Annotated in this window: 46 protein-coding genes and 8 pseudogenes; 20 read left to right on the forward strand and 34 right to left on the reverse strand. The window is 70.1% G+C overall.

Annotation, left to right across the window (positions count from 1 at the left end):
* The 3 genes and pseudogenes from BBH68_RS37555 to BBH68_RS37570 all read left to right on the forward strand — a co-directional run.
* The coding region (locus tag BBH68_RS37555; protein WP_425428883.1) for an IS701 family transposase at positions 1-441 on the forward strand (441 nt) is incomplete at its 5' end.
* 223 nt (positions 442-664) lie between these two features.
* Positions 665-1646 (forward strand): annotated as a pseudogene (locus BBH68_RS40180) (IS5 family transposase).
* 76 nt (positions 1647-1722) lie between these two features.
* Positions 1723-2949 (forward strand): IS701 family transposase, encoded by a 1227-nt coding sequence (locus BBH68_RS37570; RefSeq protein ID WP_076971121.1) that lies wholly within the window; start codon positions 1723-1725, stop codon positions 2947-2949.
* Between the two features lie 460 nt (positions 2950-3409).
* Here BBH68_RS37570 and BBH68_RS37575 read toward each other — a convergent pair whose 3' ends face one another.
* The 5 genes and pseudogenes from BBH68_RS37575 to BBH68_RS43775 form a co-directional block, all read right to left on the reverse strand.
* Entirely contained in the window at positions 3410-5008 is a 1599-nt protein-coding gene (locus tag BBH68_RS37575; RefSeq protein WP_065968397.1) for an N-acyl-D-amino-acid deacylase family protein, read from the reverse strand.
* A gap of 71 nt (positions 5009-5079) precedes the next feature.
* Positions 5080-6528 (reverse strand): Na+/H+ antiporter NhaC family protein, encoded by a 1449-nt coding sequence (locus BBH68_RS37580; protein WP_065968398.1) that lies wholly within the window; start codon positions 6526-6528, stop codon positions 5080-5082.
* Positions 6529-6592: 64 nt separating this feature from the next.
* The gene (locus BBH68_RS37585) at positions 6593-7957 is read right to left on the reverse strand and encodes a type III PLP-dependent enzyme domain-containing protein (protein WP_065968445.1); all 1365 of its coding nucleotides are present in this window, start codon (positions 7955-7957) and stop codon (positions 6593-6595) included.
* 173 nt (positions 7958-8130) lie between these two features.
* On the reverse strand, positions 8131-9768 hold the full coding sequence (locus BBH68_RS37590; RefSeq protein ID WP_065968399.1) for a PucR family transcriptional regulator: 1638 nt from the start codon (positions 9766-9768) through the stop codon (positions 8131-8133).
* A gap of 441 nt (positions 9769-10209) precedes the next feature.
* Positions 10210-10756: pseudogene (locus BBH68_RS43775) on the reverse strand (integrase core domain-containing protein); the annotation flags it as partial.
* A gap of 100 nt (positions 10757-10856) precedes the next feature.
* On the opposite strand from BBH68_RS43775, the gene BBH68_RS42465 reads away from it, so the two are divergent.
* Entirely contained in the window at positions 10857-11126 is a 270-nt protein-coding gene (locus tag BBH68_RS42465) for a hypothetical protein (RefSeq protein ID WP_158080329.1), read from the forward strand.
* A gap of 82 nt (positions 11127-11208) precedes the next feature.
* Here the strand turns inward: BBH68_RS42465 and BBH68_RS40200 are convergent.
* From BBH68_RS40200 to BBH68_RS37600, 3 genes and pseudogenes are all read right to left on the reverse strand, one after another.
* A pseudogene (locus tag BBH68_RS40200) lies at positions 11209-11325 on the reverse strand (LacI family DNA-binding transcriptional regulator); the annotation flags it as partial.
* A 3-nt stretch (positions 11326-11328) separates the two neighbouring features.
* Positions 11329-12285, reverse strand: coding sequence for an aldo/keto reductase (locus BBH68_RS37595; RefSeq protein ID WP_065968400.1), 957 nt, complete (start codon positions 12283-12285; stop codon positions 11329-11331).
* On the reverse strand, positions 12285-14177 hold the full coding sequence (locus tag BBH68_RS37600) for a DUF8034 domain-containing protein (RefSeq protein WP_065968401.1): 1893 nt from the start codon (positions 14175-14177) through the stop codon (positions 12285-12287). The genes BBH68_RS37595 and BBH68_RS37600 overlap by 1 nt, the downstream gene beginning before the upstream one ends.
* A 162-nt stretch (positions 14178-14339) precedes the next feature.
* Between BBH68_RS37600 and BBH68_RS37605 the strand changes: the two genes are divergently transcribed.
* The 3 genes from BBH68_RS37605 to BBH68_RS37615 all read left to right on the forward strand — a co-directional run bounded on the left by BBH68_RS37605 (position 14340) and on the right by BBH68_RS37615 (position 17067).
* Positions 14340-15161, forward strand: a complete 822-nt coding sequence (locus tag BBH68_RS37605; RefSeq protein WP_065968402.1) for an amidohydrolase family protein — start codon at positions 14340-14342, stop codon at positions 15159-15161.
* Between the two features lie 102 nt (positions 15162-15263).
* The gene (locus BBH68_RS37610; RefSeq protein WP_065968403.1) at positions 15264-16259 is read left to right on the forward strand and encodes an acetylxylan esterase; all 996 of its coding nucleotides are present in this window, start codon (positions 15264-15266) and stop codon (positions 16257-16259) included.
* A gap of 49 nt (positions 16260-16308) precedes the next feature.
* Positions 16309-17067: a GntR family transcriptional regulator gene (locus tag BBH68_RS37615; protein WP_065968404.1), complete on the forward strand. Its 759-nt coding sequence runs from the start codon at positions 16309-16311 to the stop codon at positions 17065-17067.
* 81 nt (positions 17068-17148) lie between these two features.
* Here BBH68_RS37615 and BBH68_RS37620 read toward each other — a convergent pair whose 3' ends face one another.
* The 5 genes from BBH68_RS37620 to BBH68_RS37640 all read right to left on the reverse strand — a co-directional run bounded on the left by BBH68_RS37620 (position 17149) and on the right by BBH68_RS37640 (position 23720).
* Entirely contained in the window at positions 17149-19122 is a 1974-nt protein-coding gene (locus BBH68_RS37620) for a right-handed parallel beta-helix repeat-containing protein (RefSeq protein WP_245738509.1), read from the reverse strand.
* Positions 19123-19163: 41 nt separating this feature from the next.
* A complete protein-coding gene (locus BBH68_RS37625; protein WP_245738510.1) occupies positions 19164-20096 on the reverse strand; it encodes a carbohydrate ABC transporter permease in 933 nt (310 codons plus the stop codon).
* A complete protein-coding gene (locus tag BBH68_RS37630; RefSeq protein WP_245738511.1) occupies positions 20089-21015 on the reverse strand; it encodes a carbohydrate ABC transporter permease in 927 nt (308 codons plus the stop codon). The genes BBH68_RS37625 and BBH68_RS37630 overlap by 8 nt, the downstream gene beginning before the upstream one ends.
* Positions 20994-22238 (reverse strand): ABC transporter substrate-binding protein, encoded by a 1245-nt coding sequence (locus BBH68_RS37635; protein WP_079151455.1) that lies wholly within the window; start codon positions 22236-22238, stop codon positions 20994-20996. The genes BBH68_RS37630 and BBH68_RS37635 overlap by 22 nt, the downstream gene beginning before the upstream one ends.
* A gap of 180 nt (positions 22239-22418) precedes the next feature.
* Positions 22419-23720, reverse strand: a complete 1302-nt coding sequence (locus tag BBH68_RS37640; protein ID WP_065968407.1) for an alpha-L-fucosidase — start codon at positions 23718-23720, stop codon at positions 22419-22421.
* A gap of 156 nt (positions 23721-23876) precedes the next feature.
* Between BBH68_RS37640 and BBH68_RS37645 the strand changes: the two genes are divergently transcribed.
* The gene (locus tag BBH68_RS37645) at positions 23877-24653 is read left to right on the forward strand and encodes an RraA family protein (RefSeq protein WP_342673168.1); all 777 of its coding nucleotides are present in this window, start codon (positions 23877-23879) and stop codon (positions 24651-24653) included.
* A 128-nt stretch (positions 24654-24781) separates the two neighbouring features.
* On the opposite strand, the gene BBH68_RS37650 is transcribed toward BBH68_RS37645, so the two are convergent.
* Both BBH68_RS37650 and BBH68_RS37655 read right to left on the reverse strand, forming a co-directional pair.
* Positions 24782-26068 (reverse strand): BNR-4 repeat-containing protein, encoded by a 1287-nt coding sequence (locus BBH68_RS37650; protein ID WP_065968408.1) that lies wholly within the window; start codon positions 26066-26068, stop codon positions 24782-24784.
* 33 nt (positions 26069-26101) lie between these two features.
* Positions 26102-27448: an MFS transporter gene (locus BBH68_RS37655; RefSeq protein WP_079151456.1), complete on the reverse strand. Its 1347-nt coding sequence runs from the start codon at positions 27446-27448 to the stop codon at positions 26102-26104.
* A gap of 171 nt (positions 27449-27619) precedes the next feature.
* On the opposite strand from BBH68_RS37655, the gene BBH68_RS37660 reads away from it, so the two are divergent.
* Positions 27620-29905, forward strand: a complete 2286-nt coding sequence (locus tag BBH68_RS37660) for an FAD-dependent oxidoreductase (RefSeq protein ID WP_065968409.1) — start codon at positions 27620-27622, stop codon at positions 29903-29905.
* A 48-nt stretch (positions 29906-29953) separates the two neighbouring features.
* Here the strand turns inward: BBH68_RS37660 and BBH68_RS37665 are convergent, their stop codons facing one another.
* The 5 genes and pseudogenes from BBH68_RS37665 to BBH68_RS37680 form a co-directional block, all read right to left on the reverse strand.
* Entirely contained in the window at positions 29954-30748 is a 795-nt protein-coding gene (locus BBH68_RS37665) for an IclR family transcriptional regulator (RefSeq protein ID WP_065968410.1), read from the reverse strand.
* A 52-nt stretch (positions 30749-30800) separates the two neighbouring features.
* Positions 30801-31079 carry a transposase gene (locus tag BBH68_RS43780; protein ID WP_065968411.1) on the reverse strand — a complete coding sequence of 93 codons (279 nt, stop codon included), beginning with the start codon at positions 31077-31079 and terminating at the stop codon, positions 30801-30803.
* Between the two features lie 41 nt (positions 31080-31120).
* Positions 31121-31228 (reverse strand): annotated as a pseudogene (locus tag BBH68_RS43785) (DUF2637 domain-containing protein); the annotation flags it as partial.
* Between the two features lie 102 nt (positions 31229-31330).
* Positions 31331-31931, reverse strand: a pseudogene (locus BBH68_RS43790) (integrase core domain-containing protein); the annotation flags it as partial.
* A gap of 429 nt (positions 31932-32360) precedes the next feature.
* Positions 32361-33323: an AraC family transcriptional regulator gene (locus BBH68_RS37680; RefSeq protein WP_065968412.1), complete on the reverse strand. Its 963-nt coding sequence runs from the start codon at positions 33321-33323 to the stop codon at positions 32361-32363.
* Positions 33324-33413: 90 nt separating this feature from the next.
* Here BBH68_RS37680 and BBH68_RS37685 point away from each other — a divergent pair, with 90 nt between their 5' ends.
* Together BBH68_RS37685 and BBH68_RS37690 are read left to right on the forward strand one after the other, a co-directional pair.
* Positions 33414-34250 carry an NAD(P)H-binding protein gene (locus BBH68_RS37685; protein ID WP_065968413.1) on the forward strand — a complete coding sequence of 279 codons (837 nt, stop codon included), beginning with the start codon at positions 33414-33416 and terminating at the stop codon, positions 34248-34250.
* A 113-nt stretch (positions 34251-34363) separates the two neighbouring features.
* The gene (locus BBH68_RS37690; RefSeq protein ID WP_065968414.1) at positions 34364-34963 is read left to right on the forward strand and encodes an NAD(P)H-dependent oxidoreductase; all 600 of its coding nucleotides are present in this window, start codon (positions 34364-34366) and stop codon (positions 34961-34963) included.
* Positions 34964-35114: 151 nt separating this feature from the next.
* Here BBH68_RS37690 and BBH68_RS41305 read toward each other — a convergent pair.
* A pseudogene (locus BBH68_RS41305) lies at positions 35115-35243 on the reverse strand (transposase); the annotation flags it as partial.
* 1133 nt (positions 35244-36376) lie between these two features.
* On the opposite strand from BBH68_RS41305, the gene BBH68_RS41690 reads away from it, so the two are divergent.
* The 4 genes and pseudogenes from BBH68_RS41690 to BBH68_RS37710 all read left to right on the forward strand — a co-directional run bounded on the left by BBH68_RS41690 (position 36377) and on the right by BBH68_RS37710 (position 39352).
* Positions 36377-36772: a hypothetical protein gene (locus tag BBH68_RS41690; protein ID WP_141713159.1), complete on the forward strand. Its 396-nt coding sequence runs from the start codon at positions 36377-36379 to the stop codon at positions 36770-36772.
* A 616-nt stretch (positions 36773-37388) separates the two neighbouring features.
* On the forward strand, positions 37389-38489 hold the full coding sequence (locus BBH68_RS37700; RefSeq protein ID WP_065968416.1) for a hypothetical protein: 1101 nt from the start codon (positions 37389-37391) through the stop codon (positions 38487-38489).
* 69 nt (positions 38490-38558) lie between these two features.
* Positions 38559-38866: pseudogene (locus BBH68_RS37705) on the forward strand (transposase); the annotation flags it as partial.
* Between the two features lie 231 nt (positions 38867-39097).
* Positions 39098-39352, forward strand: coding sequence for a hypothetical protein (locus BBH68_RS37710; RefSeq protein WP_065968417.1), 255 nt, complete (start codon positions 39098-39100; stop codon positions 39350-39352).
* On the opposite strand, the gene BBH68_RS43795 is transcribed toward BBH68_RS37710, so the two are convergent.
* Complete coding sequence (locus tag BBH68_RS43795) at positions 39312-40187, reverse strand: DUF6817 domain-containing protein (protein WP_065968418.1); 876 nt, start codon at positions 40185-40187, stop codon at positions 39312-39314. The genes BBH68_RS37710 and BBH68_RS43795 overlap by 41 nt on opposite strands.
* Before the next feature lie 5 nt (positions 40188-40192).
* Positions 40193-41086 carry a ketopantoate reductase family protein gene (locus BBH68_RS37720; protein WP_065968419.1) on the reverse strand — a complete coding sequence of 298 codons (894 nt, stop codon included), beginning with the start codon at positions 41084-41086 and terminating at the stop codon, positions 40193-40195.
* A gap of 264 nt (positions 41087-41350) precedes the next feature.
* On the opposite strand from BBH68_RS37720, the gene BBH68_RS37725 reads away from it, so the two are divergent.
* From BBH68_RS37725 to BBH68_RS43800, 3 genes are all read left to right on the forward strand, one after another.
* The gene (locus BBH68_RS37725) at positions 41351-42253 is read left to right on the forward strand and encodes a LysR family transcriptional regulator (RefSeq protein WP_065968420.1); all 903 of its coding nucleotides are present in this window, start codon (positions 41351-41353) and stop codon (positions 42251-42253) included.
* Between the two features lie 79 nt (positions 42254-42332).
* Positions 42333-42632, forward strand: a complete 300-nt coding sequence (locus tag BBH68_RS37730) for a transposase (RefSeq protein ID WP_065968421.1) — start codon at positions 42333-42335, stop codon at positions 42630-42632.
* Between the two features lie 280 nt (positions 42633-42912).
* Entirely contained in the window at positions 42913-43095 is a 183-nt protein-coding gene (locus BBH68_RS43800; protein ID WP_245738512.1) for a hypothetical protein, read from the forward strand.
* A gap of 165 nt (positions 43096-43260) precedes the next feature.
* Here the strand turns inward: BBH68_RS43800 and BBH68_RS37740 are convergent, their stop codons facing one another.
* Genes BBH68_RS37740 through BBH68_RS37760 form a run of 5 tightly spaced genes read right to left on the reverse strand, consistent with a single transcriptional unit; the run spans position 43261 to position 48045 of the window.
* On the reverse strand, positions 43261-43974 hold the full coding sequence (locus tag BBH68_RS37740) for an SDR family NAD(P)-dependent oxidoreductase (RefSeq protein ID WP_065968422.1): 714 nt from the start codon (positions 43972-43974) through the stop codon (positions 43261-43263).
* Positions 43974-44816, reverse strand: a complete 843-nt coding sequence (locus tag BBH68_RS37745; RefSeq protein WP_065968423.1) for a polysaccharide deacetylase family protein — start codon at positions 44814-44816, stop codon at positions 43974-43976. The genes BBH68_RS37740 and BBH68_RS37745 overlap by 1 nt, the downstream gene beginning before the upstream one ends.
* Positions 44817-44818: 2 nt before the next feature.
* The gene (locus BBH68_RS37750; RefSeq protein ID WP_065968424.1) at positions 44819-45955 is read right to left on the reverse strand and encodes a C45 family autoproteolytic acyltransferase/hydrolase; all 1137 of its coding nucleotides are present in this window, start codon (positions 45953-45955) and stop codon (positions 44819-44821) included.
* Positions 45956-45972: 17 nt separating this feature from the next.
* On the reverse strand, positions 45973-47277 hold the full coding sequence (locus BBH68_RS37755; RefSeq protein ID WP_245738513.1) for an MFS transporter: 1305 nt from the start codon (positions 47275-47277) through the stop codon (positions 45973-45975).
* A gap of 45 nt (positions 47278-47322) precedes the next feature.
* The gene (locus BBH68_RS37760; RefSeq protein WP_245738520.1) at positions 47323-48045 is read right to left on the reverse strand and encodes an SDR family NAD(P)-dependent oxidoreductase; all 723 of its coding nucleotides are present in this window, start codon (positions 48043-48045) and stop codon (positions 47323-47325) included.
* 366 nt (positions 48046-48411) lie between these two features.
* On the opposite strand from BBH68_RS37760, the gene BBH68_RS37765 reads away from it, so the two are divergent.
* Complete coding sequence (locus tag BBH68_RS37765; RefSeq protein ID WP_245738514.1) at positions 48412-50013, forward strand: ABC transporter substrate-binding protein; 1602 nt, start codon at positions 48412-48414, stop codon at positions 50011-50013.
* 182 nt (positions 50014-50195) lie between these two features.
* Positions 50196-50504: a hypothetical protein gene (locus tag BBH68_RS37770; RefSeq protein WP_065968427.1), complete on the forward strand. Its 309-nt coding sequence runs from the start codon at positions 50196-50198 to the stop codon at positions 50502-50504.
* A 47-nt stretch (positions 50505-50551) separates the two neighbouring features.
* On the opposite strand, the pseudogene BBH68_RS40225 reads toward BBH68_RS37770, so the two are convergent.
* From BBH68_RS40225 to BBH68_RS37795, 6 genes and pseudogenes are all read right to left on the reverse strand, one after another.
* Positions 50552-51121: pseudogene (locus BBH68_RS40225) on the reverse strand (aminotransferase class III-fold pyridoxal phosphate-dependent enzyme); the annotation flags it as partial.
* A 60-nt stretch (positions 51122-51181) separates the two neighbouring features.
* Positions 51182-52087 (reverse strand): carbon-nitrogen hydrolase family protein, encoded by a 906-nt coding sequence (locus BBH68_RS37775; protein WP_065968428.1) that lies wholly within the window; start codon positions 52085-52087, stop codon positions 51182-51184.
* On the reverse strand, positions 52084-52878 hold the full coding sequence (locus BBH68_RS37780; RefSeq protein ID WP_245738515.1) for an ABC transporter ATP-binding protein: 795 nt from the start codon (positions 52876-52878) through the stop codon (positions 52084-52086). The genes BBH68_RS37775 and BBH68_RS37780 overlap by 4 nt, the downstream gene beginning before the upstream one ends.
* Positions 52875-54851 carry a dipeptide/oligopeptide/nickel ABC transporter permease/ATP-binding protein gene (locus BBH68_RS37785; protein WP_065968429.1) on the reverse strand — a complete coding sequence of 659 codons (1977 nt, stop codon included), beginning with the start codon at positions 54849-54851 and terminating at the stop codon, positions 52875-52877. Before BBH68_RS37785 ends, BBH68_RS37780 begins: the two co-directional genes overlap by 4 nt.
* On the reverse strand, positions 54848-55864 hold the full coding sequence (locus BBH68_RS37790) for an ABC transporter permease (RefSeq protein ID WP_065968430.1): 1017 nt from the start codon (positions 55862-55864) through the stop codon (positions 54848-54850). Before BBH68_RS37790 ends, BBH68_RS37785 begins: the two co-directional genes overlap by 4 nt.
* The gene (locus tag BBH68_RS37795; RefSeq protein WP_065968431.1) at positions 55864-57447 is read right to left on the reverse strand and encodes an ABC transporter substrate-binding protein; all 1584 of its coding nucleotides are present in this window, start codon (positions 57445-57447) and stop codon (positions 55864-55866) included. Before BBH68_RS37795 ends, BBH68_RS37790 begins: the two co-directional genes overlap by 1 nt.
* Positions 57448-57551: the final 104 nt, after the last annotated feature.

A 57551-nucleotide genomic window follows, 5' to 3' on the forward strand; every position in this document is an offset into this window, starting at 1 on the left:
CTCGCCCGGCAGAAATGGAAGCGACGTTCCTGCGGCAGCGGGGCTCACGGCCTGCGGATCTACGACTGGGCGCGCGTCGAAGTGCGGCCCTGGCACCGGCCCGACCGCCGCCACTGGGTGATCGCCCGCCGCAGCGTCGCCCGCCCGCAGGAGATCTCCTACTACATCGCCTACTGCCCCGCCCAGACCACGCTCGACGACCTGATCCGCATCGCCGGCAGCCGATGGGCCATCGAGGAATGCTTCCAAAGCGCCAAACAGGAATGCGGCCTGGACGACTACCAGGTCCGCCGCTACCCCGGCTGGCACCGCCACATGACCCTGGCCATGGCCGCCCACGCCTGCCTGACCGTCCTGCGGGCCCGCGAGCTGGATGCCGGGAAAGCAGAAACGGATCCTCCCAGCTCATCCACCTCAGCCTCGCCGAGATACGACGGCTGATCACCCGCCTCACCGACCGTCGGCCCACACCCGTCGAGCACATCCTGCACTGGTCGACCTGGCGCCGAAGACGACAGCACCAGGCCCGCACCAGCCACTACAAAAGACGCGGACACAGCCCCTGACCTGGCCATCAGTCACGGCAAACACCGTTGCAGTACTAGGGACTGTCTCTGGTTGTGATCAAGCCCCGGGGTGGGGGCCGGTCCGATAAGACTGTGCTGTGACGCGTGTGCAACTGACTGACATCGAGTGGGAGTTCATCGGGCCGTTCCTGCCGGTCGGCAGGTTCGGCCCGTACCCCGAGCGGCTGCGTGAGCAGTTCGAGGGGGTGATCTGGCGGTTCCGCACCGGCAGCCAGTGGAGAGAGATGCCCGAGCGATTCGGCGCCTGGCAGACCGTCTACAACCGCTTCACGCGATGGCGGGACGCGGGCGTCTTTCAGACCCTGCTGGACGAAGCGATCGCCGAGGCCGCCCGCAGGGACGAGATCGACATGTCCCTGGTCAGCGTGGACTCCACCACCACGCGGGCCCATCACGACGCCGCCGGCATGCGGGTCAGCGAACAGACTCTGGCCGCACTCGAGGAGGCAGCCTCGCAAAAGGGGGAGCATCGCAGGGACAAGGCGGGCAGGAGGGCGAAAGCGATCCGGTCCGTGCCGAACGCCGGCGCATCCGCTTACGACGGCGGGCCCGGCTGAAGGCCGCCCTGCTCGGACGGTCGCGCGGCGGGCTGACCAGCAAGATCCACCTAGCTGCCGACCGGCGGTGCCGGCCGATGGCCCTCCTTCTGACCGCCGGACAGGCCGCCGACAGCCCCCAGTTCATCCCGGTCCTGAGCAAGGTACGGGTCCGTCTGCCCGTCGGCCGTCCCCGCACCCGGCCGGCTGCCGTGGCCGGCGATAAGGCCTACTCCTCCCGCGCCAACCGAGCCCATCTGCGCAAACGCCGCATCAAGGCAGTCATCCCGGAGAAGAGGGACCAGGCCGCCAACCGCAGGAAGAAGGCAGCCGTGGCGGCAGGCCCGTCACCCACAACAGCGATCTCTACCGCGACCGCAACACAGTCGAGCGGGCCATCAACAGGATGAAGGACTGGCGAGGCATCGCAACCCGCTACGACAAGACGCCCGAGAGCTACCTCGCCGGACTCCATCTCCGCGCAGCGACCATCTGGATCAGCAGCATCCTGAAAGCCCAATGATCACAACTGGAGACAGCCCCTAGTAGTGCTTCGTTACGTCGGGTGATCTTGCCTGGTGGTGGGCATCTTCTCTGTTATGAGGCTGGGGGAGGTGGAACGGCTCCGGGGTGAGTTAGCGGAGTTCGTTGCCGATGTGTTCGCCTCGCTGCCGCGGCGGGATCAGCGGCGGTGGGGCGCGTGCTATCTGCGGGGTCTGATGCTGGATGGCCGGCGCAAGTCGATCCAGCCGATGGCCGAGCGGCTGCCGGACGGGAACATGCAGGCCCTGCAGCAGTTCGTGAACCAGTCGCCGTGGGAGTGGACGCCGGTACGACAGCGGATCGCCCAGAGACTGTGTGAGGCGATCAGCCCTGAGGTATGGGTGGTCGACGACGTGTCGTTTCCCAAGTGCGGCACTGCTTCGGTCGGGGTGGCCCGGCAGTACTGCGGAGCGCTGGGCAAGCGGGCGAACTGCCAGGTCGCGGTCAGTGTGCACGCGGCCACCGACACGGCGTGCCCGCTGGAGTGGGAGTTGTTCCTGCCCGAGGAGTGGACGGACGATGACCGGCGGCGCCAGCGGGCCGGGGTCCCTGACGAGGTCGGGCATGTGTCCAAGACGCGCCTGGCCCTGGGGCCGCTGGAGGGGCTGGCCGCACAGGGACTGGCAGTGCCGGTGATCGTGGCCGATGCCGGTTACGGCCGCAGCGTGGCCTTCCGGCTCGCGCTGGAGGAACGCGGCTGGTCATACGTCATGGCGGTGGACCCCAAGGAGATCGCCCGACCGGCCACGGCAGAGCCGTATCAGCCCGTCTACGGCGGGCTGGGACCACCCACCCTGCCGCGCTACCGCGAAGCTCCCCGGCCTTTGACCCGGTTCGTCGATGCCGACACCTCCTTCGAGGAGGTCACCTGGCGTCAGGGCAGCAAGTCCGCGATGACCTCGCGATTTGCCGTGCTGGAGGTGCGGCCCTCGGGCAAGGAAGCCTGCCGTACGGCTCAGGAACAGGGCGGCGGACGCCGCCGGTGGGACGGTGTGCTGCCGCTGCGGACCCTGCTGGTCGAGCAGCCCGCAGACGAAGCCGAGCCGACCGGCTACTGGATGACCAACCTGCCCGCCACCACCCCGGTCGCCGATCTGGTGCGGTGGGCGAAGATGCGCTGGCGCATCGAGCACGACTACCGCGAACTCAGGCACGGTCTGGGGCTGGACCACTTCGAGGGCCGCACCTGGCGCGGCCGGCACCATCACGTCACCCTCGTCACCGCCACCCATGCCTTCCTCACCCTCAGGCGGCTCGACCCCAAAGCCCGGATGCCGGCCTGACCCTTTACCAGGTCCTGGACAGCACTCCAGGACCTGCTGAGGTGCTGGGCCGGCATCTGCACCACCTGCGGCCGACCCCTCACCACCAGCAGAACCAGAGACAGAACCTAACGAAGCACTACTAGAGCGACGAGGCCGACCCACCGCCAGTCCGGGTGCAGGCGTCCGACCAGGGCGGATGACATTCTCGGCAAGCGCATGGTCGCCCGCACACGATCGCCCGGGGACATACGGCGATCGACCGCCACCAGCTCACGGTGACCAATTACCCGGCGGACCCACCGGGCTCGGGCAACTCATACTGAACCGGCCTTCCGCCCGGTTTCTTCCACCCGGGCGGCTGGCACCCCGAGCCCTTCCGCGCTGTCTTTCCCCAGCGTGGACCCTCGTCGATCCGGGAGGCCCGGCCGCTCTCCCGGTAATCGACCTCTCCCGCGCCCGGGAGGAGGCCGGGGCCGCCTCAGACCTCGGCGGGAAGGCGTCGCAGGAGGCGGCCGGGGCGTGCGCCGGTCAGCTCACCATCGCGCAGGACGATTTCGCCCGCCACCAACACATGCCGCGTCCCCTCGGCGTACTGCCACGGATCCGCGTACGTCGCCAGGTCGGCCACCTGAGCCGGGTCCAGCACGGCAAGGTCTGCGACCTGGCCGACCGCTACCGTCCCTCGATCGGTCAAGGGTAGCCGTGAGGCAGGCAGGGATGTCATTTTGCGTACGGCGTCGGCAAGTTGTAGCACGTCGCGCTCGCGGACGTAGTGACCGATGACTCGGGCGAACGCGCCGAAGTTACGTGGGTGCGGGTGCCCATCCCCAGGCGCACTCAGTATCCATCCGTCACTGGCGACGGCGCTGCCCGGATACCGCAGCACGGTGTCCACGTCGGCTTCTGCCATTGCGTGGTTCACAATCATGACCTCGCCCTGGTGCGCGGCCAGGACATTCAGTGCCGCAGCCGCCGGCTCCACGTCCTCGTCGCGCGCGATGTCGGCGATGGTGCCGCCGACCCGGTCCGCGTACTGGCCGGGGCCGAGCATGGCGATGACGACGCCTTCGGGCAGGAAGGTGCGCCCGACGGCGGGGCGCAGGTCCTCGAGAATCCGGGCACGTGTTGCCGGATCGCCAAGCCGTTCCAGGAGTCCTGCCGGACCACCCTCCATGGCCCAGTCGGGGAGCCGGGACGTCAGCCGGGTCGACGAGGCGGTGTAGGGATAGACGTCGCACGCCACGTCGATGCCCTCGGCGACGGCCGACTCGATCAGCCCGAGCGCCTTGTCGACCTTGCCATGGTTCGCCGGTCCCATCGCCTTGAGGTGGGAGATCTGGAGGCGAACGCCGGCCTCCTTGGCGATGAGCAGCGCTTCCTCCACTGCCTCGATGACGTGGTCACCCTCGTCTCGCATATGGGTGGCGTACAGCAGGCCGCGCCGGGCCGCCTCGGCGGCGAGGGCGATGATCTCGTCGGTTGCTGCGAAGGACCCCGGCGCGTAGATCAGCCCGGTGGATATACCGAAGACACCCTGGTCCGCGGCCGTGGCCAGGAGGTGCCGCATCGCCTCCAGGTCCACGGGACCTGCACCCGTCCTGGCGTCCCCCATGACGGCAGCGCGCAGGGCTCCGTGGCCCACAAGCGGTGCGATGTTGAGAGCCGGTGCGGCGGCCTCCACGGCCTCGGCGAAGCCGTCCAGGTCACGCCACTGAGCCCCGGCCAGCGTGCCAGGCCCGCCGACGACCGGGTCCTTGTCGGGGGCGAGCGGGAAAGGGGAGAGCCCGCAGTTGCCCGTCACCACCGTGGTGACGCCTTGGCGCAGACACGCCTCGCCACCAGGGGATGTGAGGACGGAGAAGTCCGCGTGGGAGTGCAGATCGATGAACCCGGGCGTGACCGTCAGCCCGGAGGCGTCGAGCACCTCGGCCGCGCGGGCAGCCGGATCCGGCGCGCCGACGTGGACGATACGCCCCGCCCGTACACCGATGTCGGCGTTTCGGGGCGCGGCCCCGGTGCCGTCCAGCAGGGAGCCCCCGGTGATCAGAAGGTCGTATGGAGCGGTCGGGTGAGACATCGGTTCTCTCTTTCGCGGCGTTCTTCCATACGGGTGGTGTGTGCGGGCAGGAATCGGCAGTGCGGCACCGGTCACAGCAGCACTATGAGCAGGATCGTGTAGAGAGCACACGCCGGGATGAGCAGGGCCCATCCTGTCCAGAGCAGATAGGGGAGCCTGCGCGCCCGGGCCAGGCCCATGGCACCGACCATGTTGGCGTTGGGCAGTGGTCCGTAGGTGTCTGCCTTGGACGCCCACAGCAGGATGATCACCCAGGCGGCGGGGGTGATGCCGAGGCTGGTCCCGAGAGGCCCGAACACCTCGCTGATGAGCACGACCTGGGCCGCGGTGGCACCCGGAACGCCGACCCAGCCGAGTGCGGCCACGGTGAGGGCGAAGGGCAGTGCCGACATGCCGCGCAGGCCCGGGCCGTACGTCTCCAGGACGACGTCGTAGGGCTGGAGCAGGTCGATGAAGCCGAACAGGACGGCGAGCAGCCAGAACAGCAGGAACATCGGCAGGAGGCTGCGGGCCCCGGCCAAGAACGCTTTGAGCGCGTGCAGGGGTGAGAGCCGGGCGGCGGCGGCGGTGCAGACAGCCATCAGGGGCAGGGCTATCAGAGGGAACGTCGTGCTCGCCTTGGTGAGCGCCGCGTAGAAGACGGTGAGCACCAGGACGGTGACAAAGACCCAGGTGGCGTGGCGGGTGCGGACCGCTTCGGCGCCCTCGGCCGGGCCGTCCCCGCCGGCATCTTTAGTGAGTTCGTCAGGCCGGTAGAAGTCGCCCTGGCCCGCGCTGCGCCGCTGCACCCACGGCACGACGACGGCGGCGAGGAGCAGCGACAGCACTGCCAAGGGCCCGGCGCCGACGAGGACGTAGGTCAGGTAACCGGTGTCGGCCGCCTTCATGATCGCGACGTTGGCCCCGGCGAAGGGCGCGAGCGCGAGGCCCGCGCAGCCGCCGAGGAACATGGTCACCGCGGTTGCCGACCTGGTGAATCCGGCCCGCGCGGCGACGGGGACGAGGAGCGGCGCGGCGATGGCGAGAGCCCCGGCGAGGGTACCGAGACCCGCGACGAGCACGAGACAGGCGCACATCATCCCGTACATGAGGGCGGTCGTGCCCCGGCCTTCGGTGACGCGCAGAATGTTGCGGACCAGGCAGTCAGCGACCCCGGTGACCCGGAGCACCTCGCCGACCGCCGCGCCGAGCACGATGATCAGGCCGATGATGGTGACCGTGTCGGTGAGGGAGCCGTCGAGGACATCGACGGTCTCGTCGAGCGGGGGCAGCGCGACAAGTACGGCGCTGGCCACGGCGATCCCCGTCACGGCCAGCAGGTTCATGCCGGCCAACGAGAGGAAGGCGTACAGGGCGATCGGCAGCAGACCCCACATGGTGGGGGCATCGCTGAGCAGCCCTGCCGCCAGGCTGGCGGCGAGCGCGACGGCAGCGGCTACCCAAGGCATGGAGCGCCGGACCGGCGAGGGTGGGTCGGGAGTGGTGCCGGCCGCGGGTCCGGCGGTTACGGACTGGGTCATGGCAAATCCTTCTGAGAGCGGGGAGGGGACGGCGGGTGCCGGTGGTGAGTCTCGGCGGCAGCCTTCAGATCTCGGCCACGGTGCCCAGGGAGACCATCGCATCGGCGTGGGCGAGGCCGCTTTCCGCCGCGATCTCGTCGAGCGTCTGCGGAGCCCGGACCGTGGTCAGCCGTACACTGCCGGTCCTGTCGGCCATGAAGCCGTGGACGGCAGGCCGCGGCAGGCTGTTGTACGCCCAGTGAGTGGAGAAGTAGTAGGCGCCGGTGTCGTACAGGACGACGAGGTCGCCCTCCGCCAGCTCCGGCAGTTCCCGGCCGTGGGCGACGACATCACCGGCGAAGCAACATGGCCCCGCGATGTCCTGGGGCAGCGGCGTGCCGGTGCGGGGGTTGCCGTCGGCGTCGAAGGCACCGACTCGCAGCGGCCATGCGTCAGGCATCAGGACGGTGCGCGTGGCGGTCTGCGCTCCCGCGTGGGTGACCGCGATGCGCCGACCGCCGGCTTCCTTGGTGTACTCCACGCGGGCAGCGATGAACCCGTTCTTGGCGAGCAGTGAGCGGCCGAACTCCGTGACGAGCGTGTACCGGCCGTCGAAGAGGTCGGGGACGGCCGTGCCGAGCGCCTGGACGTACGCGGCGAAGGTCGGGCGTGTCTCGTCGTCGTCGAAGTTGACGGGCAGCCCGCCGCCGATGTCGAGGCTCGTGATCTGCCGGGTGCCGAGCGTCCGGTTGATCTCCTCGGCCAGCCGGTACGTCTCCGCGACGCCCTCCGCGATGAGTTCCAGCGGGCATCCCTGGGAGCCGACGTGCGCGTGGAGCCGGCTCAGCCATGGGCGCTCGGCGAAGGCTCGCACCACGCGGTCGCGCGCGCCGGGATCGCGGAGTGCCACGCCGAACTTCGAAGTCTCGGTGGCGGTGCTCATCGCGCCGATGGAGCCGCCGCCGACCTGAGGGTTGACGCGTAGACCGACGACTGACGCGCTGTTTGCCGGGCGGAGTTCGTCGAGGCGGCGCAGTTCGTCGAGGTTGTCGGCGTTGACCGCCACGCCCAGGGCGAGGGCCTCTCGGATCTCCTGCCGTGTCTTGGCGGGTGAGTCGAGGACGATGCGCGAGGGCTCGACTCCGGCGTCAAGCGCGATGCGCAGTTCTCCCGGGCTCGCCACCTCGCAGCCCATGCCGAGCCCGGCGAGGAGCCGCAGTACGGGGACCAGGGAAGCGGCCTTGACGGCGAAGGTGTGAAGTACGTCGGGGGCATGAGCGAAGGCGGCGTTGAGGCTGGCGACAGAGGCCCGGATGCCCTCGGTGTCGAGGAACCCGACGACCGGTTGAGCCTCTGAGATGAGCCCGGTGGCTGCGGCACGACGCATCACTGCGGAGACACGCTGTTCCGGGGAGAGAGCGGCCGGAAGGACGGCCGTTGGGGGGGAGATGTCGCTGGCAGATGTCACGAGGGGGCTTTCCGGTGGGACTGTGCCACGTGCTCCTAGGCGGCGTAGCGGGATGGGAGAAAGGTTGATCTGCGCACCCGCTGCCCGTCTTCATCCCCAGGTACAAAGCACCGCCGATATTTTGGCCGGTCGGATGAACACCGGATGAAATCTGCTCAAACCACTCCGGAAAGGCGCACCGCCAGGGCGAGGACCAGCCGGGTGTCGGGGTCGTCGAGGTCGATACCGAAGCGCTCGCGGGTCCGCCGCAGCCTGTATCGGAGCGTGTTCGGGTGCAGGACGAGACGCCGGGCCGCAAGCCGGATGTCGCCTGCCGTCTCGAGATAGGCCGCTAGGGAACGCACCAGGTCACCCCCCGAGGCGAGGTCCGCACGGATCAGCTCGTGCACGGGGCCTTCGCCCGACTCCCATACGGGGCGCGCCGCGTCGAGCATGCGCAGGGCGTCGATAGTCGGCCCCACGTCGCCGGGGCCGGCATGCCGGAGGGGACGCGGGTCGCGCCCCCGGGCCTCCCGGTCGCGCAGGGCGCGCACCACCAGCAGCGCCGTCTCGTACGACGAGGACGCTTCCAGGCCGGACGGCACGGTCTGTCCCACACCGATCCAGACCGGTGCGGCATCGGGGATACCGGCCGCCAGTGCGTCGATCTCCCGGGCCAGGACGAGGGCCTCGCGCTGGTCACCGTCGTCGTTCACGGGAAGCAGCACGGCGACCTGGTCCTGTTCGTGCAGGACACGGGCCGTGGAGCGCGAAGCGGTGGCCTGGATCGCGAGCGCCTTAAGGGTACCGTCGGACCCTGGGCCGTCCGGATGGTTGCGTACGGCGACGACGACGGCGCAGGGTGCGTCGGGTGACAGGCCGAGGGACCACAGGTGTGCCCGCTGGTCACCGTTTCCGTGCAGCAGGCCGCGCAGGGCATGCGCCTCGCGCCGTACGGTGCCGCTCTCACGCAGCCGGTGCCGCAGGAGATGGGGCACGGCGAGCGCGGCGGCGCGGCGCAGCACCTGAGGGGCGTCGGGCGAGAGCCGCTGTCCGTCGGCGGCTGCCCACAGGGAACCGAGCATCTCGCCGCCGGTGCGGACAGCGACGATGAGGCGTTCGGGGCTGTCGCCTTCGGCGGGCCGGTGGATGACGTCCTGGGATGTCCACAGCGCCCGCAGCAGGCCACTGCGGCGCAGCTCGGCGACACGCCAGTCAGGGACCCGGCCGCCCAGGATCGTGGTCCGGCGCACCCCGTCCGCGTCCGGGCCTGTCGCGGAATGGGCGAGGACGCGGAACTGAGTATCCTCTACGGTGATCGAGCCGCGACACTGTCGGGCAGTGGACGTGGCGAGAGCGGCGAGCCCCCCTTCGGCGGCAGAGTCAGCCATGAGGTTGCTGCGGCCGACGGACGCGAAGGCGGCCGCGGATCGCAACAGTGCGATCGCAGCACCCCAGTCCGCCCATTCGGCGCGGGCCAGCAGCGCGATCCCGCACTCCTCCGCCGCCGCCAGGGCCTCGGACAGCATGGGCGCCCCTCCGGGCTCCCGCAGCACCACCGCCACCGCGCCGCGCCGGGCGGCCTCCCGCACGGCAGCGGAGGCGGCTGAGAGGTCCGGTGGAAGACCCGTCGCCAAGACGATCCCTCCTTCGTGCGGGTGGGCCGCCCCTTCGTCGCCGATGATCACGCCGAGGATCTCGACATCCTGTCCGGTGGGGGCGAGCAGCAGGCGCAGGACGCCGTCCTCGTCGTAGGAGAGGACCTGGCGGAGCGTGACGTGGTCTGGACTGTCCGCGGTCGTGCCTGGTGTCATGCGTACGAGGGTACGAGCACGCTCCCTCTCCACAGGCGGAGCATGCGCTCCGCGTTCTCGATGGTCGGCGCACCATAAACCGGGCTGCTGTCACGTTGGCGGGATTTCCTGCGCGCGCCGAGCGAGGCACTCCCTGAAGGGTGTCAATATTCCGATCAGGCTGCTGAGCTGGGTCTTTGCTACGGATGGTGAGGCAGCCGTGGTGACGTGGTGTGGTACTCGTTGAGTAGTCCACCAAGGACTTGCCGGCGCCTGACTGTGCCAGCAGGCAGGGTGTGCCGCCCGAAAAGTCGTCGCTGCACGTCATGCCGCATATCTGTACTCGTTGACGATGCCACCGAGGATCCGGGTGCGCAGGACTTTGCGGGGGCTGATGTCGTGCCCCGTGGCCGGTTGGTGGTCAGCGTCGGGCGGTAACTGGTTGCGGGCTTGATGGGGTCGGTAGTCTGCCGCGATGATGCCCTCGGCTTGCGCGGCCAGGAATTCGCGCCAGGTGGGGCCTGCGTGGCGCGGCGGAGGATCGACGCCTGCGGCATGCAGGGTCTCCCGGACTGTCGACGCGGCGATCCGGTGCCCGAGTCGGGTCAGCTCCCCCTGGATCCGCCGGTGTCCCCACCTCGGATTCTCCCGGGCCGGCCGTAGGACGAGCTTCTTGATCGCTGCCGATGTGGGTGGGCGTCCGGTGCGCCGGCGCGCGGTGTGGTCCCACTTCGCGGTGATGAATCTGCGGTGCCAGGCCAGCAGGGTGCCGGGGGTGACAGGGAAGATCTCGCGCCAGTTGGCGTCGGGGTATCAGCCCGGACAGGGCGGCGAACCAGAAGCGGTCGGCGGGCTCGTAGCGGACCGGTCTGGCCGACTGGCGGCGCAGGACCGCGTTCTCGTGGCGCAGCACCAGCAGTTCCGCGTCCTTCGCTGTCCCGCGACGGAGGAGCACCGATGGAACCGTCAGCAGGCTTCGGGTCACCTTGTACAGCAAGGGCACGATCACGGGGGACATGATCCCAGCGGACTGGCCGTACCACTCCCACCTGCGACGACGACTTCTCGAGCGGCGCAGGATAGGTCCACTTCCGGGCGACGAGGCGTGCGTGCCAGCGCAGAACCGACCGTGGAGTGACCAGCAACGCAAGCCGTGCACGCCGGTGCTTGTTGACCACCGGGAGCAGCGCTGCCATGACGGCCCGATCGCTCCAGGAAAATTGAGGTCGTGGCTGGATGCGTTGCGCGACAGTGAGCTGGTGCCGGAGTATCAAGATCTCGACGTCTTTCGCCGCACTCGACCGGGCCGGCAGCGCAAGCCATCGGAAGAGTTGACACGCGAGCTGATAGATCAGACGTATCGCCACGACCCAGCATGATGCCGCACAGCGCTGGCTTCCTGTGCACTGGCAGATCCGACCCCGCAGGTCACCTCGGGTGACACAGTTTCCGGCATCCACAGGCGGCGAGGACCCGTGCGCGGGTCCTGTCCGACACCCGGCGGGTGCCGTTGACGACATGGGACACCGTCGCGATCGAGACACCGGCGTGCTCTGCGACATCGACGATGGTTGCCACGCCTCAGCCCTCCAGCAACGACCGCGGCACGAACCCGCCGGCGGCCAGCTGCTCCCACAGCTCGTCCGGGACGGGGAAGCGTGCCGCCGCCGCGTTCGCGCTCACCTCGGCCGCGGACCGGCAGCCGACGACCACCGAGCCGACCGCCGGATGCAGGAACGGGAACTGGACCGCGGCCGCGGACAAGGGCACCCCGAACCCGTCGCACAGCGCCCGGCACTCCTGCGCCCGGGCCAGCTCCCGCCGGGGCGCCGGACGGTAGTTGAACATCGCGTCGGGCGACGGGTCCGCGAGCAGACCGGTGTTGAAGACGCCGCCCACGACCACGGCCGTCCCGGTCCGCGCGCACAGCGGCAGCAACGTCGACAGTGCCTCGTGGTCGAGCAGCGTGAACCGGCCCGCGATGAGGACCACGTCCACCTCGAACTCGGCCACGTACGCGGCCAGAGGCGCGCTGTGGTTCATGCCGAACCCGATCGCGCGCACCAGCCCCTCGTCGCGCAGCCTGCGCACCGCCGGATAGGCCGTGCGCCCGACCTCCTCCGGGTAGTCGTCCGGGTCGTGCAGATACAGGACGTCGACCGAGGACCGGCCCAGCCGGGTCAGGCTCGACTCCAGCGAACGGCGGATCCCGGCCTCCGTCCAGTCCGTGACGACCTCGCCCGGCGCGCCGCCGGGCCCGGGGCGCAGCAGCCACCCGGCCTTCGTGGAGACGACCGGCTCGGTGATCCCGGCCGGCGCGAGCAGTCGGCCGAGGCGCTCCTCGGCCTGGCCGTGCCCATAGCGCGGCGCGGTGTCGAAGTAGCTGATCCCTGCCTCGGCAGCGGCGCGCAGTGTGGCGGCGGCGTCCTGCTCGGACACCTCCTCGAACAGCCCGCCCAGCGGCGCGGTCCCGATGCCGATGCGGGGGAGGGCGAAGGGCGTCCGGGACGCGGCCCGGCCGGTCGTGGACGCGATCATCACGCTTCCTGCCAGGGGGAGTTGTACGCGGGCCGGCCGGCCCGCAGGGTCATGGTCAGTGTCAGCCGCACCCGCGTGCGGCCGGGCAGCTCCACACGGCAGTACGGGCCGCCCACCTCGTGCGCGGGCCCGTCGTCGACGCGGACGGTGTGCACGACGTGCTCGGCAAAGGAACCCGCCTGCACGACCACCGAGCGCGCCGCGTCGCCCAGATTGACCAGCTCCGCCACCGTGTGGTCCGGACGGATGTCCGTGACGAGCGCGGCGACGTCCGGCGGCAGCCCCGGGCGCCGCTCCACGGCGTCGTGGTAGCGCAGATGAAGATGGGCGAGACCGCCGTTGTAGAGGACCTGCGGAGAGCCCGTGGTCAGCTGCAGCAGTGCCTCGGTCAGCACCGGATTGAGCTGCTGCCAGTGGTGGATGCCGAGGGCGTCCGGCCCGACGGCCGGGTCCACCGGGTCCCCGGCGATGGCGTCGAGCCGCTCCTGGCACGAGGCGAGCGCGCTGCGCAGCATCCGCTCGGGGAAGTCCGGATTGCGGCCCTGCAAGAACTCGTACCAGGGCTCCTCGTGCCCCGCCTCGTCCTTGATGCGCTGGGTGTGCACCGCCGTCCAGTCCCAGTGCGAGCCGGCCCGCAGCACCTCGATCCGCTCCCGGTCCGCCTCCGCCCTGCTGAAGTGCCACAGGGACAGCGGGAATTGTCCCGGCATGACGGTGAAGTCGAACCAGCCGGAGTCGTTGTGGCGCTGCGGGACCATCAGGGTGCGGTCGGCGGTCATCGCCGCGAGATGGGGGTCCCAGCGTCCGCCGAGCGTGCCCCGCTCGTCCGCACCGCGCTGCTCGGCCCGGCCCAGCACCGCGTCCAGCGGATTGCGGGCCAGGTCCAGGAAGGCCGTGTCACCGGTCAGCAGAGTGGCGTTGGACCCGCCGACCAGGGTGCCGCTGGCGACCGAGGACAACCCGTGCGGCCACGACCATCCGTAGTGCCCGCCGTACCACCGGCCGGCCAGGTACTCGCCGACCTGCCCGCTCAGCCCCGCGTTGTCCGGTACGACGTCGCGCCCGGCGAGCCGCTCGAGCCAGACGCCGGCGTACTCGGCCACCCAGTCCGCGTAGCGCTGCCCGCCGCCGAGCAGATGGGCGTTGGTGGCGAGCCCGGTCGCCGCCAGGTTCACGAGCGTGTCGCCGCGGCCCATCCGGTCCCGCATCGCACGGCCGTAGGCGCGGGCCCGCTCGGGGGACGCCGCCAGCTCGTCGAAGGACGTCACGTCCGGCATGCCGTCGAGCGGCAGCCCGTAGGGGCGCAGCGCGAGGCTCCACGGGAAGTACGCGTCCTCGTCGCTGAACCCCCACCGGGGGCCCGCCGACCCGTTGTGCGGCGCCCGGATCACCCGGTGTACGGGGTCGTAGTTCGGGCCGCCCGGAAGGTAGAAGTCGGCGAAACGGAGCGCCAGTTGGCGCAGTTGGGCATCGCCCGGATCGGCCAGGCACAGCCCGTAGAACAGCAGCAGCCCCTCGCCCTGGTGGAACCAGTCGTAGCCGCGCTCCAGGCCGTCTTGCAGCATGCCCATCTCGGTGAGCTGCGCGCTCACCCCGTGCCAGTGGCGGCGCGCCGCGGCCAGCAGCTCCGTGCTGCCGCCGAGGACGTACAGCGTCGGCCAGTTGAAGAAGGGTTCGTAGAAGTCGTCCACGCCGTCGCGGCCGTCAAGGCCCCGGCCCAGCGTGTCGCGGAACACGAGGCGTCCGTCGCTCTCGGTGTACCGGTCGGCGAACACCCGCCACGCCTTGTCCTGAAGAGCGAACAACTCCCGCTGCAGCGTGGCCCATCGGGGGACGTCCGCGACGGGGCTGTCAGCTTGCAGGCGCAGGCCGGGCCCGGCCGCGGCCCTCATCGACGCACCGCTTCCGCCGTGTCCGCAGCGCCGCTCCGCTCAGTCCCGTGCATCAATGTGCACCCGCCCCTCGCAATCGCCCATCGATAGCCGATGGTTAGACTCACCGACGCGAGCCGACGTGTCAATACTCCGGAACGGCCCCCGAGGAGGCTGCCGACCATGATCGACTGCCATGTCCATCTGTGGGACCCGGCCCTGGGATTCCCCTGGATCCGCCCCGACAGCGCACACCACCGGACCTTCGACACGGACGACCTGGCCGCCTCGGGGACGGACCCGGACCTGTCCGGGGCGATCCTCGTCGAGGCCTCCCGGGGCGACGCCGGCGAGACACACGCCCTGGGCGAGGCGCGGCTGCTGCGGCCGGACCTCGTCGCGGGACACGTCGCGAACCTGCACGCCCACGCCGACGCCGGACCGCACCGGCTGCGCGCCCTGCTCACAGAGCCGGGCGAGAGCCGCCCCAACGGGATGCGGCTCGGCGGCCCGCGCTGGACGGACACCCCCGTGCCCGCCCGCGCCCTGGTCCCGGTCCTCGCCGACGCCGGTGTCGTCCTCGAGCTCAACCTCCTCGCAGGCGCGTTGCGCACCGCGGCCGACGTGGCTGCCGCGCATCCGGCGCTCACCGTGGTCGTCGACCACCTCGGCAACCCGCCGAACCTGCACACGGACCCGGGGGAGTGGTACACGGACCTCGACCGGGCCGCCGCGGCGCCGAACGTCGTCGTGAAGATCTCCGGCCTGCTGACCCAGCAGCACGGCGTCCCGCACGAACGGGTCGCGGCCCTGGTCCGCCGCGTCGTGGACGCCGTCGGCCCGCAGCGCTGCCTGATCGGATCCGACTGGCCGATCTGCCTGCCCCGCGGGAGCCGTGCCGACTCGCTGGCCCTGTCCCGGCTCGGCCTCGCCCACCTCACGGCCCGGCAGCGGGAGGACGTCCTGCACACGAACGCCGTGCGGGTGTACGGGCTGCGTGGTTGACACGCCGCGAAGCACCCTGATTCGATTCCCTCGATGATCGATAGGCGATGACCTACTGCCCCGGCCCGGCCCGGCCGGCCACGACCTCCGCGGAGACGCTCCATGGCTTTCTTCGACCTGCCCCTGGACGAGCTCGAGAGATACCGCCCCGACCTGCCCGAGCCCGCCGACTTCGACGCGTTCTGGCAGGAAACCCTCGCCGAGCAGGAGCAGTTCGCCACCGCCGCCACGTTCGACCCCGTCCACAACGGGCTGGCCACGATCGACACCTTCGACGTGACCTTCGCCGGATACGGCGGGCATCCGGTGCGCGGCTGGCTGCACCTGCCGGTGACCCGCACCGGTCCGCTGCCCGCCGTCGTGGAGTACCTGGGGTACGGCAGCGGCCGGGGCGCCCCGCACGAGAAGCGGCTGTGGGCCTGCGCCGGATACGCCCACTTCGTCATGGACACCCGCGGCCAGGGCGCCGAGACCCCCGACCCGGACCCGGCCACCGGCGACATAGCCGCCCCCGGCTTCCTCACCCGCGGCGTCCTCGACCCGCACCGCTACTACTACCGGCGCCTCTACGCCGACGCGGTCCGCGCCGTCACTGCCGTGCGCACCCACCCCGCCGTCGACCCGGCGCGCGTCGTCGTCACCGGCACCAGCCAGGGCGGCGGCATCGCGCTCGCCGCGGCGGGCCTGGTGCCCGACCTCGTCGGCGTCATGCCGGACGTGCCGTTCCTGTGCCACTTCCCGCGCGCCACCACGCTCACCGACCGCCCGCCGTACGTCGAGGTCGCGCAGTTCGTGAAACTGCACCGGGAGCACGCGGCCACGGTCGCCCGCACGATGGCCTACTTCGACGGCGTCAGCCTGGCCCGCAGGGCCACCGCGCCGGCCCTGTTCTCGGCGGGCCTGATGGACCACATCTGCCCGCCGTCGACGGTGTACGCGGCCTTCAACCACTACGGTGCCGAGCGCGTACCGGCCCAGGCGGACAAGCAGATCTGCGCGTACCCCTTCAACGACCACGAGGGCGGCGGCCCCGCCCACGAGGTCGTCAAGCTGGACTGGCTCGCCAAGCGGCTGGTGGACACCATCGATAGACGATGAGCGCGTATCATGGCACAACCGGCTCGCCCCGTCGCACGATTGGGAATCCATGGCATCGAATGCGTCGGCTGGATTCGTCTCCACGCTGGCCACCAACAAGGACCGTTTCCGCAAGACCCTGATCTCCGACCAGGTGTACGACCTGCTGCGCCAGGCCGTCGTCGACGGCGACCTCGCGCCGAACGAGCGCGTGGTCGAGTCGGAGATCGCGCGGCGCCTCGGCGTGAGCCAGGCCCCGGTGCGCGAGGCGGTCAAGCGGCTCGCCCGTGAGGGCCTGCTCATGCACGTCCCGCGCCGCGGGCACTTCGTCGTAGAGATCTCCTCGAAGGACGCCGAGTACGCCCGCCAGGTGCGCGAACCGATGGAGCGGCTGGCCGCCCAGCTCGCCACCGAGCACCTCACCGACGACTATCTGCGTGAGCTCGACGCGCTGGTGGAGCGGATGCACGCCGCGGTCGCGGCGCACGACGTGAGCCGGTTCCGGGACGCCGACATCGAGTTCCACACGCTGGTCAGCCGGATCTCGGGCAACCCGTTCCTGGCCCGCATGTGGGAGGTCCTCGAGCCCAGCCTGCGGACCCTGCGTGCCATCTCGGACCCGCTCTTCGACGGCGACTGGAGCGCCATGGCCGACGAGCACGGCCGCCTGGTCGAACTGCTGCGTTCCGGGGACGCCGGGAAGGCGGCCGCGGCGTTCGCCGACCACGCCGCCGGCCGCGGACCGGTCCCGGACGCCCGCACGACGAGAGCGCCCGGGGCGACCGGGAAGGCGAAGAAGCCACGGAAGGCCGCGGCAAAGAAGCCCTGACCCGCCGACCGCACGACGGCCGAGGCCCGAGCCGGAATCCCGGCTCGGGCCTCGGCCTTGTGGTCCGGCCTTGTCATCCTGCTAACCGCGGGCTCCCGCGGTCCACTGGGGCGCCCCGTACTGGTAAGCGCCCAGGCTCGGCGCCGGATCGGCCGATCCGGCGTTGATGCCGGGCAGTGCGATCGCCGCGTTGCGTGCCGGTGAGTCGGCCGACAGTCGGTAGTCGTGCGCCGCCGCGTCGACGAACAGCGGATCGACGTCCGGGGGCAGGTTGTTGGACAGCACGAGCCCGCCGTCGGTCGCGCCGCTCAGTCCCCGGATCGTCCCGATGTTGTTGTAGATCTTCGTGCCGGTCGACTGCCCCGGCTCCTTCACGTAGAAAAGGGTCATCCCGCCGGTGTTGTTGGTGACCAGGTTGTCGTGCGACCCGGTCCCGAGCCCGTTGAGCATCACCGTGCCCTCGCGGTTGCCCCAGCCCACGTTGTTCGCGATGACCAGGTCGCTCTGCCCGTTGTCGGCGTAGATGCCCGAGATGCCGAACGTCGACGACTTGGTGCTCGGATCCGGGTCGTGCAGCACGTTGTGGTCGAGGGACGAGCCCATCATGTACGCGCTGCAGCAGGTGTAGATCGCGGCGACGTCGAGGCTGAGCCGCGCGTACCCCGAGATGTCGTTGTACGCGATCACGTCCTTGCCGGGTTCGAGCCCCTCCACGGTGTTCCACTGCAGGTTGATGCCGCTGCGGCCGACCCGCGAGATCGTGTTGTGGGTGACCGTCTGGCTGTTGCCCTGCACGGCGATGCCGGCCGCGTACGTGCCCATGTAGTCGACATCGTGGATCACGTTGTCGGTGGCCGTGTTGTTCTGGCCGCGCAGCGCGATGCCGTTGCCCGCGCTCAGCGACAGATCACTGTTGATCACCTTGTTGTGGGTGCCGTTGATGATCAGGCCCGTGTCCGCGACGCCCCGCGTCACCGTCGTGCCGCAGTCCGTCGCGCCGCGCGTGATGTCCGTGTAGTGCGACAGGTACTGGCCCTTGATGCCGTCCAGCGTCACGCCCGTGCTCGTCGCGCCCGTCTGCACGGTCGTCGCGAAGAGCTTGATGCCCGACACCTTCGTGTGGCTGGTGTTCGTCAGGTCGAAGCCCAGGGCGCGCCGCTTGGCCTCCACCCGGTGGTTGTCCGGATCGTCGTCCCCGTACACGTACAGCTTCTTGGCCGTCGGGTTGTAGAACCACTCGCCGGGGCGCGCGAGTTCACCGATCTTCCCGGAGAGGGAGTACCGGGTCTCGTTCGGTACGACTTTGTGGACGCACGGCGGCGCCACGTCGAGGGTCACCGAGCCGACCGCCGAACTCTTCACGGTGCCGGTGGCCGAGACGTACCAGTAGCCGGTGAGGGCACGTGCGCCGTCCCAGTATCCCGCGGGGCGGGTCAGCGCCGCGTCGGAGATCGTGGCGTTCGCACTGCCCGCACCGGCGTACTGAAGCGTGGGTCCCAGCAAGTCCAGGCCGGGATAAGGCCATTGGGCCTCGATGTCCATCTTCTTGTCGGTGAACACCTGGACCGTCGACACGTCCGAGCCGAGGTCCACGTCGGTGCTGTAGATGTGCCCGGCCGCCACCGCATCGCTGAACTGCGAGCCGGCGGCGAACGGATCACTCTTCGCGATTTCGGTGATGTCGGCGGCGGTGACCGGATCGAAGCCGGTCAGCCGTGAGGCCCCGTTCACCGTGACGTCGGCGCCCACCGCGGCCTTGTACGTGATCGGCAGCTCCGCGGTGCCGGACCGGGCCGGGACCACCGTCTCCTCGTACGAGCCCGAGACGATCTCGCACGTGTCGCCGGGCACCATGATGTCCGCGCACTTCTGGATGTGCCGGAAGGGGTACGTGGCGTCGGTGCCGGCGTTGGCATCATCGCCGTACGGGCCGACATAGTAGGTCCGGCCCGCCTGGGACCGGGGCGGATGGGCCGCCGCCGGATGACCGACCGCGACCACTGTCAGCGCAGTGAGCAGGGTGGCCGCGGACAGATGTCTCCATCTCCTGGACACTCCGTGATCCTTCCTTCTGAGGTCGACGGACAATGCGGAGGTCAGCCCTTCACGGCACCCACCATGAGCCCGCTGATGATGTGGCGCTGCATGTAGATGAAGAAGATGACGACGGGCGCGACGGCGAGCAGAAGGTTGGGGAACACCTTCGTGAGGTCCGTCGAGTACTGGCTGATGCTGGCGTAGATCGCCGTCGTCACCGTGTAGTGTCCGGAGGACGGGCTGAGCAGGATCTGCGGGGAGACGAAGTCGTTCCAGATCCCGATCGAGTTGAGGATCAGGACCGTGACGACCGCCGGACGCATCAGGGGAAAGACGATGGTCCAGAACGTCCGGTAGCGGCCCGCCCCGTCGATCGTCGCCGCATGGTCGATGTCCACCGGGATGGTGCGGATGAACCCGACGAACAAGAAGATGCTCACCGGCAGCGTGGACGCCACGTCGTGCGCGATCAGACCGGTCACCGTGTTGGCCAGGCCGACCTCGCGCAGCACGTAGATCACCGGAATGATCACGGCGGCAGCCGGGATGAACGTCCCGGCCAGGAAGTACAGCAGCACCAGCTGCGTACGCCGCTTGAGGCTCCGCGCGATTACGTATGCCGCCGGGCCCGCGAGCAGGATGCACAGCACGTCCACGACCACGACGAGGAACAGCGTGAAGCCGTACCCGCCGATCACGTTGAACTGCGGGCTGCTGATCGCCGCCGACATGTGCGCGAAGGTGAGCTTGCCGAGCGGGATCGAGAACGGGTTGTCGAGGATGTCCTGCTGCGACTTGAAAGCGTTCACGACGAGCAGATAGATCGGCACGATCATCACGACGAACAGCACGCCGAGCAGCGCCCAGCGCACAGGCGAGCGCGGCTCTTTGCGCCCGGTGCCGCGCTTGCCGTCGGCGCTGTGCGCCGGCCCGGTCGTCGGCCTGTCGTCGGGTTTTGCCTCTAGTACCACCACCACCGGCTCCTCAACCACCTGTCGCGGCCTGGTCCTGACGATTGCGCAGCGCCGTCACGAGGAGGGCGAGCACGGCGGACACCACCATCAGGAACACCGCCTGCGCGGTCGCGTAGCCGACCTTGGTGCCCTCGAAGGACCGGGCGAGAATGAGATACGTGAACGTCTGGGTCGATCCGGCCGGACCGCCACCGGTCAGGCTCACCACGATGTCGTACGCGCGGATGAGCCCCACCAGGTTCAGCACCGTCGCCACGGTCACCACGGGCGCGATCATCGGGATCACCACCCGCAGGTCGGTCTGCCGCCTGCTCGCCCCGTCGATCGCGGCCGCCTCGAGCAGCTCGGCCGGTACGGTCTGCAGCGCCGCCACGAACAGGACGACGTTGAAGCCGAATCCGGCCCACACGATGACGGCGATCAGCGAGATCAGCGCGAACTTCTCGTCGAAGAGAAAGCCGACCGGCGCGATGCCGAACTTCGCGAGGGTGTTGTTGATCGCGCCGTTCGTGCCGAGGATCGCCGCCCACAGATAGCCGAGGATCAGTGCGCTGATCACGTGGGGGAAGTAGGCGACGGCCCGGAAGAAGGAGTTCGTGCGCGACTTGGCCTTGAGCGCGAGCGCGTACACGAGCCCGAGGCCCACCATCAGCGCGGTTCCGAACGCCGCGACGAGTGCCGTCACGTACCAGGCGTCCGTCGAACTCGGGTCGTCGAAGAGGTGCTTGTAGTTGTCGAGCCCGATGAACGCGGCCGTCGAGAACCCGTCCCAGTCGGTGAGGCTGAGATACAGGGCGACCCCGACCGGCACGACCGTCATCAGCGTGTAGAGCAGGACGGCCGGGCCGATCATCCCGAGGGAGACTGCCGTCTCCCGCAGCCGGGCCCGGCGCCGTCCGAGCCGCTGCGGCCCGCTCATCCCTGCGAGTTCCACCACTTGTCCAATCCGTCGGCGACGGCCTTGGGGGAGGCGCCCATGTACAGGGACTGGACCTGCTTGTTGAGCTCGTCGCTGAACCCGGCGATCGGCTGGTTCGCACCGGACTTCACGATCACCGACGGAGCCTTGTCCAGGATCTTCTGCACCGACGTCCCCAGGCTCGACATCGGGTACGTGAAGCCGCCGCGCAGATTTCCGTCGGAGGCGAGCTGGCTCCTGATGGCCTCCGGGTCGGTGGTCGCCCACTTCACGAAGGAGATGGCCTCGGCCTTGTGGCGCGACTTGTTCACCACGACGTACGGGTTGCAGATGTTGCCGAACTGGCCCGACGGGTACGCCCCGTCGGTCGGCATCGTGAACACGCCGATGCCGTCGCTCTTCTTCGCGGCGTCCGCGGCGGGCACGAAGAACGACCCCATGATGTACATCGCCGACTTGCCGTTCAGGAACGCCGTCTGGCCGTCCGCGTAGGTGAGGCCGAGCGCGCTCTTGTCGAGGTAGCCCTTGTCGATCCAGCCCTTGTAGTGCTGGAGATAGGGCAGATAGCCGCTGTCGGCGAAGGACCTCTTGCCCTTGTTGCGCTCGGCCGTCCACTTCGGGTCGGCGGTGAGCACGCCCGCGTCGGCCATCATCGAGAACTGTCCCCCGGTGACCCACTGCCCGGCGGTCTGCAGGGGCTTGTAGCCGATGTCCTTCAACTTGCCCATGGCCGCGGTGAACTGGTCCATGGTCCGGATCGCGCCGGCGTTCACCCCCGCCTTCTTGAAGGCGGCCTTGTTGTAGAAGACCAGTGACTGGATCTGCTCGCCCACACCGACCACGTAGTGCTTGCCGCCGATCGCGTACTGGTCGGCCAGCGGCGTCTTCGCGGCCCAGGGCTGGTCGGACAGGTCGGCGAAGAGTTGCGCGGTGTCGGCCGTCGGCGTGATCTGCTGCGCGACGTCCGGCGGATCGCCGGCGGCCAGGTCCTGGCGCAGCTTCGCGTCCGCCGCGACCGTGCCGGTCAGTTCGAGCTTGACCGTCACGCCGGGGTGCGCCTTCTCGTACTTCGCGAAGAGGTCGTTCCAGTACTTCTCCGTCAGGTTCGGCGTGATGTTCACGATGACGCGGAGGGTCGTGCCCTCCGCGGCCTGGTCGGACCCGCCGCCGCAGGCGACGGCCGACGCCATCACCAGCGGAGCCACGGCGAGCGCACAGGTCCGGCGCCACATTGGTCTCATGGGACACGCTCCATTGCGTAGTCATGAATAATCGATAGGTCATGTTCGGGCGGAGCTCGTGGCGTGCGATACGAGGGGGCCGGCCGAAGGAAGAGGGTCGCGGGATGTGAGATGCGGCTGCCGCGCGAGTCCAGTAATCGTCTATCGATTACTGATGTTATGGCGGGCGCCCTCGCATGTTCAAGAGTGCTGCGGCAACCGCTTTCCCGGGTCCTCGTCGAGGAACAGTTCGACCACCGGCAGCAGCACATCGGGCCGCGCCACCGGGAGCGTCAGGGTGAGCGTGCCCGCGGGGCTGCCCGGGGGAGCGAGGTTGTTGTGCTCGTGGCGCGCCCCGTCGATTTCCTGGAAGCCGATCTCCGAGCCGTCGTGCAGGAGTTGGGCGTAGCGCACTCGGCCGGCGAGCCCGGGCAGATGGACGTGGCGCAGCGGCCAGGCGAGCAGATGCAGGTAGAGGCGGCGCCCCGACTGCGTGTAGAGGGCGTTTGCGGGTGCCTGGTACGGGCTCGGTCCCGCGTCGTGCACCGCCCGCCCGTGCAGCCGGGTCCACTCGCCGATCGCCCGCAGCGTGCCTTGCGCCCGCGGATCCAGCGCGCCACGGCCGGTGGGCCCGACGTTGAGCAGCAGATTGCCGCCGCACGCGACCGACTCCACCAGCATCCGCACCAGCAGCGCGGGGTCCTTGTGGTCGTGGTTGTCGCGGTCGTAGCCCCAGGAGCCGTTGAGGGTGTGGCAGGCCTCCCACCTCACCGGGACGCCGTCCCGCTCCAGGGGGCGGTCAGGCTGGTACTGCTCAGGCGTCACGTAGTCGCCGGGGATGCCGAGCCGGTCGTTCACGAGGATGTCGGGCATCAACTCGCGCACTATGGCCAGCAGTTCGCGTGCACCCCACTCCTCGGGGCCCATCCCGGGATACGAGAAGTCGAAGAAGAGCAGGTCGACGGGTCCGTACCCGGTGAGCAACTCCCGCACGTGCGCCCGCATATACGACCGGTAGCGCGCCAGGTCCCGCGGCTCGTCGGCGGCCCCGGTGCCGCGCAGCGGATGGTGCTCGTCGACGGGGAAGTCCGGGTGGTGCCAGTCCAGAAGCGAGTAGTACAGGCCGACGCGCAGCCCCTCGGCGCGCATCGCGTCGGCGAACTCGGCCACCAGGTCCCGGCCCGCCGTACGCGCCGACGTGTAGTCGGTGTGCGCCGAGTCGAACAGGCAGAAGCCGTCGTGGTGCTTCGCGGTCAGCACGGCGTAGCGCATCCCGGCCCCGCGGGCGGCGCGCGCCAGCTCCCGGGGCTCGAACAGATCCGGGTCGAAGTGTTCGAGGTAACGGTCGTACGCCTGCTGGGACATGGCCTCACGGCTGCGCACCCACTCGTGCCGCGCCGCGAGGCTGTAGAGGCCGAAGTGGACGAACAGCCCGAAGCGTGCGGCCTCGAACCAGCCGGCGGGTGCGAGGGGCTCGGAGGGCGAGGGCGGAAGGGAGGGCACGGAGGGCTCCTGTTGGCGTTGACTGATGGCATTGACATAACCAATCGATTAGCTGTTATCTACCATCGATAGGCGATGTTGTCACTGGTGTTGCGTGCGGGGAGCGCGCGGAGAGGCAAGTGAATGAACCCGAGCAGGGATCGAGGAACGTCGTCGGTGGGGGAGACCCGGATCTACGAGTCGATGAGGGCGCCGGTGCACACCGCGTCCTTCGCACGGCCGACCGCGCGCATGGTGGAGGCGCTCGAGGACGTGAGCGCGGCGACGGCCTGCGCGAAGCTACATCAGATGGGCATCACCCGGACGTTCATCGACGGCCCCGTGCCGCTGCACCGGGAGCCGGACGTCAAGGTCACCGGCGGCGCCGTGACCCTCCAGTTCCTGCCGCGCCGGGAGGACGTCTTCAACGGGGCGGAGCAGGAGGACGCCGAGCGCGACACCGCGCTGTGGGGCGTGCTGGAGTCCATCCGGCCGGGTGACGTGCTGGTGGTGTCGGCCCACGGCAGCCACTTCACCGGCTGCCTCGGCGACATGCTGGTGCGCTACTTCAAGCTGCGCGGCGGCGCCGGCATCGTGGTCGACGGGCGGGTGCGGGACGCGGCCCGGGTCAGGGCGCTCGGTGTGCCGATCTGGTGCACCGGCGTCACACCGCACTACGCGTCGCAGACGGAGCTGTTCCCCTCCGCGTTCAATGTGCCGGTCGGGGTGGGCGGCGCGCTGGTCACCCCGGGCGATCTCATTGTGGCCGACGAGGACGGCGCGGTCGTGGTGCCGCAGCACAGTGCGATGGCGCTGGCCGACGACGCGCTGCTGCACCAGGACCGCGAGGCGTTCGCACGCCGCCGACTCGACGAGGGCGGGCGCCTGTCCGACTACTACCCGCTCACGGGCGAGGGCCTGGAGGAGTATCTGGCGAGCAGGCCCGCGACCTGAGGCGGCTTGGCCCCGTGCGCCGCGGGCAAGCTCGTGGAGGCTCCCGCGCGCATCGCCCGCGAGAGCGCGAGCCCGCCGTACGGCGGGGCGACGTGCCGCGAGCACGCCGCCCCGGGCCGGGCCCAGCCTCAACGGCGGGCGTAGTAAAGCGAGTTGTGTGCGGTGTCCGGCAGGTAGAGCACGTCCTGCCCGTCCGCGTCCCGCCGCACCGCGAGCCGGTCCGCCGTCAGGCCCGGCGTGACCGACGACGACGCCCAGGCACCGCCGGCCTCGGTCGCCGCGAAGACGCGGTCGGCTCCAGCGGCGGTCACGTAGTAGACGCGCTTGCCCTCCGTCCCGTCCCAGGTGATGCCGATCGCGGCGGCGGTCTGGCCGCCCGCGTACACGGTCTGTCGCGCCCAGCCGCCGCCGCTCGGGTAGGCGTAGTACACACGGAAGTCGCCCGCGCTGTCGGCCGAGCGGTAGCGGAAGGCGACCTTGGGCGTCGAGCCGTCGAGGGTCAGTTTGGCGCTCTGCACCGCGGGCCCGGTGTACCCGGTGTTGTCGGTGCTCCACTCCTCGCCGGCGGTCAGGCCCTGAAGGACGTCCGAGGTGTCGGGGGTCGTGGGGACGGTGACGGCGGCCCCGGCATGGTTGGTGAACTCCCCGGTGGCCGGGTCGTAGCGGAGATAGGAGAGCTGGTGGCGGAAGGCGGACGCGGGGGCCTTGGACCACTCGTACAGGAGATGGACGCGACCGGCGGCGTCGACCTGGAGGTCGTCGGGGTAGGCGGCACGGTTCAGGGCGGAGCCGAAGGTGGCGACCACGCTCCACGTCGCGGTGGCGTTGTCCCAGTGGTAGAGCTTGCCGGGGCGTTGGTCCGCGGCGCAGCCCACCCGCGCGGCCAGGTACAGATCGCCGTTGGGAGCGGTCGTCAGCACGGGATAGGTGATGCCCGCGCCCTGGTCGGGCAGCTCGCCGGCGTGATCGGTCAGGGAGCCGCCGGCCGCGTCGGAGCGGAAGTAGCGCCATGTGTCGCAGTGCATGGATGTGAAGACATGCAGCCGGCCGCTGCCGTCGCGGGCGACGGAGGGCTGGTTGTGGCCGTTGTCGTCGGTGAACTCGGCCCGCGTTCCATCGCCCTTGAGCAGCGGGAGACGGCTCCAGGTGCCGTCCGGGGCGCGGCGGGCGACGGCCGGGCGGTGCGTGGTCTCGGTCGTGCCGGGCTCGTTCAACGCGAAGTACGTGTACTCGCCGTTGCCCTTGTAGGTGGCCGCCGGGGTCCACCAGGCGGCCTGGTTCGACGAGTCCATGGCGTACGGGACCTTCTCGACCACGGTCGTCGCGGTGGTGGCCTGAGCGGTCGCGGCGAAAGTGACCGCGGCGGTGAGGGCCGCGGCCGACGTGGTGAACGCGCGGGCGCCGACGTTTCGCATGGGTGACTCCTTCGGGGACGTGGTGGAAAGGCGTCAGGCGGCGGAGCGCCGCAGCGGCGCGGTCTCGCGGGCCCGCAGCACGACGGTGCCGGAGACGAGGGCGACGACCATCAGGTAGAAGGCGGGGGAGAGGTCGTAGCCGCTGGCGCCGATCAGCCAGGTCGCGAAGTACGGGGTCATGCCGCCGAACAGGGCCGTGGCGATGTTGTAGGAGACGGCCATGGCGCCGTAGCGCACGCGGGTGGGGAAGAGTTCGGCGAGTGCCGCGGAGATGGCGCCGTCGAAGGCGGCGATGCACAGGCCGAGCACGATCATCGCGACCCCGGCGAGGACGGCGTTGCCGCGGCTGAGCAGCCAGAACGCCGGCCAGGACAGCAGCACGAACCCGGCGCAGCCCGCGATCAGCAGCGGCTTGCGGCCGACCCGGTCCGAGAGCGCTCCCATGAACGGCACTGCGGCGGCCACCACGAAGAGACCGGCGGTGGTGATGGCGAAGGCCTGGACGCGGCCGAACTCCAGTGTGGTCTGCAGATAACCAGGCATGAAGGTCTGCAGTGCCCAGTGGCCGACGGCCTTGATCAGCATGAACCCGGTGCACAGCAGCATGGCGGAGCGGGCGGTGGCGAAGCTTTCCCGCAGCGGGGAGCGGGAGTGGTTGCCCTCGCTCTTGAGCTTGCGGAACTCGGGGCTGTCCTCCAGGCGCGTACGCAGATACACACCGGCGATGCCGAGCGGCGCGGCCAGCAGGAACGGCAGCCGCCAGCCCCAGTCGTCCATCGCGTCACCGGGCAGCGCGGCCGACAGCAGCAGCACGATGCCCGAGCCCGCGACGAACGCGGCGAAGCCGGAGGCGTCGATCCAGGAGGTGACGAAGCCACGCCGGCGTTCGGGGGCGTACTCGGCGAGCAGCGTGTTCGCGCCGGCGCTCTCCCCGCCCGCCGCGAACCCCTGGAGGAGCCGGCACAGGACGAGCAGTGCCGGGGCGAGCGCGCCCACCGTCGCGTGGGTGGGCAGCAGGCCCATCGCGAGCGTGGAGGCCGAGGTGGCGAGGACGACGATCGCCAGGGTGCGCTGGCGTCCGATCCGGTCGCCGAGCGAGCCGAAGAACAGGCCGCCGAGCGGACGCATCACGAAACCGGCGCCGAACACGGCGAAGGTGGACAGGAGTTCTGCTTGCGGATTGCCCGAGGGGAAGAAGTGGTGGGCCAGGATCACCGCGAGGGTGCCGTAGATCCCGAAGTCGAACCACTCGACGAAGTGGCCGAGCCCCGCGGCCACCAGCACCTTGCGCAGCCCGGCGGCATCGACCTCCCGGCCCGTGTCGCCGGCGCCCTCCTCGTCGCGAGGACGTGCTCTGTACTGCGTCGTCTCGTCGGTCATCTCGCTCACCCTGCCTTTTGCGCGGCTCTGTCCGGCACGCGGGGGCCGCTGCTCGCCCTCCGCTGCGGCGCGAACTTACAGCAGATCCCACTGGCTGAACAGTAGTTGCACAATATGCATGTGATGTACGTTCATGGCCGCATCCAAGCATCACATCGAGGAGGCCGCACCGTGCGGGAAGAAGAGGCCCATTACGACATCGCCGTCATCGGCGGCGGGCTCGCGGGAACGTGCGCGGCCATCGCCGCCGCCCGGCTCGGGCGCCGCGTCGCCCTGGTCCACAACCGGCCCGTCCTGGGCGGGAACGCCAGCAGTGAGGTGCGCGTATGGGTGTGCGGGGCCACCGCGCACGGGGTGCACCGGTGGGCGCGGGAGAGCGGAATCATGGGCGAGCTCTACACCGAGAACCAGTACCGCAACCCCGAGGGCAACCCGTACTACTGGGACCAGGTCGTCCTGGACGCGGTCCTCGCCGAACCGCTCCTCGACCTGTACCTGAACACCGACGTCCACGAGGTCGACGCCAGCGGCCCACATGATGCACGCGAGTTGCATTCATGTACCGGCTGGATGATGGGGTCGGAACGACGCATCACCTTCCACGCGCGCCAGTTCCTCGACTGCACCGGCGACGGTCTGCTCGGCCATCTTGCGGGCGCCCGCCACCGCACCGGCCGCGAGGCCCGCTCCGAGCACGGCGAGCCCTGGGCCCCTGATGAGGCCGACGAGGCGCTGCTCGGCTCGACGATCCTCTTCCACACCAAGGACACGGGCCGCCCGGTCAAGTTCGTGGCGCCCGCCCATGCCAAGGACCTGTCGGCCACGCCGATCCTGCGCAACCGCGTCCTGCGCACCGGCGACAACGGCTGCGACTACTGGTGGATCGAATGGGGCGGCGAGCTCGACACCGTCCACGACAACGAGCGCATCCGCGACGAACTCCAGGCCGTCATCATGGGCATCTGGGACCACATCAAGAACTCGGGCGAGTTCCCCGACGCCGAGAACCTCACCCTGGAATGGGTCGGCAGCATCCCCGGCAAGCGCGAGTACCGGCGCTTCGTCGGCGACCACGTCCTGACCCAGCAGGACATCCTTGAGCAGCGGCAGTTCGAGGACCGGGTCGCGTTCGGCGGCTGGTCCGTCGACCTCCACCCCGTCCAGGGCATGTACGCCGACGAGCCCGGCGCCCGCCAGCGCTACGCGGACGGCATCTTCCACATTCCGCTGCGCTGTCTGTACTCGGCGAACGTCACCAACATGCTGTTCGCCGGCCGCAACATCTCCGCCACCCACATCGCCTTCGGCGCGACCCGCGTGATGGCGACCTGCGCCACGCTCGGCGAGGCCGCCGGGACCGCCGCCGCGCTCTGTGTCACCGAAGGCCTGACACCCCGGGAACTGGCGCACAGGCACCCCGAGAAGGTGCGCCGCACGCTGCTCAAGCAGGACGCCTCGGTCATCGGCATACGCGACGACGACCCCGCCGACCTCGCCCGCGCAGCCCGCGTCAGCGCCTCCTCCCACCTGCGCCGCCTCGCCGCCGAACCGACACCGGCCGCGCCCGGCGAGCCGTATCCCCTCACGCGCGACCTCGCGCTCCTACTGCCGGTGGACCCCGCACTCGACACGGTCGACCTGCTCGTCCACGGCGCCCCCGACGACGGCCGGGAGCTCACGGTGGAGCTGTGGGGCACCGGTCGCCCCGAGAACGCCGTCCCGGTCGACCACCTGTCCACCACCACCGTGACCGTCCCGCCGGGCGGCCCCCACTGGGTCACCGCCCGCCTCGAACACCGCCCGGACACCCCCGGCAATGCCGTCCTGATCGTCCGCGCCTGCCCCGAAGCCGCGCTGGTCCTGCTCCCCGAACGCGTCGACGGTGTCCTCGCCCTGCGGCGCAAGGCCGACGGTGACGCGGCCGTCGACCACGACATCCCCGAGGAGGAGGGTCAGCTGGTCCTGGAGTGGCAGGCCCGCGGACTGCGTCGCCACACGTTCGGCTTCCGGGCCGCCCCCGACACCCGCGCCTTCACCCCCGAACAGGCCGTCGGCGGTTTCCAACGCCCCTACGCAGGCCCCCAGATGTGGTCCTCACAGTCGCTGACCGACCCCGGGCGGGCCGACGAATGGCTGCGCCTGGACTGGGACCACGAGCGGCAACTGGCCGAAGTGCGCGTGGTGTTCGACGACGACGTCGACGAGTACCTCAACAACCTGCACCGCCACCGCACCCCGTTCGAGGTCATGCCGGAACTCGTCCGCGACTACCGCATCCAGGCCCTCGGACCCGACGGCACCTGGCGCACCCTGCTGGCCGTGACCGGCAACCGCCGCCGCCACCGCGTCCACCGCCTGGACACCCCGGTACGCACGAGCGCCCTGCGGCTGAGGGTGGACGCGACGCATGGCGCCCGGCATGCCCACGTCGTCGCGCTGAAGGCGTACGGGGAGTAGCCCCCGCCGGCGGCCGGCCCCTCCGCCGAGGGGCCGGCCGGGCCGTTCTCACACGGCGCCCAGCGCCTGACTGACGGCGTCCGCCGCCTCGATCACCTCACGCGCCAGCGCCGTCCGCGCCTCGGGAACCCCCTGCGCGTCCTGCCCGCCGAGCACGGACGTCGGCCCCCACAGCGAGACCGCGGCGACCACCTCGCCCGACGCGTCGCGCACCGGCGCCGCAAGCGAGGCCCGGCCAAGCGCCCGTTCCTCGGCCTCGACGGCGTACCCGCTCCGGCGCACGGCCGCGAGCTCCTCGTCGAGCAGGTCGTGGCTGACGGTGGTGAACTCCGTGTGCGCCTCGAGCGGTTCGGCCAGCAGCTCGCGCCGCTCCTTGGGGGACAGCCCGGACAGCAGGCACTTGCCGATACCGGTCGCGTGCAGCGGCGCGGTGTGCCCGGCCTGCGTGTACGACTTCGGGGCACGCGCCCCCTCGAAGTTGCACAGGAACATCAGCACGTCCCCGCGGCGCACGGCGACATTCGCGCCGAGCCCCGTGCGCGCGGCCAGCTCCTGCAGCACCATGCGTGCCGCGCGGTGGACCGGATGCCGGTTGACGGCGGTCGCGGCGAGCGGCAGCGTGCCGAGGCTCAGTCGGTACAGACTGCTCACCGGATCCCGCTCGACCATGTCGAGCCGCTCCAGGGTGGACAGCAGCCGGGACGCCGTGGAGGAACCCAGCCCGGTCAGTTCGGCGACGTCGGACACCCGCAGTTCGGCCCGCCCCGAATCCAGCGCGCGCAGCACCGAGACGGCTCGTTCCACACTCTGGTTCGTCCCCGCGTCGGTCGCCCGAGTAACCATGCCGCTCCTCTGTCTGCATGCGACTTGCACACTCTGCATCACCATACCGCGATCACGCGGTGCGGGGCCGTCCCTGAACTGCGTAGGACGCGCGATGATCACCGACGATCGCCTGCTTCATCGAGTACAGGTGGAACTCGCGCGGCTTCCCGTCGGCACCGTTGCGGCCGAACAGCTCGAGGGTCTTGTTCTTCGGCGTCGCGGTGAAGGCGAAGTAGGCGTCTATCAGCTGCCGCTTGGTGTGTACCGGCGGTCGTCTGGACTTCTTCCCAGCAGGGAGCAGGGGCTCCAGCTTCGCCCACTGCGCGTTCGTCAGATCGCGCCTCCCCAAGAAGTGGATCTTGACACATCAAGATCCACTTCTGATGCACGTCATGGTGCGGCGATGGCTTCGGCTATCGGGGTCGGGGCGCGGAGGCGAGCGCGGAGGGTCGTGGTGTCGATCGGGACGCCGGTACGGGCGTAGTGCTCGGCGGCGACCAAAATTCGCCTCTATGAATGGTACGTACTCGGCTGATCACCTCCTGGTCGCCGCAGCTCTGCCCCACAACCCGCACCAGAACAAGCGGGGAGCAGCGGGGAACCAGTGGGACGGGCGGTCACTCCCGCGATGTGCAGCCGGCGTGTGCCGTGTTCGAGGAACACCAGCGCGTACACCCGGCGCAGAACGACCAGGTCGATGTGGACGAAGTCGCAGGCGATGATGGCTGGGGGGTGGGGCGGTCAGGAAATGGCGCCATGTCGGATGGCTGCGGCGTAGCGGCTGGATCCATCCCTGCAGCGGTGAGGATCTCCCAGATCGTTGTCGAGCCGATCGGGTGTCCGAGCCGGACCAGCTCGCCCTGAACGCGTCGACAGCCCCAACGCGGGTTCTCCCTGGCGAGTCGCAGCACCAGAGCCTTCACGGCACCCGCCGTCGAAGGTCTCTCCCGGGCCTGCGTCGGCGCTTGCTGTAGTCCCACTTCCGGGCGATCAGCCTGCGGTGCCACGCCAGCAGCGTCGCGGGCGTCACCGGGAACACCTGCGCCCACCGGCGCCGGGGGATCAGCGAGGACAGCGCTGCGAACCACAGCCGGTCCGCGTGCTCGTAGCGCACCGGCCTCGTGAGCTGCCTGCGCAGCACCGCGTTCTCGTGCCGCAGCACGAGCAATTCCGCGTTCTTGGCTGTGTCCCGGCGCAGCAGCACCGCCGGGACCGCGAGCAGCTTCCGAGTGAGCCGACGCTCTCGCGCGGCTGCCGCCAGCACGTCATGATGATCGACCGTGCTGCTGCGACTGGCCGACCCCCGATGGCTTGCCCTGCTCGCCCGCTCCAATGCCTCGAAGAACGCAGAGATCCTGATGCTCCGGCATCACCTCGCCATCGCACGCCGTGTCCAGCGACGGCCCCGCTTCTCCTGGAGCGACAGAGCCGTCATGGCGGCAAGGCTCCGGCTCGTCACCAAGCAGCAGCGTACTCAGGTGGCCTTGCTGATCACTCCGCGATCGGTCGTTCGCCGGCACGCACGGCTCATCGCATGGAAGTGGACCTGCCCCTCCCGTCGTCCGGGCCGACCACCCAAACCAGAGGCCCTGCGCCACCTGGTCGTGCGTCTGGCGCGGGAGAACCCTGGTCATGGGGGTGTGCCGGCCGGCTGCGGGGGTGGGGTCGTTGCGGTGCGCCGGTACGCGCTGGGGCTGATGCCGCGGGCCCGTTTGAACGCCGCGCTGAACGCGAACGCGTCGGAGTAGCCCACGGCGCGGGCGACCTCCGCGACAGTCATCGTCTCGCGCTCGGTCAGCAGGTCCGCCGCGAGCGTCATGCGCCAGCGGGTGAGGTAGGTCAGCGGCGGTTCGCCGACCAGGTCGGTGAACCGCTTCGCCAGCGTGGCCCGCGACACCCCGGTCCGGCCGGCGAGCGAAGCCACCGTCCACGGCGCTGCCGGTTCCCCGTGCAGCAGGCGCAGCGCGCTGCCCACCACCGGGTCGCGCCCGGCGGAGTACCAGCCCGGCGGAGTGCCGCCGGGCCGGTCGAAGTACTCGCGCAGCGCGCACACCAGCATCCAGTCCAGCAGCCGGTCGAGGACGACCTGCTGGCCCGGCGTGTCGGCGGCGACCTCGGCGGCGAGGTGGTCCCACACGGGGTCGGGCCCGCCGCCGGATCCCACGCGCAGTACGACGGGCAGCGCGTCCAGCAGCCTGCGACTGATCTCGCCGCGCACCGGATAGGCACCGACGACCAGGGTCGTCGTGTCCTCCCCGCCGGTACCGGCGTCGTGCCAGCCGAGCCGGTACCGGGTCCCGCCCTGCTCGGGCGTCGAGCAGAACGCGCCGCACGCGACGGGTTCGGCCCGAGTGCCCACCTCGTCGACGAAGAGGAACGGCGCGGGGCCCCGCACGATCACTGTCTCGCCGATGCCCAGACGCTCGGGCGGGCGGCGCTCAGGCACGATCCAGCCGCCTCCGGAGAGGACGGTGCACAAGGTCAGCGGCGCGCCGTCCACGAAGTGCAGGGACCAGGGCGGGGTCAGGGTCGAGCTGCCGAACAACGAGCCCTGGGCCCGCAATCCGCGCAGTAGGTCGCCGAAAGCATCCACCCGCCAAGGCTAAACGATTCAGACGATCACCCAGGTGATCTGGCTTATCACCTATGGAACCGTCCGGGTGCGTGCCGTTGAATCGCTTTCGTGAGCAACGACATCACTCTTGTCCTCGGCGCGACGGGCAACACCGGCCGGCGGGTGGCCGCCCGGTTGCGGTTGCGCGACACCCCCGTACGCGCCGCCTCCCGTTCCAGTCATCCCCCGTTCGACTGGTTCCACCCCGCCGGCTGGGATCAGGTCCTGCGGGGCGTCACCGTCGCCTACGTGGTGCCCCCGCCCGTGCCCGGTCCGGTGCACGACTTGGTGGCGCGGGCCGAGGCAGCCGGTGTGCGGCGCCTGGTCCTGCTCTCCGGTCACGGCGCCGACGATTGGGGCGACTCAGCGTTCGGGCTGGACATGCGCTCGGCCGAGGACGCCGTGCGCGGCTCGGCGCTGGAATGGACCGTCCTGCGTGCCTCGAACTTCGCCCAGAACTTCGACGGACACCCCTTCCGCGTCCCGCTGGCCGCCGGCGAGCTGGCGCTTCCGGCGGGTGCGGTCCCCGAGCCGTTCATCGACCTTGAGGACGTCGCCGACGTAGCGGCCGCGGTGCTGTCCGAGCCCGGCCGGCACGCCGGTCGGGTCTATGAGCTGACCGGGCCGCGCGCGCTGACCTGGGCGGAGGCAGTCGAGCTGATCTCCCGGGCGTCCGGGCTGCCCATCGTGTACCGGCGCATTTCCCCGGCCGAGTACACCGCGACGTTGGTTCAGGAGGGCTGGAGCGAGGACGAGGCCCAGCACCTCGCCGAGATGTTCGTGCTGCTTGAGCGTGGGGCCGGCGCCTGGACGACGGACGACGTCGCCACCGTGCTGGGACGCGCGCCGCGGACCTTCGAGGACTTCGTCCTGCGGGCCACGGCAGCGGATGCCTGGCGCTGCTGAGTCCCGCGGGCCCCCGCCTGGCGTACCGGGCTCCGGGAGGCGGAGCACCGCGCGCCATCCTGCACATCCACACCACTTGTTGACGTCCGTTCTTCATGTAACCGGAGCCATCGATGCATACCCTGCTGGTCGCCGCCAACCCGGATCCCCGGTCCCTGACGCATTACGTGCTGGGGAGACTCGAGGCAGCGCTTCAACCCGGTTCGGTCGAGATCGCCGACCTGTCCGAGGAACGGTTCGACCCCCGGTTCACTCAGGCGGATCGCCGGGCGTACCACGAGGGCGGCAATTATCCGGCCGACGTCATGGCTGAGCACCGTCGTCTTGAGCGTGCCACCGATCTCGTGTTGGTCTTCCCCGTGTACTGGTGGTCGATGCCTGCACTGTTGAAGGGGTGGATCGACCGTGTCTTCGTCAACGGCTGGGCCTTCGAGCACTCCTCCGCTTCGAGTCTGCGTCCGAGACTGCAGCACCTCACCACGCATCTTCTACCCATCGCCGGCGACGACTCCGGTGCGTACGAGCGCCACGGATACGAGAGTGCACTGCGGACACAGATCGAGCACGGCATCGTCGACTACTGCGGCAGTCGGCGCGGCTCCACAGCGTTCATCTACGAATCCGAACAACTCTCCCCCGAGACCACGCTGCGAGGTGTTGACCGTGCGGTGCGGCTCATCAGCGAAGCCATCCATGGCCGCCTGGCGAAATGAGGCAGGTCGGATGCCCTCCTAACCGGTGAGATGCTGCGGCAGTGCAGTCAGGGGCGCTGGCTGCCGCGCTTCGAAAGGGAGGCCGGAACGCCGAGCCGCCCCCCGGCTCCAGGCACGATGACCGTCTCGCCGTAAGGGTGTCACCTGTCACCGCACAGCAGCGCGTCCGGACCTCGGCCCAGCACTTGGGCAGACACAGCTCCCGGTCGACCAGGACGCGTCCGGCTGTGGTGGCCCAGGCGGCGAAGACGCCGATCTGGCAGTTGTCCGTGCGGCCGGCGGCGTCATCGGCAGCAGCCACTTCACCGTCGCCCGGGACCCGTGCCAGGCCGTCTGCCCCGGCGGTCTCACCAGCCTCCAGTGACGGGACGTCCACAGCCAGCGCGGCGCCTCTGTCACCCGCGTCCGCTGCGCCGCACGGCACTGCGGCCCCTGCGAACTGCGGACCTCGTGCACCGACGCCGCAACCGGCCGCAACCTGACCCCGCGGCCAGAGACCGAGCAGGACACTGACCACTGGCGCCGCCGCTACGGCCACCGCGCCCCCCTTGAGGGCACCAGGGCACCATCTGCTACGGCGTCCCGTACTACCTGCCGGACGCGCCCGGTGACCAGACGTACTGCACGGTGGTCTCGGCACGGCAGATCAACGAGAGCTGGACCGAGGCCAAGTACTGCCGCGTGCTGTGACGCGGAGCGGCCGACGGGGGCTTCCAGCGGTGAAGTGGCGGCCTTGGGGGCGCCACGTTCGCCGTCCGGCCGCAGCCCGGCGGCTCGGCGGCGGGCTGCGGCCTACTCGTCCACTCGCGGCCGGGCTGCCCGTGGTGACCCCGGAGTCCGCGAAGGGGGGCGGCCAGCAGCCGGTCGCGGTCGGCGGTCGAGGGGGCGGCAGGCCGGGCCGAGGTCTCGCGCCTCCCGCCCCACGGCACTGGCCTCGTCGTGCGTGCCGACGGCGGTCAGCTGGCGGCCGCGGCCCCGTTTGGTGCCCAGCCGCACGGCGGGGTTGGCGGTCCCCTTGGTAACCGGTGAACTCCAGGGGGGGGCGACCCCGGACGCCGGGACGTCCCGGGAGGCGTACGTCGGGGATGGTGCTGCTGCCCTGCCGCGCGCGGGCGGCCGCCGCGGTGTGCACATACCGCACGAGGAGTCTGCCGAAGGCGGCGTCCTGGTCGGCGTGGTGTTCCGCGCTCTGCTCGCGGGCGTACTCGTGGAGCAGGCCGTGGAACTCGTAGTGGCCGGTGGTGAGCCGTTCGAGCAGGCTGGCGTTGGCGAGCTGGGCCAGGGCCGTCGCGGCTCGGGGCAGCGGAATCCCGGCCAGCGCGGCTGCGGCGGCTCGGCTGCGACACGGCCGGGTCCGATGGCCCGTGAGAGCAGCTCGATCGCGTCCACGGGCGGCAGTACGCCGAGCGTTTTGTGCCGTGCGCCGTCGCGGGCGGCCGGCTCGCGCAGCTTCGCCCGGCTGGTGACCAGGACCAGCGCGTCGCCGCCCGGGATCAGGCAGCGCACCTGGTCGCTGTCCCGGACGTTGTCGAGCAGGAGCAGTATTTTCCGGCACGCCAGTTCGCTGCGCAGGAGCACGGAGCGGGCATCGGTGCCGGCGGGGATCCGCTCAGGCGCGACGTTCAACGACCTCAGCATCGCTTCGAGGGCGTCGGCGGCGCTCACCGGGTCCCCTGGACTGTAGCCGCGCAGGTTGACGAACAGCTGCCCGCCGGAAAAACGATCCTTCACGCGGTGCGCCCAGTGCACTGCCACCGCCGTCTTGGCCGCGGCCCGGACCTCGCGGAGCAGCTGCCGGCCAGGGCCTGACCGCACATAGGTGTCACCCGGATACCTGTCGCGCCGTCCCCGGGCCCGGCGGTCCCGCCGCCGGGCCCGGGAAAGGCCACCGCGGGCGTCCGGCCGTGCCGACCGCCGGCCGGTGCACGGTGCTGTTCGGCAAGCCGACATCCACGGTGGAGACGTGTCCGAACGCGGGCCATGCCCAGTACCACTCTCTGCTCGGGACATAACACGGGACATGACAGGGGAGCCGTGACGGTCGAGTCCGGTGGCCACGGGAAGCCCAGGGGTCCGCGCGCCCGGCCGGAGGGGCCGGTGGCGCGTCGGCGTCGGTGGGCGGCCTCCCGGAGCACTTGCACGAGGGCGACGTGGGCCCCGGGTGGCCGGTCCGGGTTGTGGTCGGGGCGCACGAGCCGGGCTCGGGCCGCAGGCGGACCTGCGCCCCGGGGCGCCCTCCCCGGCGCTGCGGAGGGCGAGCAGCGGTAGGCGCCTCGGGAAGGTCGCACAGCAGAGGCGAAGGGCGGCGGGCCCCCGAGTGATCGCAGCCGGACCGCGGCGACCATACTGGCACGCGCACGTGCCCCTGCTTGACGAAGGACTCATGCCCTCCTCTCCCACAGCCCGTCCCACGACCCCACGCACGGTGTGGCCGGCTCGCGGTCGCCACGTCGGACCGGACGCCGAAGGCGTACTCCGTCACACCCTGCGCCGACTCAAGGACGATCAAGTCATCGACGACTTCCTGGAAGAGCCCGGCGCCGGCGACTCCCCGGAGCGGGTCTTCGAGGCGCGTTGGCGAGTTCCCGGTGACGTGACCGTGCGCGCCCGGCTGAGCCTGGCGCCCCACGTGGGCGGCGGGCGGGAGTGGACCCTGCTCGCAGAGGCGGAACAGCCGTGGGACACGGCATGGCCGTCCCCCGTCACCCGGTTCTGGCCGGAGTACGGTGACTGGGACCACGATGCGGCCACCGGGCTGTCGCTGAACAGGATCAACCCCCTGCCCGAGGACGACAAGGACGCACGGCGCCTGCTCAGGGACTCCGCGCGCGACGGATGGTGCATCCATGTGGTCGTCCACGAGGCCATGGCCCCGGACGGGCGCGGACGACTGCCCGTCGTGCGGTGGCTGCCGCCGAGCCTGCGCCACCGTGTCGTGGAACACCGGGCCGCGCCGCATCAGCTGCGGGTCGTGCACTGGGCGCTGCGGGAGTTCGAGGTGGCGGTGCCACGCGGTGGTGCGGTGGTGTTGCCCGGGACCCCGGCCCCGCCCGGCTACCACGCTGAGGACTTCGCCGTACGCACGGTGTTCCTCGACGGTTCGGAGCCGACCGACCTCGTCGCGGCGGTGACGCGGTTCGCCGCGCTGTCGCGTCCGCTGCCGGACGGCGGCGGCGAGGCCCTCACCGCGCTGAGGGAGGACTGGCACCTGCTCACCCTCCAGGAGGAACTCTCCCGGGAACGGAAACGGGTGGCGATGTACGCCGAGGCGCTGGAGGCCATGACGAAGTCCCGGGACCTGTACCGGGAGGCGACCGAACGTGCCCATGAGGCGCTCGCCGCCTACCGCGAATCCGCCGACGCCACTCCCGCCGGACACCAGCCGTCCGGGACGCGGGCAACGTCCCCGTTCCGACAGCTCACCCGGGCACTGGAGCGCTTGAAGGACAGCACCAAGGCATTCCGTCCCGTCACCACGACCCACAAAGAGGACACAGGCACCCAGTCAACCGGCTCGGACCGCTAGGGTCTGTGTGATGTCGTGATCATCTTGCCGCCTGGTCCGCCCGGATGGCGGATCCGGTAGGAAGGTGGCCTGACGTGCAGGCAACCTACCGACGGGCGGTGGAAGTTGACCGATCCGTTCCTGCCGATAGGTGAGTCGGTCCGTACTCCCAGCGGCTGCGGGATCAGTTCGAGGGTGTGATCTGGCGGTTTCGGACCAGCGCGCAGTGGCGTGAGATGCCGGCCGGGTTCGGGCCGCGGCCGACTGTCTATGGACGCTTCCGGGTCTGGCGGAATGCCGGTGTTCTCACCGCCCTGCTGGAGGGCCTGATCGCTGAGGCCGCTCGCCGGGGCAGGACGGACTTGTCCCTGGTCGGTGTGGACTCCACCACTGCCCGTGCCCTGAAGCGTGTCTTTATTGCCGTACGGTGGCCGACCTGGGGCTTTGCGATCGCCATGTATGGGCGTGATCAGTGATCGAGGGTCTGCGACTGCTCTGCCTGATCTTCTGCCGACTCCTGGGCTGCCTCCTCCTGCTGGGCCGGTCGGCCGCCGTGGACAACGCCGAGATCCTCGCGCTTCGTCGACAACCCCCGCTCCGAGGATAAGGGCGGCACGAAGCTGCAGATCGTGGTCTTCCTCGTCGCGTACGTGACCATCATTTACTCGGTGATCTCTTGGCTCAAGCTCGACGCGGTCCCGGCGCAGACGGTGATCTATCTCGCGTACCTTCTGAGGCCGCTCATCATCGCCACCGGCTTTGCGGTATTCCCGCGCCGCAAGGCGCGGAGTGCGGACGAGGCGAGTGCGGCCCGCGCCTGGATGTACGGTGTCATCTGGCTGATCAGCGCCTTCGCGATGAACCCGTTCGCGGGATGTCGGTGACCAGGCACAGGTCTGCGCTGCCAGGGGTGGGGTGCGTGGCGTGCGGGAGGAGTTCGCGGCCGGCCTGATGGAGGTTGATCTTGCTGGCGCCGAAGGTCAGTGCGCGGCGTCCCTCCCCGAAGGTGACCGGGCGCACGCCCAGGACGCGTTCGTAGAAGTCGACGGTCCGTTCGATGTCGGCGACGGTCAGCACCAGGTGGTCCAGGCCGGTGATCCGGATTCTCGGCCCCGGTTCGAGGGAATACCGGCCCAACTGCCGTTCGCAGGCGTCCCATGCCGGGGCGGAGAGCAGGTCTCGTGAGTGGGTGAACAGCCGGTGCAGGGTGGGGCCGTGGCGCTCGGCGAGGTCGGGATTGTGCGCGAGCACGTCGAGTTCGTTGGCCGCGGTGATCTCGACGAAGGCGCGCACGTCCGGCGGCGATGGGGTGTGCTCACGGCCGGTGAAGCGGTCGCGGAAGACCGCCGATCGCCCGCTCGCCAACCGGGGATACACGACTGCGCGGTCACAGCTGGCGTAGAGGTGGACCAGTGCCTCGGCCCGTTCGCCGATCAGCTCGGCGAGAAGCTCGCGCTCGTCGGTGCCCATCAGGGCGTGGTCGTACCCGTCGGTTCCGTACATCGCGTGACACAGCCCGGCGGCCTTCAGGTCCGGACCGGCGCCCCACTCCGCCAGCAGGCGGGCGACGCGGTTCAGATGGTCCAGGAGCGTACCGCCGGGATGCTTTGTCTCGCCGGCGCCTCGGGCGCGCAGGAAGGCCTGGACCGCGGGCCAGGCCGCCGCAGGGTCACGGTCGCTTCCTGGTGAGCCGCCGTCGGATGGGATGGATCGCCGCATCGGGTTCAGGCCTCCGGGGTCGTCAGGCGTGCGACTTCTGCCACCAGTCGGGCCGTGACCGGGGTCTCGACGTGGTGGGCGGCGCCGGCGCGGAGGACGGCTCCGCCGATGGCGTCGACTTCGAGGGGGCGTCCGGCCTCGGCGTCACGCTGCATGGAGGACTTCATGGTGTCCGGGACGCGGTCGAAGAAGGAGAGAACGGTCTCGGTCGTCACCGGAGCGCCGGCGGCCTGGGCCACGGCGGTGATCTCGTCGAGCACGGTGAGCAGTTCCGGTCGCCGGTCGCTGCGGATCGTGCCGACGTCCGCGCGGTGTCGGGTGGTCAGCAGGGCGAGCGGGGCGAGGAAGGCGAGCTTGTCCCAGAGCATCGCCGTCTCGTCGCTCCGCAGGGTCACGCCGAGACCGGCGTGCCGCAGTTGCTCCGCGAACTCGTCGAGCGGTGCGGCAAGCTCGAGCTTGGTGAAGGGGCTGGTGTGGTTGATGCGTCCTGGTGCGGTGCGCGTGGCTTCGACCCTGATCGTGCCGGCGACGACCTCGGCCGAGGGGTAGCGATCGCGCAGCAGGCCGAGGTGGTCGAGGCCGTTGAGCAACGGGATCACGACCGCGTTGCCGAGGGCGGGGCCCGGGACGCGGTCGAGTGCCTCGTCCAGGGAGGTCTGCTTGACCGTCACGAAGACGGCGTCCACCGCCTCTCGCAACCGTGTGTCCGCCTCGACCGCTGCGGTGAAGGCCCCGTACTGGGCGCTTTCGACGCGCAGGCCGCCCTGGCTCAGTGCGGCGGCGGTCGCCTCACCGGCCAGGCAGATGACGCGGTGCCCGTCACGGGCGAGGAGCGCACCGATCAGGCCTCCGACACCACCCGGTCCGAGGACGGCCACCGTCAGCGGGGCTGTGTTCATCTGAGCTCCTGTCGTCCTTGGGAGACCCGTTCAGCCGGGCGGAGGGCCGACGGGTGCCGACGGGAGGAGTGGCGCGTGGACCACGGCATCTCCCCTCAGCGCGATGCGGGTCGACACCCGCCGGCCGCTCACCGCACCGCGTCCGGAACGGGTGAGCGACGGGCGGGTTGCCGCCCTGGTTCCTGCAGCAATGATCAAGCGCCCCGAGACCCAAGTCAATCAACGGATTTACTGGTATCGCTCCAAGCGATACCTTGGGTCGTCGTGACTCTTGAAGATCTCCGTGTCTTCGCCGCGGTCTGTCGAGCCGGCTCGCTGAGCGCGGTGGCCCGCGACTTTTCCTGCACGCAGTCGGCGGTCAGCCAGCACGTGAAGCGGCTGGAGCGTGAGTTGGGCCTGAGCCTGCTGGAACGGCACACACGGGGCGTGGTGCCCACGCCGGCCGGGCACACGCTGAGCGCGGCGGTCACCGAGGGCCTGGGCGGCATCGACCACGCACTGCGCCGACTCGAAGAAGCCGCGCGCGCGGAAGGCGGATCGGTGCGTGTCACGACGGGGGCCACGACTGTCCGGCACTTCATGGCCGCGGCCGTCGTCGACTTCCGGCGGCGTTTTCCCCGGGCCAGCCTGGAGTTCCAGACCGAGACCTCCAGCCGCGGCTGCTTCGACGCGCTCGCAGCCGGCCGCGTCGACCTCGCCTGGATCACCCTGGGGCTCCCGGTCCGCGCCATCGAGCAACGTCCTGTCGTCGAAATCCCCTGGGCGCTCGCCGTTTCGGCGTCCGATCCGCTGGCGGCCAAGGCCCACGTTGAACCGGCCGACCTGCAGGACGCCCGGCTCATCGGGCTCCCGCAGAACTCAACCTCCCGCCTGCAACTCGGCGCCTGGCTCGCCGAAGCCGGGATCCGGCCGGTGTTCGACACCAGCGTCACCGACTGGGACACCGCGATCCTGCTGGCCGAACTGGGACTGGGCCTGGCCGTCGTCCCGGCGCTGCCCGCCTGGAACGGCCCCGGGCACCCGGACCTGCGGCTGATCCCCGTCCCCGCGCTCCCCGCCCTCACCGCGGGCTGGGCGGTACGCCGCTGGGACGCCCTCTCCCCGCTGGCCCGCGCGTTCGCCGACACCGTCGCGCACCATTGCGGCAAGCAGACCGTCCGGGAATAGCCGCGGACCGCGACTGAAGCTTCCCCTTGATCGTGGACACCTGGAGACTGGGACGAGGTTCCAGAGGAAGTAGTGCCAGGTGGGTAGTCGGTACTCGAAGCGGTATTCGGAGGAGTTCAAGCGGGACGCGATCGCGTTGGCCCGCTCCTCCAGCAAGACGATCACGGAGGTCGCGCGGGATCTGGGGGTGAGCCCGGAGAGCCTGCGCGGCTGGGTCAAGCGTGACCGGATCGACCGCGGCGAGGGCGGGCCAGGCGAGCTGACCACCGCCGAGCGTGAAGAGCTCACACGGCTGCGCCGGCAGAACGCCGAGCAGCAGAGGACGATCGAGATCCTGCAAAAAGCCGCGGCCTTCTTCGCCAAGGACAGCGACCGGTGAACGAGGTCTACCGGTTCATCGCCGCGGAGAAGGCCGTCTATCCGGTGGCCCTGCTGTGCCGCGTCCTGGGCGTGGTCCGCTCCTCGTTCCACGCCTGGCTGGAGGCCGAGCAGGCCCGGTCCGCGGCGGCCTGCAACCCGGCTGCATCACACACAGCGACCGCGGAAGCGAATACACCTCAGCCGAATTCCGCGCCGAAATACACAGATCGGAGCTTCGGCAGAGCACCGGCAGGACCGGCTCGTGCTTCGATAACGCCGCAGCCGAGAGCTTCTGGGTGGTGCTCAAGGAAGAGATCGGCACCCGAATCTGGCCCGACCGGGCCACCGCCCGCGCCGAGGTCTTCGCGTCCATCGAGACCTTCTACAACCGGCGCCGCCTGCGCAAGCACCCTGTCTTCGGGTATCTCACGCCCCAGGAAACACGCCAGCGGCTCCCGAACGACCAAACACTCGCAGCGTAAGAGAAGAGTGTCCAAGATCACGGGGAAACTTCACTCTGGCCCATTCCCCGTGGTGCGGCGCAGGAGCACCCATGCACGGTTCCGGCAAAGGCGCCTGACCTGCGCCGCATCTGGGCTGCCGCTGCCGAACGACCACCATGCGAGAGCCGGGGCGCCTGCGTGGGGTCAGCCCAGCCAGTTGGGTGCGTTCCGTGTGCCGATGCTGTCGCCTCCGTCGACCGGGATGCTCTGTCCATTCACCCACGCCGCCTCGTCACCGAGCAGCCATGCGATCACGGGGACGATGTCAGCGGCCTGCGCGACGCGGCCCTGTGGGCTGGCGGCTGCCATCTGCTCGATGTACGCGGGGGGTACCGGGCTGAGCTCGGATCCGACGTCGACGAAGCCGGGCGCGACAGCGTTGCAGCGCAAGCCGAGGGCGGCGGTTTCCAGTGCGAGCCCCCGCACGACGGCTTCGAGGGCCGCTTTGGACGCGGCGTATGCGGTTGTGCCGGGCCGGGCCCGGCGGGCCGCGCCGCTGGAGACGAAGACCATGGAGCCGCTCCTGCGGTGGGAGCCGCACAGGCGTGCGTATTCGGCTCCCGAGATCAGGGCTGAGCGGGTGTTGACGTTCATCACCCGGTCGAAGATCTCTTCGGTGGTGTCGACCACGCGGTGAGCGGGGTAGAGGCCGGCGCAGTGCACCAGCGCGTCAAAACCGGCGTTGGCCTCCCACGAGTCTTTGATGAACGATGCCACGACGCCGGGTTTCGACAGATCCAGTTCGGCGACATCCGTCGCTATCACTGCCCAGCCGTCTTCACGCAGGCGGGCGTGGACGGCTCGGCCGAGTCCGCCCCCTGCGCCGAGGAGCAGAGCGGTTTTGGAGGAAGGGGCCATCAGAGGGAAGCCTCCAGATGGTCGCGGTAGCGGCGGCTCGTGTCGTTGCAGGGGGCGAAGGCCACACCGAGGTCGAGGCACCCGACGATGAACTCTTCCAGGGCGAGCATGCGGTCGCCGCGTCCGATGACCTGTGGGTGCAGGGTGACGGTGAGGACCCCGTCCTCGGTGTGGCGGACCATGTACCGGACGTCGCCGAGGAAGCGGCGGAACATGGCGTGCGGGTCCTGCAGTCCGGGCATCACACCGGCGGGGGTGCGGACGAACTCCAGGTGGGGGTAGTCGTCCAGGGTCCAGGAGACGGGAAGTTCGACGACGCGGCTGATCCGGCCGAACTCGAAGGGACCGTCGGGGTGGTGCTGGTCGCCGGTTCGGGCCAGGTAGGGCTTGTGGTCGGTGCCCATGAGGGAGGAGTCGTAGTCGACTCCGATCTCTTCCAGCAGTTCCACCGTGTGGGGGGTGAAGTCGAAGCTGGGGGTGCGGTGGCCGGCCGGTGGGGTGCCGGTCAGGTCCTTGATGAGGCTGGAGGCTCGTTTCAGTACCGCGAGTTCGGCCTCACGGTCGAGAGTGGACACGGGCTCATGGAGGTAGCCGTGCAGGGCTATCTCGTGGCCGGCGTCGTGGACGGCTTCGGATTGCTCGGGGTAGGTCTCCAGGGTGTGTCCGGGAATGAAGAACGTCGATGTGATGCCGTAGGTGTCCAGCAGGCGCAGGATCCGCGGTATGGCGTAGGCGCCGAATTCGCCCCGGGAGACGGGGCCGGGGCTGGTCATGTCACGCGCGGCCCACAGGGAGATCGCGTCGAAGTCGAAGGTCAGACAGACGGTTCCTCGTTCGGTCACTGTCAGTCCTCGGGAGCGAAGTCGTGGGCGGCGGCGGCCGCCGGGGAGCCGAACGGGGCGTCCAGCTCCCAGCGCGTGTAAGGGTGCTTGCTCGGTGGGCCCGGTGCGATCCACAGGGTTCGCGCGGTGAGGTCCATGACGATCGAGTAGACGGTGGACACCTGGTCCGCGGTGGGGGCCTGGGGGTCGGGGTATCGGCAGATGCCGTCCGGGTAGGACCACTCGTCGCGCAGGACCCGCACGACGTCCGTGGTCGACACGTTGTGCTGTGCGATCGCAGGGGCGAGGAGGTGGCGTACGCGGGTGGGACGAAGCTGGGTGAGTGCGCTCGTTGCGGCTTTGAGGTCGGTGAGCGGGAGGTCGGCCAGGAAGTGGTTGGCGTGGGCCAGGAGACCGCTGTCGGGCAACAGGGTGCCGAAGACGTCCGGGGCCAGCTCGAAGTCGATTGCCTCGCCACCGGAGGCGTCGGCGATGAGGACGTTTCCCGAGGAGATGCGGCGTACGGGGAGAAGCCGCTGGTGGGCCTTGGCCATGGTCGTGGACTGAAGTGCGCCGCGCAACAGAAAGTGGTAGGGAACTCCTTCGCCGCCGGCGTCGCGATCGGAGACGAGGAGGTTGGCGCAGACGCCGAGTCCGGCGGAGTTGAGGCCGCTTTTGGCGAGCATGCCGGCCTCGGTCAGTGACAGGACGGTGAAGCCGGACGGGTCGCGCGTTGCGAGGAGGAAGGTGACCTCGGCCTGTTCGGGATGCCAGTCCCAGTTCTGTGCGAGGAGGGTGTGGCCGTTGTCGGTGTGGCTGGGCAGCACAGCCAGGGAGGTACAGCCTTCGTCGCGGTAGCCCGTGCCGTAGAGGAGTTCCGTGCGTGCGTTCAGGGCCACGATCCTGGACAGGGGCTGTCCGGATCCGGCCGCCATCCCGTCGAGCATGGCGGCGATGTCGGGGTCGTACTGCTGGGCCAGGTCGTAGTACGTCAGGCCCCAGCGGTCGATCGTCTCGTCGTCCAGACGGGCTTGGCTGCGGAACCGTTCGCTGTAGGTCTCGACGCTCCGGGCGATCATGTCGGCTGTGCGGACGCCGATCTGCTCACCCATGGAGCGGTAGTCTCCTTCGACGGCGATCAGCGGTGGAACGGGGTTCATGCGGGTGGGGCTCCAGTTCATCGCAGGGGAGAGCGGTAGGACTCGGGCATGACGTACACCGTCACGAGGGTCACCAGGGCGGCAGTGGTCGGCAGGATGGCGACGGCCAGGGGCGTGCCGGTGGCGGCGACGATGCCGGAGGCGAGGAAGGCGGCGGTTCCTCCGAATGCCATGACGGCGAAGTTGTAGCCGATGCCCAGTGCCGAGTAGCGCACCGAGGTCGGGAAGAGCTCGGCCAGGGCGGCAGGACCGGGTCCGGAGATGCAACCAAGGCACAGGGCGATGATGATCTGCCCGGTGTAGACGGCGGCGGTGGACCCGGTGTCGAGCAGGGCCATGATGGGGAAAGAGAGCAGGACGAATCCCGCGGCGCCGGTGAGCATCAGCTTCTTGCGTCCGATGCGGTCGGACCACAAGCCGAAGACGACGATCGACGTGGTGAGGACGGACAGGCCCACGAGAGTGGAGGCGTTCACCACGCCCTCTGCCACCTCTGCCTCGGTGCGCAGGTAGGTGGGCAGGTAGGTGAGGAAGAAGAAGTACGCGACGGTCCAGCCGACGGTGAAGCAGAATCCGCGCAGCATCGCCGCCTTCTGGTGAGCGAAGGCGGTTCTCAGAGGGCTGGTCCGTGGGGCGGTTCCGGACTCCTGTTCGGCGAAGGCCGGTGTCTCTTCCAGTCCGAAGCGCAGGAACGCTGCGACGATCGCGGTGACCGCGCCGAGAAGGAAGGGGACACGCCAGCCGAAGGAAAGCATCGCGTCGCCGGGGAAGACGGCGGTGTTGATGGCGATCACAGCGGCTGCGAGGAGAAATCCTGCCGCCGTGCTGACCTGGTTGAAGCTTCCGAACAGGCCACGTTTGCCTTCGGGGGCGAACTCCACCAGCATCGCGGCTGATCCGGCCCATTCTCCGGCCACGGCGAATCCCTGGATCAGGCGCAGCACGACGAGGAGGGTCGGCGCGAGCATGCCTGCGGTGTCATTGGTTGGCAGACAGCCGATGAGGGCGGTGGCCAGGCCCATGAGGACGACGCTGATGAACAGGGCGGGGCGGCGTCCGTACCGGTCGCCGATGTGTCCGAACACCACGGTACCGATCGGGCGGGCGAAGAAGCCCACGGCGAAGACGGCGAAGGTGGACAGGGCCCCGGACGTGGGGCTGTCGCTGGGGAAGAACAGGGTGGCGAGGGTAGTGGCCGAGTAGGCGTAGATGAGGTTGTCGTACTGCTCCAGCAGATTGCCGACACTCGTAGCCGCCAGTGCAAGGCGGCGCTGGCGCAGCATCTGGAGCGGGGGATGCGGCTGGGAGGAAACCGAAGACATTGTGTCTCCTGGAAGAAGCGGGACGGGAGAGAGGGGAAACGGAGGTCAGGAGGCTGCGAGGTAGCCGCCGTCGACGGGGATCAAGGCTCCGGTGACGAATGAGGAGGCCGGGCTCGCAAGGAGTTCCACGACCGGGCCCAGCTCCGACAGCTCGCCCGGGCGGCGCAGAGGGGCGCCGTCGACGCGACGGGTCAGCTCGGCGGCCGGCAGGTCGGCCAGCATGGCCGTCCTGAACACTCCCGGCAGGACCGCGTTGACGCGGATACCGCGGGGCGCCAGTTCCACAGCGGCTACGCGGGTGATCTGGTGCACGGCGGCCTTGCTGGCCTGGTAGGCGACGGACGAGGGACTGACCTGCGAAGGCGGTGCTGTGGTCGTGCCGTAGATGGAACCGATGTTCACCACGCATCCCTGGACCTTCGCCAAGTCTTCGGCGAACGTCTTGATTCCCCTCCACACGCCCCAGACGTTGACCCGGAGGATGCGGTCGAAGTCCTCGTCCCCGGTCGTCAGCACATCCGCTCGGCTGCTGGTGCCGGCGTTGTTGATGAGGACGTCCAGCCGCCCGAATCGCTCACGCAGCGTCTGCGCGCACTGCTCCCAGGAGGCAGCGCTGGTCACGTCGAGCGCGATCGTGTCCAGACTCCGCTCTCCGTGGAACGACAGATCGGCTCGCACAACCTGCGCCCCGGTTGCCGTCAGGTGATCGGCCACGGCGGCGCCGAGACCTCGCGCCGCTCCGGTGATCAGTACGACCTTGTTGTCCATGCTCACGGCCGGTCCTCCCATCGGGCCCAAGCAGCGCACCTGCGCGCTGGTCCGGATCACCCTAGGAACGGCAGGTCAGCGCGGCATCGGGCATTCACCCGATACCGTCCGGCCACGGAGGGTCGTCAGAGAGCGGTGTCATCGTCGCTTCCAGTTCTCCCCGGCATTCCTTGAGCGTCGTGCAAGATTCGTCCTAAAATCACCGGACCTCGTTGTCGCCGTACCGGGGTGCACGGCACGCCGGCCAGCGACCGGTGCCGCAGAACCGGAGTACTCATGAGCAAGACAAACGGCTCCGGCCAGTCCCCCGCCCCTCGCCCGTCGACGCCTAAGTTCCTCGAGGTGTCCTCGGCCGGGCGCCGCTATGTGTCGGACCGCCGGTTCTTCGCGGAGAGGCCGTATCTGGAAGACCTCGCCCGGCGTGCGCTGGCCCGCGCGTCCGATGCCTCGCTGTCCTTTCTCGACAGCCACGGCGGCTCACTGATGCGGGTCACGCTGGAGGCCACCAGCACGCTGCCCCGCACTGTCCGCCTTGAGACGGGCGCCTGCCAGGCTCCGTACGGCCTGACAACCCGGGAGCTGCAGGTGGCGACGTGTATGGCGGGCGGGCTGACCACCCCCGAGATCGCCGCGGCACTGGGATGCACCCGGCGCACCGCCTCCACGCACGCGGAGCATGTCCTGACCAAGTGCGGCCTGCGCTCCCGGGCTGCGGTCGCCACTTTGATCACCGCACTTCAGGCGCACACGCTGCCAGTCCCCGCCGAGGCTCTGGTCCTTCCGCCAGCCCTCGCGGAAGTGCTGTCGTCGACTCCACGCCCGCCTTCGCCTCCGCCTCCGCAGCCGCATCCGATCACCGTCGGGCTGATCTATCCGGACGGCCCGACGGCCTCCGGCGTTGATCACCTGCACATGCGGCAGGGAGCCCTGCTCGCCCTGGACGAACTGGAACAGCGCGGCGGGCCGGCTGGACGGCGCGTGCGGTTCGCTCTCCGGCAGGCCACTCCGGACGCTCTTCCGGCGGCCCTCGAGGAGATGATCGTTTCCGGGGCTCACGCCGTGCTGCTCGGCAACCAGCCGGCCCAGGCCGCCCGGGAAGCACTCGCCCTGGCTGCCGATGCCGGCACCCCGATCATGCATTCGATGATCGCGCCCTCCCTCACCGATGCCGTGTTCCACAATCCACGAACCCTGGGTCACGTCTTTCAGGCCACCGCAGACGAGTCCTCCTACCTGCGGGGTTTCCTGCGTACCCTCGGCCTGCTGAAGACGAGCGGGAGCTGGCGGCCCAGAGGGCGGCGGCTGGCACTTCTCCTGCGGCGCAGCACCATCACGGAAGTCCTCAGCGAGGACCTTCGCGATGCGGTGTCAGCGGCCGGCTGGGATCTCGCTGTGGCGGAGAGCGTCGATGAGCAACACACGTCGTGGGAACAGATCGCCGAACGGCTGGAAGAGGCAGATCCTGACGCCGTGTTCCTGTCCGTGATGCCGGAACCGGTCCTGCGGCGGTTTCTGGAGGCGACGACGGAGCTGCGGAGCCGAAGCCTCGTACACACCGCCTGGGCCCCCACGACTCCCGGTTTCACCGAGCGGCTCGGGCCGCTCGCGGAAGGACTGATGTGGTCGACGGTCGTCGGCGTACGCGAGTCCTCGGTCTCCGACGTCTTCGCCCAGCGCTACCACGCCGCCTACGGGGTCCCGCCCGGGCTGGGCGCCGCAGCAGTCCACTACGACCTCGTCCACGTCCTGGCCGCGGCGTGGGCCGCAGTCGACCGACCGTGGAACCATCTGGGTGTCCAGCGCTATCTGCGCTCCACACCCCATCACGGGGTCGCCGGGACGTACTCCTTCTCCGGCCGGGGCCAACGGGGCCTGGCCTACCCGGATGACGATGCTACGGACCCAGCGCTGGCCCACCCACACCTGACCTACCGGATCCGACACGGCAGACACCGACTGCTCACCTGAAGAAGCCGGTGCCGTATCAGCCGCCGGGCTCCCGCACGGTGTGAGGGAACCCGGCGGCCGCGGTGTGGCCGCTTCATCCGCCTCCTCGCCCCATTGGCACCAAGTGGCTGCGTGAGTTCCCGGCCAGCGGGGCGCCGGCGCCGAGCTCGTGGGAAAAGTACGCGCGAGCGGTCAAGGAGTGGATGACCCTCACCCGCGAAGCGCGCGTCGACCGCACCGCCTTCTATGGCAGCCGTCCCTACTCCCAGCTCCGTGCCGAGTTCGAGCGTCGCCGCCAGGCCCTGCAGCAGGCCGGAGACATCCCCGACCTCTGTGAAGCCCAGATTGTCCGGCTCAAGGTGGAGAGCACCAAGCTCAGGGAACGGCTGACCCGATCCGGGCAGACGATCAACGAGCTTATGGCTTCCGCGCCCAGGCTCCGGCACGGCTCGTCGCCCAGTACGAAGAGACCGTCCGGCTCCGTGCAGCCGCCCTCGGCACAAGCCGCGTGAGCCGCCTTCCTCCCGCAGCCTCGGGTGACGTGGTGCATGCGGGCGAGTTTCCACGCGGACTCCACGGACTCCGAGCCGCCGGAGGTGAAGAACACGCGATGGATGCCGTCGGGTGCCAGAGCGGCAAGTCGCTCGGCCGGCTCGATGACGGCGGGGTGCGCGGTGTTCCACAGGGTGCTGAACGGTAGGCGGCTGAGTTGCCGTTCGGCCGTCCTGGCGAACTCGGGGCCGTAGGAGTAGCCGAGCTGTGCGCAGAACAGGGCGGACAGGACGTCGATATAGCGGTTCCCGGTCGTGTCGTAGACGTAGACGCCTTCGGCCGGTCGGGCAGGAACATTCCCTGACCGCTGCGCAGGCTCGCGTGTTGGCCGAAGTGCAGGAGCAGGTGTTTGCCGGCTGCTTCGCGCAGCCGGTCGGCCTGGTGTGTGGTGGCGGGGTGGTCGGGCATGGCGGTTTCCGGGGAGGTCGGCGGGCACATGAGGGGCAGACGGGAGCTCGGCTGGGCGAGTGGGCGGACCCAGGCGCAATGCGCGGCCACATCGCGAGCATCTGCCGGCCGCCGGAGAGTATCCGAACGCGGCTCCGAGAGGGCTCGGCGGCGGAAACTCGGCGCCCACTGCGGAGCCAGGGCGTCAGGCGCCGGGCAGCCCGTCGCGACCGCGGGACCGCTGGGCGTCTCAGGCTCCTGGCGATCCGGCCCGGGCGGGACGCAGCGGGCCGAGGCCGGTCATGATCTGGCCCTTGTCGTAGCCCTCGCTGGCGGGCGGAAAGGGGGGCGGAGCGTCGCGCAGTTGCTTCCACAGGGGGTTCAGGCCGAGGGTGCCGTGTTCACGGGTGATGGCCACGAGGTCGAGGTCGAGGTGGAAGGTGAGGAACTCCTCGCCTGCGCCGCCCTGGGCCAGCACGCGGCCTTCGGGGTCGGTGGCGATGCTGCGGCCGGTGCCGAAGAGGCCGCCGATGTTCGGGTTGAGAACGTACACCTGGTTGGTGATGGCGTTGGCGCGAGCGAGAACGAGTTCCTGTTCGCGGTCGGATGTGCGGGTGTAGGTGGGCTGGATGATGACCTCGGCGCCCATCCAGGCGAGGGTGCGGGAGATCTCCGGCACCCAGCCGTCGTAGCAGATCGCCAGGCCGAAGCGGCCTACCTGGGGGATGTCGAAGGTGGCGTAGGTGTCGCCGGGCACGGAGGTCTCGTACGGCATCCAGGGGAAGATCTTGCGGTACGAGGCCACCACTTCACCCTGCGGGGAGATGGCGACGGCCGTGTTGTGGACGCCCTTGGCCGACCGCTCCGGGATGCTGCCGGGGACGATCCACAGCCCGGTGTCGGCCGCGAGCCGGCACACCGCGTCGGTGGTGGGACCTGGGATCGGTTCGGCGAGGCGGTCGAGGTAGCCGGTCGGGTGGCGGGCGTCGAAGCTGCCGAAGGCGCTCAGGTACAGCTCGGGGAAGACCACCAGGCCGATGGACGGGGAGAGGGCTTTGAGGGAGCGCACCTCGCGGCTGAACTTCGCAAATGTGGCCTGGGGGTCGCCGGTTACGGGTGCGACCTGGGCGAGAGCGACGCCGAGGATTCGGCTCACTGGGCGGCTCCTTGTGTGAGGGCTGCGATGTCGGGTGTGCCTGACGGGAAGTCCGGTGGGTGGAGCCCGGGGACGGCGTCGAGCAGCCTGCGGGTGTAGGTGTGCTGGGGGGAGTCCAGGACCTGGGCGGTGGGCCCGGTCTCGACGAGTTCGCCGTGCAGCATGACGCTGACCCGGTCCGCGATGTGCCGGACCACGCCCAGGTCGTGGGTGATGAGAAGGAAGGCGAGGTCGCTGTGGTCGCGCAGATCGAGCAGCAGGTTGAGGATCTGCGCCTGGACGGAGACGTCGAGGGCGGAGGTGGGTTCGTCGAGCACCAGCAGCGAGGGGCCGACGGCGAGGGCGCGGGCGATGGCGACGCGCTGGCACTGGCCGCCGGAGAGCTGGTGGGGGTAGCGGGTGAGGACGGTCGCGGGAAGGCCGACGCGGGCGAGTTCCGCGGTGACGTCGGTCACGGGCCGGTCGGCTTCGCGCAGTGGTTCGGCGATGAGTTGCCGGACGGTCATCCGGGGGTTGAGGGCGGCGTAGGGGTTCTGGAAGACGATCTGTACCTGGTGGCGCAGCCGCCGCAGCTCCTTGCGGCTCAGCCCGGTGAGCGGGTGGCCCGCGATGCGGACGGTGCCGGAGGTGGGCTGGATCAGGCCGAGCACGCACCGCGCGAGGGTGGTCTTGCCCGAGCCTGACTCGCCTACCAGCGCGTGTACTTCGCCTGCGGTGATGGTGAGGTCGACGCCGGCGACGGCGGTGTGCGAGCCGAAGGTCTTGACGAGCTGCTGTACGTCGAGGATCACGCGGGGACTCCCTTCGGCTGGGTGAGGTGGCAGGCGCTGGCCCGCGCTCCGGCGGCGTGCAGAGGCGGCGGGGTGGCGCATGCCTCGGTGGTGTGGGCACAGCGGTCGGCGAAGGGGCAGCCGGTGAGCAGGTCGGGGCGGTCCGGCACACTGCCGGGGATGGCGGGCAGCGCTTTGCCGGGGGCGGCCCGGTCGGGGAGGGCGGCGAGCAGGGCGCGGGTGTAGGGGTGGTCCGGGGTGTCCAGTACGTCGGCCACCGGGCCTGATTCGACGACCTGACCGGCGTAGAGCACGTACATCCGGGTGCACAGTTCGCGGACCTCGCCCAGGTTGTGGGTGATGTACAGGACTCCGAAGCCGTGCTCGGCCTGCAGACGGCGCAGCAGGGAGCGGATCTCCTTGGCCACGGTGACGTCCAGGGCGGTGGTCGGTTCGTCGGCGATGAGCAGATCGGGCCGGCACAGCAGAGCGGCGGCGATCATGACGCGCTGCAGCATGCCGCCGGAGAGCTGGTGAGGGTAGGAGCGCGTGACGCGCTCGGCGTCCAGGCCCACTTCTGCCAGTGCGATGCTCACCTGCTCGGCCGCTTCGGTCCGGGTGCCGCCCTGGTGCAGGCGTACCAGCCGGGCGAGTTGGCGGCCTAGCGGTGTGACGGGGTCGAAGGAGGCGGCGGGGTTCTGGAAGACCATGGCCACTCGCCGGCCGCGGACCGCGTGGAGGCCCGCAGCCCGCAGGTCCTGGCCCTGGAGCCGGATGGCGCCGGAGGTTTTGGCTCCAGCGGGGAGCATGCCGAGGACACTGAGGGCGGTCAGGGACTTGCCGCAGCCGCTCTCGCCGACCACCCCCACGACCTCGCCCGCGCGCACGTGGAGGGAGACCTCGCGTACGACGGCGGCGTCGCCGATGGTGACGCGCAGCCGGGAAATCTCCAGGAGGGGTGCCGCCTGGCCGTCTGCGCGCCGCTCGCCCAGGCCGGGCGCGGTCTCGTCCTGAGTGGCGGGCAGGGGGCTCGCCGCGTCGGTGGCCTTCCCCTCCGGCCGGCGCCGCAACCGAGCGGCGGCCTGCCGGGCCAGTGTGCGCAGGCCGCGTCGGGCGGTGGCGGAACGGGCTTCCGTGCGCGGGTCGAACACGTCACGCAGAGCGTCGCCAATGAGATTGAAGGCCAGCACGGTGAGGAGGATCGCCAGGCCCGGGAAGAGCGCCGCCCACCAGTGGGTCTGGAGGTCGGCACGGGCCTCGGCCACCATCAGGCCCCAGTCCGCCTGCGGCGGGCGGGTGCCCAGGCCGAGGAAGGCCAGTGACCCTGCGGCCAGGATCACGGTGCCGATGTCGACGGTGGCCTGCACCAGGATCGGTGAGACGGCGTTGCGCAGAATATGCCGCACCATGACGACTCGGTCCTTGAGCCCCAGGGCGCGCGCTCCCTCGACGAAGGGCCGCTCACGCATGGATGCGGTGAGGCCCTGGACCAGCCGGGTGTACCAGGGCCACCAGGCGATGGCCAGCGCGAGGGCGGCGTGCTCCAGGCCGGGGCCGAGGGTGGCCACGATGGCCATGGCGAGCAGCAGGGGCGGGAAGGCCAGGAACATGTCGCACAGCCGCATGATCGCCTCGCTCACGCGCCCGCCGCGGAAGCCCGCGATCAGCCCCAGCGGTACGCCCACCAGCACGGCGAGTCCGACCACAAGGAGCGGTACGGTCAGCGCCGGCCGGGCCCCGTAGATGATGCGGCTGAGCACGTCGCGGCCAAGGTTGTCGGTGCCGAGCAGGTGCCCGCCGTCGGGTGGCAGGTGGCGGGCGGCGACCTCGGCCGCTCCGGCGCCCTGATCAGGGTGCGGGGCGAGCCAGGGGCCGAGCAGGGCGGCGGCGACCAGGGCCGCGAGCAGCACCAGGCCGAGGACGGCGAGCGGGTCGCGGAGCAGGGCGGTGTAGCGGGCGCTGCGCGGTGGGATGGTCTGCGGGCTGTGACTCATGCCGGCCTCACTCGCGGATCGAGGCGCGCGTGGACGAGATCCACCGCGAGGTTGACGAGGACGTAGGCGACGGCGCCGATGAGGGTGACGCCCATGACCGCCGGGTAGTCCAGGCTCAGCAGGCCGGAGGCGGCGTACTGGCCGAGGCCCGGCCAGTCGAATACCACTTCGACGAAGAACGCGCCGGTCAGGGCGTAGGCGGCGGTCAGGCCGAGCACCGTGACGGTGGGCGGGAGGGCGTTGCGCAGGGCGACGCGCCAGACGAGGGTGCGTTCGGGGACGCCGTAGGCGCGGCCGACGCGGATGTAGTCCTGCTGGAGCGCCTCCAGCATGCTGGTGCGGGTCATGCGGGCCACGACGCCGAGCGGGTAGGCGGCCAGTGTGAGGGCCGGCAGGATCAGGTGCGCCGAGGCGCTGGCCAGCGCCGCCCCGTTGCCGGTGAGGAGCGCGTCCACCGTGTTCAGTCCGGTGATCGAGTGGATCGGCGCGGTGAACTCCAGGTCGCTGTCCATGCGCCCGGTGGGCGGCAGCAGTCCCAGGCGGCCGAAGACCAGCAGCTGGAGCAGCAGCCCGAGCCAGAAGGCGGGCACCGATACGCCCGCGATGGACAGCAGCCGCACCGCCTGGTCGATCAGTCTGCCGGGCCGCACCGCGGCTATGCAGCCGAGGGTGACGCCCAGCACCAGCGCCACCGTCATGGCGGCGCCGACGAGTTCGAGGGTGGCGGGCAGCCGGTCGCCGAGCTCGCCGAGGACCGGCTGCTTGGTGGCGATGGAGGTGCCCCAGTCCCCGGTCAGCACCTTGCGCAGATACGACAGGTACTGCACCGGCAGCGGCTGGTCGAGGCCGAGGGCGTGTGTCACCCGTTCGACCTCCTCGGGCGTCGCCTTGGCACCGACGTAGGTGAGGGCGGGGTTGGAGGGGATCACCCGGGAAAGGACGAAGGTGATCGCGCTGACCCCGAGGAGGACCAGCAGGGATCCGCGCAGCCGGCGCAGCAGGAAGCGCCCCATCAGCTGGCTCCGTGGCGCAGCTGGTGGAAGGGGATGGAGAAGGAGTAGTTCGGGTTGCAGGCGAAGCCCTTGACCTCGCTGTTCATCACGACGGGGGTGCGCACGTCGTAGAGGAACGCGCCGGGGGCCTGGTCCAGCAGCCGGCGCTGCGCCTTGCCGTACAGCTCGGCGGCCTTGTCCCGGTCGGTGGCGGTGTGGGTGCCGGCCTCGTCGACGAGCTTGTCGTACGTGGTGTCCTTCCAGTAGCTGAGGTTGAAGAACGGCTTGTCGCTGCTGCGGAAGAGCGAGACCAGGTTGTCCGAGCCCGCGTCGGAGTAGGTCGGCCAGTACATCAGCAGGAAGATGTCCTGCGCCTTGGCCGGGTCCGCCTTGGCCTTCTCCCACTGCTGGTTGAACAGGATCGGCTGCAGCTCGACCGACACACCGACCTTGGCGAAGGAGTCCTTGATCAGCGGGGCGTACTTGGCCTGCTGTGCGTTCTCCGCCGCGTAGCTGAGGGTCAGCTTCAGGCCCTTGCCGCCCTCGTATCCGGCCTCTGTGAGCAGCCGGCGGGCGGCCTCAAGGTCGTACGGCGTCTGCGGCAGCTGCTCGTCGTGAGGGAAGGCACCGGCCGGTACGGGGCCGCGAGCACGGGTGCCGAAGCCTTCGGTACCCACCTTGAGGATGTCGTCGTAGGGGATGGCCTGCGCCAGCGCCCGGCGTAGCTTCACGTTCTTCAGCGGGCCCTTGGCGGTGTTGAAGAAGGCCGTGTGGCTCTGGAAGGTGGGACACTCGGTGACGGTGTAGCGCTTGTCCTTCTTGAACTGGGCGACGTTCTCCAGTGGCAGCGAGGCGGCGTAGTCGACCTGGCCGGACTGGAGCATCTGCTGCTGCGCGGTCGGCTCGGCGGTGATCCTGGCGACGACCGTGCGGTAGCGCCCGCCCTTCCAGCCGCCCCAGTACTTGTCGTACGCCTTGAGTACGACCCTCTTCTTGGCCTGGTACTCCGAGACCCGGTACGGGCCGGTGCCTGCGTCCACGCCCTTGGCGAAGTAGTCCTCGCCCCTGGCCAGGGCCTTGGGGCTGACGATCCACGCCCCGTACATGGACGAGGCGATCATGTCGACCGGGGCGGCGCTCTTCAGCTTGAGCACGACCGTGTGCTCGTCCGGTGTCTCGATGGTGTCCAGCGCCGACCAGATGAAGGCTGCGCCACCGTCCTTGGCGGAGGCTTCCAGGGACGCCTTGACCGCCGCGGCGTTCATCGGCTCGCCGTCGTGAAAGGTGACCCCCTCGCGCAGATGGAAGGTCCACGTCTTGGCGTCGGCGGAGGACGCCCAGCGCTCGGCGAGGGCGGGGCGGAAGCGTTCCTTCGAGCCGGGCGGGTTCATCCACAGCAGCGGCTCGTAGACGTTGCTGAGGTAGTAGACCTCGGTGGAGAACGACTTCACCGGATTCCAGGTCGTCACCTCGGCGGTGGTTGCCACATTGAGGATCTGCCCGGTGCCACTGCCGGTGCCACTGCCGGTACCGCTACAGGCAGACGCGAGCAGACCGCAGGCCACCAGAGCGGCGGCGGCCGGTGTTCTTCGGGACGTGGCCATGAGTTCGCTCCTCAGGGAAGGCACATTCGCCGGCCGTTCAAAGTGAGACAACAATGGGCCCGGTGAGCTATAACCTCAAATACTTGATGGGGTTGGTTTCCATG

It is taken from the genome of Streptomyces sparsogenes, assembly GCF_001704635.1.
Taxonomy (GTDB): Bacteria; Actinomycetota; Actinomycetes; order Streptomycetales; family Streptomycetaceae; genus Streptomyces; species Streptomyces sparsogenes.

Excerpts from the sequence above, each read along its gene's own strand:
- BBH68_RS37635 (WP_079151455.1), bottom strand. The coding sequence starts at position 22,238 with ATGAGACCAATGTGGCGCCGGACCTGTGCGCTCGCCGTGGCTCCGCTG.
- BBH68_RS37665 (WP_065968410.1), bottom strand. The coding sequence starts at position 30,748 with ATGGTTACTCGGGCGACCGACGCGGGGACGAACCAGAGTGTGGAACGA.
- BBH68_RS37760 (WP_245738520.1), bottom strand. The coding sequence starts at position 48,045 with ATGGACAACAAGGTCGTACTGATCACCGGAGCGGCGCGAGGTCTCGGC.
- BBH68_RS37595 (WP_065968400.1), bottom strand. The coding sequence starts at position 12,285 with ATGATCGCGTCCACGACCGGCCGGGCCGCGTCCCGGACGCCCTTCGCC.
- BBH68_RS37575 (WP_065968397.1), bottom strand. The coding sequence starts at position 5,008 with ATGTCTCACCCGACCGCTCCATACGACCTTCTGATCACCGGGGGCTCC.
- BBH68_RS37605 (WP_065968402.1), top strand. The coding sequence starts at position 14,340 with ATGATCGACTGCCATGTCCATCTGTGGGACCCGGCCCTGGGATTCCCC.
- BBH68_RS37790 (WP_065968430.1), bottom strand. The coding sequence starts at position 55,864 with ATGGGGCGCTTCCTGCTGCGCCGGCTGCGCGGATCCCTGCTGGTCCTC.
- BBH68_RS37750 (WP_065968424.1), bottom strand. The coding sequence starts at position 45,955 with ATGAACCCCGTTCCACCGCTGATCGCCGTCGAAGGAGACTACCGCTCC.
- BBH68_RS37580 (WP_065968398.1), bottom strand. The coding sequence starts at position 6,528 with ATGACCCAGTCCGTAACCGCCGGACCCGCGGCCGGCACCACTCCCGAC.
- BBH68_RS37655 (WP_079151456.1), bottom strand. The coding sequence starts at position 27,448 with ATGACCGACGAGACGACGCAGTACAGAGCACGTCCTCGCGACGAGGAG.
- BBH68_RS37755 (WP_245738513.1), bottom strand. The coding sequence starts at position 47,277 with ATGTCTTCGGTTTCCTCCCAGCCGCATCCCCCGCTCCAGATGCTGCGC.
- BBH68_RS37610 (WP_065968403.1), top strand. The coding sequence starts at position 15,264 with ATGGCTTTCTTCGACCTGCCCCTGGACGAGCTCGAGAGATACCGCCCC.
- BBH68_RS37570 (WP_076971121.1), top strand. The coding sequence starts at position 1,723 with ATGAGGCTGGGGGAGGTGGAACGGCTCCGGGGTGAGTTAGCGGAGTTC.
- BBH68_RS37690 (WP_065968414.1), top strand. The coding sequence starts at position 34,364 with ATGCATACCCTGCTGGTCGCCGCCAACCCGGATCCCCGGTCCCTGACG.
- BBH68_RS37650 (WP_065968408.1), bottom strand. The coding sequence starts at position 26,068 with ATGCGAAACGTCGGCGCCCGCGCGTTCACCACGTCGGCCGCGGCCCTC.
- BBH68_RS37785 (WP_065968429.1), bottom strand. The coding sequence starts at position 54,851 with ATGAGTCACAGCCCGCAGACCATCCCACCGCGCAGCGCCCGCTACACC.
- BBH68_RS37720 (WP_065968419.1), bottom strand. The coding sequence starts at position 41,086 with ATGAACACAGCCCCGCTGACGGTGGCCGTCCTCGGACCGGGTGGTGTC.
- BBH68_RS37615 (WP_065968404.1), top strand. The coding sequence starts at position 16,309 with ATGGCATCGAATGCGTCGGCTGGATTCGTCTCCACGCTGGCCACCAAC.
- BBH68_RS43795 (WP_065968418.1), bottom strand. The coding sequence starts at position 40,187 with ATGCGGCGATCCATCCCATCCGACGGCGGCTCACCAGGAAGCGACCGT.
- BBH68_RS37740 (WP_065968422.1), bottom strand. The coding sequence starts at position 43,974 with ATGGCCCCTTCCTCCAAAACCGCTCTGCTCCTCGGCGCAGGGGGCGGA.
- BBH68_RS37600 (WP_065968401.1), bottom strand. The coding sequence starts at position 14,177 with ATGAGGGCCGCGGCCGGGCCCGGCCTGCGCCTGCAAGCTGACAGCCCC.
- BBH68_RS37770 (WP_065968427.1), top strand. The coding sequence starts at position 50,196 with ATGACCCTCACCCGCGAAGCGCGCGTCGACCGCACCGCCTTCTATGGC.
- BBH68_RS37590 (WP_065968399.1), bottom strand. The coding sequence starts at position 9,768 with ATGACACCAGGCACGACCGCGGACAGTCCAGACCACGTCACGCTCCGC.
- BBH68_RS37795 (WP_065968431.1), bottom strand. The coding sequence starts at position 57,447 with ATGGCCACGTCCCGAAGAACACCGGCCGCCGCCGCTCTGGTGGCCTGC.